Annotated in this window: 52 protein-coding genes and 1 pseudogene (2 of these 53 running past the window's edge); 15 read left to right on the plus strand and 38 right to left on the minus strand. The window is 43.6% G+C overall.

What is annotated here, in order from left to right:
- The 7 genes from E7Z59_RS08270 to tpx form a co-directional block, all read right to left on the minus strand.
- Positions 1 to 1,088, minus strand: the 5' portion of a protein-coding gene (locus E7Z59_RS08270; RefSeq protein WP_136335848.1) for a dipeptidase. 226 nt of this gene lie to the left of the window's left edge; the window shows 1,088 of its 1,314 coding nt (coding positions 1-1,088); its start codon is at positions 1,086 to 1,088; the stop codon falls past the left edge of the window.
- 85 nt (positions 1,089 to 1,173) lie between these two features.
- Positions 1,174 to 2,325: a 3,4-dihydroxy-2-butanone-4-phosphate synthase gene (gene ribB, locus E7Z59_RS08275; protein ID WP_242015657.1), complete on the minus strand. Its 1,152-nt coding sequence runs from the start codon at positions 2,323 to 2,325 to the stop codon at positions 1,174 to 1,176.
- Positions 2,326 to 2,347: 22 nt separating this feature from the next.
- Positions 2,348 to 3,820 (minus strand): LptF/LptG family permease, encoded by a 1,473-nt coding sequence (locus tag E7Z59_RS08280; protein ID WP_136335849.1) that lies wholly within the window; start codon positions 3,818 to 3,820, stop codon positions 2,348 to 2,350.
- 3 nt (positions 3,821 to 3,823) lie between these two features.
- Positions 3,824 to 4,468, minus strand: coding sequence for a LolA family protein (locus tag E7Z59_RS08285; RefSeq protein ID WP_136335850.1), 645 nt, complete (start codon positions 4,466 to 4,468; stop codon positions 3,824 to 3,826).
- A 4-nt stretch (positions 4,469 to 4,472) separates the two neighbouring features.
- A complete protein-coding gene (locus E7Z59_RS08290) occupies positions 4,473 to 6,917 on the minus strand; it encodes an FtsK/SpoIIIE family DNA translocase (protein ID WP_136335851.1) in 2,445 nt (814 codons plus the stop codon).
- A 61-nt stretch (positions 6,918 to 6,978) separates the two neighbouring features.
- Positions 6,979 to 7,338, minus strand: coding sequence for a diacylglycerol kinase family protein (locus tag E7Z59_RS08295; RefSeq protein WP_136335852.1), 360 nt, complete (start codon positions 7,336 to 7,338; stop codon positions 6,979 to 6,981).
- Positions 7,339 to 7,341: 3 nt separating this feature from the next.
- On the minus strand, positions 7,342 to 7,839 hold the full coding sequence (gene tpx / locus E7Z59_RS08300) for a thiol peroxidase (protein WP_136335853.1): 498 nt from the start codon (positions 7,837 to 7,839) through the stop codon (positions 7,342 to 7,344).
- Between the two features lie 155 nt (positions 7,840 to 7,994).
- Here tpx and E7Z59_RS08305 point away from each other — a divergent pair, with 155 nt between their 5' ends.
- Positions 7,995 to 8,342: a four helix bundle protein gene (locus E7Z59_RS08305; RefSeq protein ID WP_136335854.1), complete on the plus strand. Its 348-nt coding sequence runs from the start codon at positions 7,995 to 7,997 to the stop codon at positions 8,340 to 8,342.
- Between the two features lie 100 nt (positions 8,343 to 8,442).
- Here the strand turns inward: E7Z59_RS08305 and E7Z59_RS08310 are convergent, their stop codons facing one another.
- The 4 genes from E7Z59_RS08310 to nhaC all read right to left on the minus strand — a co-directional run bounded on the left by E7Z59_RS08310 (position 8,443) and on the right by nhaC (position 11,301).
- Complete coding sequence (locus E7Z59_RS08310; protein ID WP_136335855.1) at positions 8,443 to 8,706, minus strand: DUF6952 family protein; 264 nt, start codon at positions 8,704 to 8,706, stop codon at positions 8,443 to 8,445.
- Complete coding sequence (locus E7Z59_RS08315) at positions 8,687 to 9,001, minus strand: thioredoxin family protein (protein WP_136335856.1); 315 nt, start codon at positions 8,999 to 9,001, stop codon at positions 8,687 to 8,689. The genes E7Z59_RS08310 and E7Z59_RS08315 overlap by 20 nt, the downstream gene beginning before the upstream one ends.
- Positions 9,002 to 9,007: 6 nt before the next feature.
- Entirely contained in the window at positions 9,008 to 9,646 is a 639-nt protein-coding gene (locus tag E7Z59_RS08320; protein ID WP_136335857.1) for a peroxiredoxin, read from the minus strand.
- 203 nt (positions 9,647 to 9,849) lie between these two features.
- Complete coding sequence (nhaC, locus tag E7Z59_RS08325; protein ID WP_136335858.1) at positions 9,850 to 11,301, minus strand: Na+/H+ antiporter NhaC; 1,452 nt, start codon at positions 11,299 to 11,301, stop codon at positions 9,850 to 9,852.
- Positions 11,302 to 11,606: 305 nt separating this feature from the next.
- Between nhaC and E7Z59_RS08330 the strand changes: the two genes are divergently transcribed.
- A complete protein-coding gene (locus E7Z59_RS08330) occupies positions 11,607 to 11,882 on the plus strand; it encodes a GIY-YIG nuclease family protein (RefSeq protein WP_136335859.1) in 276 nt (91 codons plus the stop codon).
- A gap of 36 nt (positions 11,883 to 11,918) precedes the next feature.
- The gene (locus E7Z59_RS08335) at positions 11,919 to 12,878 is read left to right on the plus strand and encodes a UDP-glucuronic acid decarboxylase family protein (RefSeq protein ID WP_136335860.1); all 960 of its coding nucleotides are present in this window, start codon (positions 11,919 to 11,921) and stop codon (positions 12,876 to 12,878) included.
- Positions 12,879 to 13,109: 231 nt separating this feature from the next.
- On the opposite strand, the gene proB is transcribed toward E7Z59_RS08335, so the two are convergent.
- The 3 genes from proB to proC (E7Z59_RS08350) form a co-directional block, all read right to left on the minus strand.
- On the minus strand, positions 13,110 to 13,886 hold the full coding sequence (proB, locus tag E7Z59_RS08340; protein ID WP_136335861.1) for a glutamate 5-kinase: 777 nt from the start codon (positions 13,884 to 13,886) through the stop codon (positions 13,110 to 13,112).
- 113 nt (positions 13,887 to 13,999) lie between these two features.
- A complete protein-coding gene (locus tag E7Z59_RS08345; protein WP_136335862.1) occupies positions 14,000 to 15,196 on the minus strand; it encodes a glutamate-5-semialdehyde dehydrogenase in 1,197 nt (398 codons plus the stop codon).
- Between the two features lie 164 nt (positions 15,197 to 15,360).
- Positions 15,361 to 16,155, minus strand: a complete 795-nt coding sequence (proC, locus tag E7Z59_RS08350) for a pyrroline-5-carboxylate reductase (RefSeq protein WP_136335863.1) — start codon at positions 16,153 to 16,155, stop codon at positions 15,361 to 15,363.
- Between the two features lie 511 nt (positions 16,156 to 16,666).
- Here proC (E7Z59_RS08350) and E7Z59_RS15240 point away from each other — a divergent pair.
- Complete coding sequence (locus E7Z59_RS15240) at positions 16,667 to 16,810, plus strand: hypothetical protein (protein ID WP_168731263.1); 144 nt, start codon at positions 16,667 to 16,669, stop codon at positions 16,808 to 16,810.
- Here the strand turns inward: E7Z59_RS15240 and argH are convergent.
- The 9 genes from argH to E7Z59_RS08395 all read right to left on the minus strand — a co-directional run bounded on the left by argH (position 16,796) and on the right by E7Z59_RS08395 (position 25,893).
- Complete coding sequence (gene argH / locus E7Z59_RS08355) at positions 16,796 to 18,082, minus strand: argininosuccinate lyase (RefSeq protein ID WP_136335864.1); 1,287 nt, start codon at positions 18,080 to 18,082, stop codon at positions 16,796 to 16,798. The two genes, E7Z59_RS15240 and argH, sit on opposite strands and share 15 nt — an antisense overlap.
- Before the next feature lie 197 nt (positions 18,083 to 18,279).
- Positions 18,280 to 19,368 (minus strand): M20 family metallo-hydrolase, encoded by a 1,089-nt coding sequence (locus E7Z59_RS08360; RefSeq protein ID WP_136335865.1) that lies wholly within the window; start codon positions 19,366 to 19,368, stop codon positions 18,280 to 18,282.
- Positions 19,368 to 20,144, minus strand: coding sequence for an acetylglutamate kinase (argB, locus tag E7Z59_RS08365; RefSeq protein ID WP_136335866.1), 777 nt, complete (start codon positions 20,142 to 20,144; stop codon positions 19,368 to 19,370). The genes E7Z59_RS08360 and argB overlap by 1 nt, the downstream gene beginning before the upstream one ends.
- A gap of 11 nt (positions 20,145 to 20,155) precedes the next feature.
- Positions 20,156 to 21,091: an N-acetylornithine carbamoyltransferase gene (locus tag E7Z59_RS08370; RefSeq protein WP_136336313.1), complete on the minus strand. Its 936-nt coding sequence runs from the start codon at positions 21,089 to 21,091 to the stop codon at positions 20,156 to 20,158.
- 24 nt (positions 21,092 to 21,115) lie between these two features.
- A complete protein-coding gene (locus E7Z59_RS08375; RefSeq protein WP_136335867.1) occupies positions 21,116 to 22,273 on the minus strand; it encodes an aspartate aminotransferase family protein in 1,158 nt (385 codons plus the stop codon).
- Positions 22,274 to 22,280: 7 nt separating this feature from the next.
- Positions 22,281 to 23,078 carry a pyrroline-5-carboxylate reductase gene (gene proC, locus E7Z59_RS08380; protein WP_136335868.1) on the minus strand — a complete coding sequence of 266 codons (798 nt, stop codon included), beginning with the start codon at positions 23,076 to 23,078 and terminating at the stop codon, positions 22,281 to 22,283.
- Positions 23,079 to 23,098: 20 nt separating this feature from the next.
- A complete protein-coding gene (argC, locus tag E7Z59_RS08385; RefSeq protein ID WP_136335869.1) occupies positions 23,099 to 24,073 on the minus strand; it encodes an N-acetyl-gamma-glutamyl-phosphate reductase in 975 nt (324 codons plus the stop codon).
- The gene (argG, locus tag E7Z59_RS08390) at positions 24,070 to 25,257 is read right to left on the minus strand and encodes an argininosuccinate synthase (protein WP_136335870.1); all 1,188 of its coding nucleotides are present in this window, start codon (positions 25,255 to 25,257) and stop codon (positions 24,070 to 24,072) included. The genes argC and argG overlap by 4 nt, the downstream gene beginning before the upstream one ends.
- 3 nt (positions 25,258 to 25,260) lie before the next feature.
- Entirely contained in the window at positions 25,261 to 25,893 is a 633-nt protein-coding gene (locus tag E7Z59_RS08395; RefSeq protein WP_136335871.1) for a GNAT family N-acetyltransferase, read from the minus strand.
- A gap of 335 nt (positions 25,894 to 26,228) precedes the next feature.
- Here E7Z59_RS08395 and pabB point away from each other — a divergent pair, with 335 nt between their 5' ends.
- From pabB to E7Z59_RS08415, 4 genes are all read left to right on the plus strand, one after another.
- Positions 26,229 to 27,527, plus strand: coding sequence for an aminodeoxychorismate synthase component I (gene pabB, locus E7Z59_RS08400; protein WP_136335872.1), 1,299 nt, complete (start codon positions 26,229 to 26,231; stop codon positions 27,525 to 27,527).
- A 191-nt stretch (positions 27,528 to 27,718) separates the two neighbouring features.
- Positions 27,719 to 28,543 (plus strand): alpha/beta hydrolase, encoded by an 825-nt coding sequence (locus E7Z59_RS08405; protein WP_136335873.1) that lies wholly within the window; start codon positions 27,719 to 27,721, stop codon positions 28,541 to 28,543.
- A 4-nt stretch (positions 28,544 to 28,547) separates the two neighbouring features.
- Positions 28,548 to 29,867: a tRNA lysidine(34) synthetase TilS gene (gene tilS, locus E7Z59_RS08410; protein ID WP_136335874.1), complete on the plus strand. Its 1,320-nt coding sequence runs from the start codon at positions 28,548 to 28,550 to the stop codon at positions 29,865 to 29,867.
- Positions 29,868 to 30,102: 235 nt separating this feature from the next.
- Positions 30,103 to 31,686, plus strand: a complete 1,584-nt coding sequence (locus E7Z59_RS08415) for a solute:sodium symporter family transporter (RefSeq protein ID WP_136335875.1) — start codon at positions 30,103 to 30,105, stop codon at positions 31,684 to 31,686.
- Between the two features lie 106 nt (positions 31,687 to 31,792).
- Here the strand turns inward: E7Z59_RS08415 and E7Z59_RS08420 are convergent, their stop codons facing one another.
- Complete coding sequence (locus tag E7Z59_RS08420; RefSeq protein WP_136335876.1) at positions 31,793 to 32,314, minus strand: DinB family protein; 522 nt, start codon at positions 32,312 to 32,314, stop codon at positions 31,793 to 31,795.
- Between the two features lie 123 nt (positions 32,315 to 32,437).
- Between E7Z59_RS08420 and E7Z59_RS08425 the strand changes: the two genes are divergently transcribed.
- Positions 32,438 to 33,976 carry a YifB family Mg chelatase-like AAA ATPase gene (locus tag E7Z59_RS08425; RefSeq protein ID WP_136335877.1) on the plus strand — a complete coding sequence of 513 codons (1,539 nt, stop codon included), beginning with the start codon at positions 32,438 to 32,440 and terminating at the stop codon, positions 33,974 to 33,976.
- Positions 33,977 to 34,424: 448 nt separating this feature from the next.
- On the opposite strand, the gene E7Z59_RS08430 is transcribed toward E7Z59_RS08425, so the two are convergent.
- Both E7Z59_RS08430 and E7Z59_RS08435 read right to left on the minus strand, forming a co-directional pair.
- Entirely contained in the window at positions 34,425 to 35,183 is a 759-nt protein-coding gene (locus E7Z59_RS08430) for a hypothetical protein (protein WP_136335878.1), read from the minus strand.
- A 37-nt stretch (positions 35,184 to 35,220) separates the two neighbouring features.
- Complete coding sequence (locus E7Z59_RS08435) at positions 35,221 to 36,918, minus strand: hypothetical protein (protein ID WP_136335879.1); 1,698 nt, start codon at positions 36,916 to 36,918, stop codon at positions 35,221 to 35,223.
- 477 nt (positions 36,919 to 37,395) lie between these two features.
- Between E7Z59_RS08435 and E7Z59_RS08440 the strand changes: the two are divergent.
- Positions 37,396 to 38,109, plus strand: a pseudogene (locus E7Z59_RS08440) (YifB family Mg chelatase-like AAA ATPase); the annotation flags it as partial.
- A 416-nt stretch (positions 38,110 to 38,525) separates the two neighbouring features.
- On the opposite strand, the gene E7Z59_RS08445 reads toward E7Z59_RS08440, so the two are convergent.
- The 9 genes from E7Z59_RS08445 to E7Z59_RS08485 form a co-directional block, all read right to left on the minus strand.
- Entirely contained in the window at positions 38,526 to 38,882 is a 357-nt protein-coding gene (locus tag E7Z59_RS08445) for a hypothetical protein (protein WP_136335881.1), read from the minus strand.
- A 244-nt stretch (positions 38,883 to 39,126) separates the two neighbouring features.
- Positions 39,127 to 41,841, minus strand: a complete 2,715-nt coding sequence (locus E7Z59_RS08450; RefSeq protein WP_136335882.1) for a phosphoenolpyruvate carboxylase — start codon at positions 41,839 to 41,841, stop codon at positions 39,127 to 39,129.
- A gap of 579 nt (positions 41,842 to 42,420) precedes the next feature.
- Entirely contained in the window at positions 42,421 to 42,804 is a 384-nt protein-coding gene (locus tag E7Z59_RS08455; RefSeq protein WP_136335883.1) for a septal ring lytic transglycosylase RlpA family protein, read from the minus strand.
- Between the two features lie 79 nt (positions 42,805 to 42,883).
- Positions 42,884 to 43,753: a cyclase family protein gene (locus E7Z59_RS08460; protein WP_242015658.1), complete on the minus strand. Its 870-nt coding sequence runs from the start codon at positions 43,751 to 43,753 to the stop codon at positions 42,884 to 42,886.
- A 272-nt stretch (positions 43,754 to 44,025) separates the two neighbouring features.
- Positions 44,026 to 45,891, minus strand: coding sequence for an adenylate/guanylate cyclase domain-containing protein (locus E7Z59_RS08465; protein ID WP_168731264.1), 1,866 nt, complete (start codon positions 45,889 to 45,891; stop codon positions 44,026 to 44,028).
- A gap of 78 nt (positions 45,892 to 45,969) precedes the next feature.
- On the minus strand, positions 45,970 to 46,476 hold the full coding sequence (locus tag E7Z59_RS08470; RefSeq protein ID WP_136335885.1) for a hypothetical protein: 507 nt from the start codon (positions 46,474 to 46,476) through the stop codon (positions 45,970 to 45,972).
- A 340-nt stretch (positions 46,477 to 46,816) separates the two neighbouring features.
- Positions 46,817 to 48,658 carry an adenylate/guanylate cyclase domain-containing protein gene (locus E7Z59_RS08475; RefSeq protein WP_168731265.1) on the minus strand — a complete coding sequence of 614 codons (1,842 nt, stop codon included), beginning with the start codon at positions 48,656 to 48,658 and terminating at the stop codon, positions 46,817 to 46,819.
- Positions 48,659 to 48,824: 166 nt separating this feature from the next.
- On the minus strand, positions 48,825 to 49,367 hold the full coding sequence (locus E7Z59_RS08480; protein ID WP_136335887.1) for a hypothetical protein: 543 nt from the start codon (positions 49,365 to 49,367) through the stop codon (positions 48,825 to 48,827).
- A gap of 321 nt (positions 49,368 to 49,688) precedes the next feature.
- Positions 49,689 to 50,882: an MFS transporter gene (locus E7Z59_RS08485; protein ID WP_136335888.1), complete on the minus strand. Its 1,194-nt coding sequence runs from the start codon at positions 50,880 to 50,882 to the stop codon at positions 49,689 to 49,691.
- Positions 50,883 to 51,070: 188 nt separating this feature from the next.
- On the opposite strand from E7Z59_RS08485, the gene E7Z59_RS08490 reads away from it, so the two are divergent.
- Genes E7Z59_RS08490 through E7Z59_RS08510 form a run of 5 tightly spaced genes read left to right on the plus strand, consistent with a single transcriptional unit; the run spans position 51,071 to position 55,668 of the window.
- Complete coding sequence (locus tag E7Z59_RS08490; protein WP_136335889.1) at positions 51,071 to 52,174, plus strand: DUF2891 domain-containing protein; 1,104 nt, start codon at positions 51,071 to 51,073, stop codon at positions 52,172 to 52,174.
- The gene (locus E7Z59_RS08495) at positions 52,171 to 53,373 is read left to right on the plus strand and encodes an Nramp family divalent metal transporter (protein WP_136335890.1); all 1,203 of its coding nucleotides are present in this window, start codon (positions 52,171 to 52,173) and stop codon (positions 53,371 to 53,373) included. The genes E7Z59_RS08490 and E7Z59_RS08495 overlap by 4 nt, the downstream gene beginning before the upstream one ends.
- Positions 53,370 to 54,089 carry a 5-oxoprolinase subunit PxpA gene (gene pxpA, locus E7Z59_RS08500; RefSeq protein ID WP_242015659.1) on the plus strand — a complete coding sequence of 240 codons (720 nt, stop codon included), beginning with the start codon at positions 53,370 to 53,372 and terminating at the stop codon, positions 54,087 to 54,089. Before E7Z59_RS08495 ends, pxpA begins: the two co-directional genes overlap by 4 nt.
- Positions 54,090 to 54,092: 3 nt before the next feature.
- Positions 54,093 to 54,827: a 5-oxoprolinase subunit PxpB gene (gene pxpB, locus E7Z59_RS08505; RefSeq protein WP_136335891.1), complete on the plus strand. Its 735-nt coding sequence runs from the start codon at positions 54,093 to 54,095 to the stop codon at positions 54,825 to 54,827.
- Complete coding sequence (locus E7Z59_RS08510; RefSeq protein ID WP_136335892.1) at positions 54,811 to 55,668, plus strand: 5-oxoprolinase subunit C family protein; 858 nt, start codon at positions 54,811 to 54,813, stop codon at positions 55,666 to 55,668. The genes pxpB and E7Z59_RS08510 overlap by 17 nt, the downstream gene beginning before the upstream one ends.
- A 40-nt stretch (positions 55,669 to 55,708) precedes the next feature.
- On the opposite strand, the gene E7Z59_RS08515 is transcribed toward E7Z59_RS08510, so the two are convergent.
- From E7Z59_RS08515 to E7Z59_RS08525, 3 genes are all read right to left on the minus strand, one after another.
- On the minus strand, positions 55,709 to 56,281 hold the full coding sequence (locus E7Z59_RS08515; RefSeq protein WP_136335893.1) for a hypothetical protein: 573 nt from the start codon (positions 56,279 to 56,281) through the stop codon (positions 55,709 to 55,711).
- A gap of 283 nt (positions 56,282 to 56,564) precedes the next feature.
- Positions 56,565 to 57,293, minus strand: a complete 729-nt coding sequence (locus E7Z59_RS08520; RefSeq protein WP_136335894.1) for a nitroreductase family protein — start codon at positions 57,291 to 57,293, stop codon at positions 56,565 to 56,567.
- Between the two features lies 1 nt (position 57,294).
- A protein-coding gene (locus E7Z59_RS08525; protein ID WP_136335895.1) for an aldehyde dehydrogenase crosses the window boundary here: on the minus strand, positions 57,295 to 57,671 show its 3' end. The gene runs 1,018 nt beyond the window's last position; 377 of the gene's 1,395 nt are visible here — the last part of the coding sequence; its start codon lies off the right edge, out of view — the gene reads right to left on this strand; it ends in the stop codon at positions 57,295 to 57,297.

Genomic DNA, 57,671 nt, shown 5'->3' on the forward strand with positions numbered 1-57,671 from the left:
AGGTAGTCAATGTGGTCAACAAAATCAGAAACATCCACCGGATCGGCTACCTTACTGAAGGAGTCGATATCGGATTGAATCGAGGCTTTGAATTCATTGTAGGCAGCGTAGTAAGCATTGCGCTCTTCGGCAGGTAATTGACGGGCTTCACTTCTGTCCATTAAGTTAAATCCGGCTGCTTCTGCCTTTTCGGCCATCATTTCCTGAAGTGCTGTATTAAACTTTTGATGTTTTTCGGTATCTACGTAATTACTGAAGGCAACTGTTTGAACAACGCCTCCGTTCTCTTTGATCCAGCCTAATTGTTCATCATCCAGGTTTCTGCTGTGATCGCAAACTGCTCTTGCAGAAGAGTGAGAAGCTATTACAGGAGCTTTAGAAAGCTCGATCATTTGTTTGATCGCTTCTTTAGAAGGGTGAGAGATATCTACCATCATCCCGTACTTGTTCATTTCTTTGATCACCTCTTTTCCGAGATCGCTAAGTCCGTTGTGCAACCAGGTACTGTCGGCCTCTCCTGTATTTGAATCAGAAAGCTGGCTGTGGCCCTGGTGAGCCAGCGACATATAACGTCCTCCCAGGTCATAGAACTTCTTCACATTGGTGATGTCGGTTCCCACGGGATAACCATTCTCGATACCGATCATAGCTACTTTTTTACCCTCTGTGGTAATACGCCTTACATCTTCGGCAGTGTAAGCTAATTCGATGTCTTCAGGAGCGATCTCTTCGGCCAGTTTATGAATGGCCTCGAACTTGCTCATAGCATTGGCGTAGGCATTTGTATAGCCTACCTCATTGAGCTCTTCCTGACCGGTATATACAATAAACCAGGCCACGTCTAATTGACCTTCCTCCATTTTTGGCAGGGTGATCTGGGTGTGAAGATCCTGGGTGTAGTTAATAGAATCGGTAAAGTTATTTACATTGATATCGCAATGGGTATCAATGGTAATGACCTTCTCGTGAATGGCCTTGGCCAGTGCCAGGGTGTCTACGGTAGATGCTGCTTGTGCAGTATTTTCATTTTGGTTTTTACAAGAAACTACAGCCATAGCTGCAGTCAGGTATAGTAAGGTTTTGCGCATAAAATAAAATTTATGCTGAAAGTAGCCTTTTTAAGGCAAATTCTCAAAAAACTGTGAATTAAATAAAACCAAAAATAGAAGCCGATCAGTAATTCACATACTCTACGATCTCCAGCCCATAGCCAATGATACCCACTCTTTTGGTTTGGGTGGAGTTCGACATCAGCCTGATCTTGGAAATGTCAAGGTCGTGAAGTATCTGAGCTCCAATACCGAAGTCTTTATTGTCCATAACGATCTTAGGTGCTTTCATCTCACCATCCTGTTGGATCTGCTTGAGTTCTTTCAGACGGTTGAGCAGGTTGTAAGAACTGCTTTCCTGGTTGATAAAAACAATGGCACCGCGTTCTTCCTCATTTAAAGCACGGAACATATCATCCAGTTTTTTGTCGGCATTGTTCGTAAGCGTACCAAGGATGTCGTTATTGACCAGGGTTGAATTAATACGGGTTAGCACCGGCTCGTTCGGTTTCCAGGAACCTTTTGTCAGGGCCAGGTGAATCTGGTCGTTGGTAGTTTGTTTATAAGCCCTGAGTCGGTAGGTGCCGAAACGGGTTTTAATATCAAAATCTTCTCTCTTTTCGATCAGACTGTCGTGCTGCATGCGGTAGGCCACCAGGTCTTCGATGCTTACGATCTTGAGGTCAAATTTCTCAGCCACCTCCACTAATTGTGGCAGCCTGGCCATGGTGCCGTCTTCATTCATGATCTCTACGATCACTCCTGCAGGATCAAGACCGGCCAGTCTTGCCAGGTCAATGGCCGCCTCGGTATGTCCGGTTCTTCTCAAAACACCACCTTCTTTAGCTGCCAGGGGGAAGATATGCCCTGGACGTGCCAGGTCGCGGGGTTTTGTTGAGTTATTGGTCAAGGCCTGAATGGTCAGGGAACGGTCTGATGCAGAAATTCCGGTGGTTACCCCGTGGCCGCGAAGGTCTACAGAAACCGTAAAGGCAGTCTCCATAGGGTCGGAGTTATTGGTTACCATAGGGTGCAGGTCCAGTTCTTTACAGCGCTTTTCGGTAAGAGGAGTACAAATTAAACCCCTTCCGTGTTGAGCCATAAAGTTGATCATTTCGGGAGATACCTTTTCGGCAGCTGCTACAAAATCTCCTTCATTCTCCCGGTTCTCATCATCTACAACGATAACTACTTTTCCGGCGCGGATATCAGAGATGGCTTCTTCTATGGTATTGAGTTGAATTTCTTTTTCAGACATGATGTTCACAGACTTCATCAGGAATTTTCGGCAAAGATACTTATTTTGATACGGTTGCTTCCTTTTTGCGGAATATTTTAAAGAGCCCCTTAAATTTTTCGATAATGCTTCCTGAATCGAAAACCGCTTTATCAGCTGTAGCTCTGCGGGTAAGCCAGATGCCCAATGGCAGCATGATGACCGTAGAGATCCATGAGGCGATCACCGGGTCCATACTTCCGTCTTCGGCATAATTCTTTGTAAAGATCCCAATGAAATAATAGGTTAGGAACAATCCGATGGCTAAAACCATGGGGAGGCCCAGGCCACCCTTTCTGATGATAGCTCCAAGGGGAGCCCCCACAAAGAATAGAATGAAACAGGCTATAGGAAGGGCATATTTTTGATGCAAAGCCAGGTAATGTACGTTCAGGAGTTTAATACGACGCTGGATGTCAGGTCGTTTTCCTTCGATAGATCGTCGTGTACTGGCAATATTGTTCTTGGCCATTTCTGCGATCTGAGATCTTCGCCAGGGGGCATAAAACTCCATGAGTTCGGGAACGCTTTTGCCGGTCGGGTCAATAGTGTCTTTTACAGGTCTTCCGGCATCTTCGTCCACATAAAGCCTGGAGAACCCGGTTCGGTTAAAAACACTGCTCCCAAAAGAGTTGATCACCTTTCTGTTGTCGTCAAAAAGGGAATCGATCGCCTGGGTAAGCTCATTAGAATTGAGCATTTTATAGGTATTGTTGATGTTTTCCTTTTCCAGGTCCTGGTTGTTCAGATTTGAAAGGTCAACATTCATGGTATAGGTGTCAAAATAGGCTTTGGCAAACGGAACCTTTTGACGGTCGGCTATGGTTTTCCCTTGAATGTCTTCGTAGAAATTACCGTCTTTCAGGATCAATTGCAGGTAGTTGGAGCCCTTTTTACCCACCAGCTCACCTTCTTTAGATTGTATCACCTGGTTGTTTACCCCACCATTGCTAAGCTTGTGAATAACTACTTTTTCTAAAAGCTGATCATTTTCGCCGTGCTTATTGTCAACCTTTATGTTAATGTCGGTCTCAGGAATATTGTTGAATATCCCCTCGGTAATAGCCAGAGCAGGTTTTGCCTGGGCAATATTTCTCCGGAGGTTGTAAGACTTTAATTCTGCTTCGGGAATGACACTGTTTGCAAAGAAAAAGGTTCCGATACTGAGTATGGTGATAAAAATGATCAGCGATCGCATGGCCCGAAAAAGGGAGATACCCGAAGCCTTCATGGCGGCAAATTCATAATTCTCTGCAAAGGCCCCAAAGGTCATGATGCTTGCCAGTAGTACGGTAAGTGGCAATACCATCGGGATAAGGTTAGGGGAGTAGTACAGTAGAAATTTACCGACAATCAAAAGATCGATACCCTTCCCGGCCCATTCATCTATAAAGAACCAGATGGCCTGGAAAATAAAGATGAGCATCAGGATCACAAAAGAACTGAGGAAGTTGTAAAGAAACCTCGAGAGAATATAGCGATCTAAAGTATACAAAACCTAGTTATTAATGATGTAGTACCCCATTTCTTCATATTTGGGGCGGTCAAAGGTAAATAAGCTTTCGGAAATCGGTTGATCGGTTTTAAAAGAATTAACAGTAATGGTGGTTTTCGTTCCGTTAAGACCGACTTCGATCAGGTTGTAAATGTGTTTGGTCTGTGTATCTATTCCTAACAGGATCTGCTTGATCTCTGAGGAAGAGTCTATAGGTACTAATTCTACGTATTGAATTTTACGGCCTTTAATATCCTGGGTAATATCCCATTTAAAGTTATACCCATCCTTGTAAAAGGTCAGCATTTTTGAGGGGGTAATGGTTGCTTCCTCCTCGCCGTTGGCGCCTTCAATGACCACCTCTTCATTCTCAGGAATGATGGTGTAGGTTTTGCTGCCATCAAAAATTTTGGTAGCTCCCAGGTAATTGAATCGGTATTTTTCTCCCTCCAGGGTAACATCACCACGGGTTTCCTGGTGAATATTTTCCTGGGCGTTGTCAAGAACGTATTTAAAGTCTATAAAAACATTGTCGTAACCCTTTACCTTGTTGTATACTTCATCCAGAAGGGCTTTGGCCTTATCATCACTTTGGGCATTAAGATTCAGGGTGAAGGCAATAACCAGTAAAAAGACAATTTTCTTCATAATATCAAATGTTGTTTTCATTATTTAATAATTCTTCCAGGGCTAACATATCAGAAATTAGTACCTGTCTTGCTTTAGACCCTTCAAACGGACCTACGATACCTGCGGCTTCAAGCTGATCAATGATCCTTCCGGCGCGGTTGTACCCGAGTTTAAGCTTTCGCTGCAACAGGGAGGTTGATCCTTGCTGGGCAGCCACAATTACTTCTGCGGCTTCCCTGAAAAGGGCATCTCTTTCTGAGGCATCTATATCAAGTCCTGTGCCAGAATCTTCTCCTACGTATTCAGGCAGGAGGTGGGCTTCCGGATAGGCTCGCTGCCCTCCGATATAATCAGTAATCCTCTCTACTTCGGGGGTGTCTACAAAGGCACACTGTAAACGGGTAAGGTCATTCCCCTGGGTGTACAGCATATCACCACGACCAATTAACTGGTCGGCTCCCGGAGAGTCGAGAATGGTTCTTGAATCGATCTTAGAGGTAACCCGGAAGGCTACCCTGGCCGGGAAGTTGGCCTTGATGATCCCGGTAATTACATTCACCGACGGACGCTGGGTGGCAATGATAAGATGGATACCAATGGCCCTTGCCAATTGTGCCAATCGGGCAATTGGGGTCTCTACCTCTTTTCCTGCCGTCATGATCAGATCGGCAAACTCATCAATAACCAATACGATATAGGGTAAGAACTGATGTCCGTCGTTCGGATTGAGCTTACGCTCTTTAAACTTTGCGTTGTATTCCTTGATGTTTCTTACCATGGCATTCTTAAGCAGCTCGTAGCGGTTATCCATCTCGATACACAGGGAATTCAGGGTGTTGATCACCTTGGTGTTATCGGTAATGATGGCCTCCTCACTGTCTGGTAATTTGGCGAGGAAATGACGCTCGATCTTATTGAACAGCGTAAGTTCTACCTTTTTCGGGTCAACCAGTACAAATTTAACCTCTGCCGGATGCTTTTTGTAAAGCAGGGAGGTAAGAATAGCATTCAATCCTACCGATTTACCCTGACCGGTTGCACCGGCCATCAACAGGTGAGGCATCTTAGCGAGGTCGACCACGAAGGTTTCATTACTGATGGTTTTACCAAACGCAATGGGTAATTCCATTTCTGCATTGTGGAATCGTTTGGAGGCGATCACCGAACGCATGGATACAACAGCTGCCTTTTTATTAGGCACCTCAATACCAATGGTACCCTTACCCGGTATGGGGGCAATGATCCTGATGCCCAAAGCTGATAATGAGAGTGCGATATCATCTTCAAGGTTTTTGATCTTTGAGATTCGGATTCCCGCAGCGGGTACGATCTCATAAAGGGTTACAGTTGGCCCGATAGTAGCCTTAATCTGGGAGATCTCAATTTTGTAATTACGAAGGGTGTCAACAATACGATCCTTATTTTCTTCCAGTTCCTGTTGATCAATGGTAATACTTCCGGCTCCATAATCTTTCAGAAGGTCCAGGATAGGGAATTTGTAATTGCTCAAATTAAGCTTAGGATCAAATTCTCCGAAGTCGCTCACCAGTTTTTCGGCAAGAAGATCTGTTTCTTCCTTTTCTTCCGTAATACTTTCCACCTGTATGGTTAAACTGTCTTCTTCTGAACTGCTTGAAGGAGTCGATTGGGTTGATCTTGATTGTTCTTCCTGTTCAAGTTTAACCTCGAAGGAATTCTCAAGGGCAATATCATCCAGCGGAGAAGGAGTATTTCCTTTTATGCTTTCTTCTTCTGCAGTACTATTATTACCGTCAATATCCAGGTTGTTTTCATGATCTTCGTCATCAGAGTGGTTGTCTGTTTCTGCAACAGCCTCTTGCTGATGGTTGTTACTTGATAGTGATGATCGTATTTCTCTGCCGGTACTGCGAAAGGCCATGGCGATCTTTTCAGGAGTAAGTTTTAATCTTAGAACAGAGTAGCTGATAAAAACAAAGAGAAGGAGAAGGGCGATACCTATATTTCCGATATAGTCCTTCAGAAAATCATTCATCTCAAATCCGACTGTACCTCCCAGTAGTGGAGCGCTTTGTGCAAAGAATCCCATAAAAATGGAGATCCACATAATAACCACAAGCCCCCAAAACCAACGATCGGTTAATTTTTTTGTACCAATGTTTAAAAAGAGGTAAAGCCCGGTTTGAAAAAGCAAGGCCAGAAAAATAAATGAAGCTACCCCGAAGCCTTCATAGATAAAAAAGTGACTGATGGAGGCCCCAAATTTATTAAGCCAGTTTTTGGCTTCCAGTTCCCTGTTCCCGAATTCGCTCAAAAGGCTTTGATCTTCCTGCCAGGTACTGAAAAAAGACACGAACGCTATAAAACATCCTATGCTGAAGAGCATAAGAAGGCTGCCCAAAATGATCTTCTGTTGGTGTGAAAGCTTAAATTTGGGTTTAGCGCTGCCACTGCTGGCGTTATTTTTTTTGGTCTTTTTACGGGCCATTAGCATGGATAGGTTTAAAGCAAAAGTACAAATTACAAAAGAACGGTTTCCACTTATGTTTTTAAAATATTTTGGGGATATAAATGATAAGTCCTACAATGATGGCCCCAAAGGCAGCAAAACTAACAGCCCCTGCTGCGATATCTTTAATAAAACCGATCTTAGGATGGTGGTCCGGATGAATGAAATCGGCGATCTCTTCAATGGCGGTATTAAAACCTTCTGCCGACATGACCAGGGTAATGCAAAGGACTTGCAGGCACCACTCGGTGATGCTAAGGTTATAAATAAAACCAAGAACGGTTACCAGAACTGCAATTCCCGCCTGAACCTGTATGCTGGGTTCTTTGCGAAGCAAAAGATATGCCCCCTTGGAGGCATATCCTATACTTCGAATTCTTTTTTTTACAAAATCGCTCATTAACTATAGTACTGATAAGGCTGCGTTATAGTCGGGTTCATCAACGATCTCAGCTACCTGCTGGGCATGCTTGACTATACCGTTTTCATCTATGACCATGACCACCCGGCTCAACAGTCCTTCCAACGGACCATCGGTGAACTCCAGGCCGTAGGTCTTTCCGAAGTTACGGTCGCGGGTATCGGCAAGATTTACAACATTCTTTAAGCCTTCGGCTCCGCAGAACCGCGTTTGCGCAAACGGCAGATCTCTGGAGATGCACAATACGGTGGTATTATCAAGGCCGGAAGCTTTTTCATTGAAGGTGCGTACACTCTGTGCACATGTATCAGTGTCTACACTGGGAAAGATGTTCAATATAACACGTTGCCCTTTAAAATCTGCCAGGGTTTTAGCAGACAGGTCAGCTGCTACCAATGAAAAATCGGGTGCCGGTTGGCCTACTTCCGGTAATTGGCCTGAGGTGTGAAATTCGTTTCCTTTTAATGTTACTGTTGCCATAGTTGGATTACTTTTTTTACTAAGGTAAAAAAAGTAATGCAGTTATACGGTTATGCCGTTATGCGGTTAAGCAGATTAGAATAATTTTGGTCAGGAAAACTCTATAATTGTTAAATGTAGAAAATTTACTATATTTAATAATTCATATAAGGGGTATGATACATAAGGATTTACATGTGTGGCAACGTAGTATGGATCTGGCCACCAAGATTTATCAATTGGTTGAGGATTTGCCAAAAAACAATGGTTTTGTTCTAAAGCAGCAGTTACAAAAAACTGCACTATCGGTTCCTTCAAATATTGCCGAAGGTGCCGGTCGAACTACTCAAAAGGAATTATTACGCTTTTTGGATATAGCCAACGGTTCTTTAACGGAACTGGAGACCCAATTGATCTTAGTGAATAATCTAAAATATTCTGATACTTCTAAATTAATAGATGAAGATATTACCGTTATCAGAAAGATGTTATACAAACTAAAACGATCTATACGGAAAGAATAGAATTTTCACTGAATAACGGCATAACCGCATAACCTTATAACAAGAAAACCCCTCCACAAGGAGGGGTTTTTCGCAATTTTTTCCCATCATTACGGGCAGGTTACTCCTTATCTATAGAGCCCATTACCCGTTGCATGAAAGCGTTGAGCGCTTTCTTTTGGTCCATATTTTCTTCGCGGATCATCTTATGCACTTCAATGGCCCCGTACATATTAGAGAGCAGTTCTCCAATAACGTCCAATTCCTCGTCTTTGAGGGAGGGGACTTCGGTGATCGCCTCGAGGGTATCGATGGCTTCCAGTACATAGTCCTGATCATTTTCGGCGATGAAACCTGTAAGTTGTTTAATTACTGGTAATTTCATCGATAAGCGATTTTAGGATCTCAGTCTTATTCGTCTGAACCTGGTTGGAAACCTTTCCGTTTTTGAAAGACGCAAACGTTGGAAGGTTATCTACCTTAGCCAGTTTACGCGATTCAGGAAATTTCTCTGCATCAGCGATCACGAAAAGGGTGTCTTCATGATCTCTGGAGAATTTTTTGAACTTAGGTTTCATAATGCGACAGTTACCACACCATCCGGCAGAGTATTGTACCACCACATTTGGGTTTTCTTCAATAAGTTCAGACAGGTTATCCTTTTCTAGTTCTAACAACATGACGTCTTAGTTTAAGCTTAGGTATTCTGCTACTCCGGTTCTGTCGGCAGTCATAGCCTGCTTTCCTTCTTCCCAGTTTGCAGGACAAACCTCACCGTTTTTCTGCACGTGAGCGTAAGCATCAATAAGTCTCATGAACTCATTTACATTACGTCCAACAGGCATATGGTTAATTCCTTCGTGGAATACAGTTCCTTCTTCATCAATAAGGTAAGTAGCTCTGTAGGTCACGTTGTCACCTTCAAGCATATACGTTCCGGTTTCCTCGTTGAAGGTCTCGGTCTGAGCATCAAGAATACCAAGGATGTTAGCAAGGTTTCTGTTGCTGTCGGCCAATAGTGGGTAGGTTACACCTTCAATTCCACCGTCATCTTTTTTAGTATTTAACCAGGCAAAGTGCACTTCTGCAGTATCGCAGGAAGCCCCGATAACCATAGTGTTTCTTTTTTCAAATTCTTCAAGAGCAGCCTGGAATGCGTGAAGTTCTGTAGGGCAAACAAAAGTAAAGTCTTTTGGATACCAGAAAAGAAGTACTTTTTTGTTGTTCTTCTTGGCTTCTTCCAGCACGTTGATCTGGAAAGTATCGCCCATTTCATTCATAGCGTTCACAGCTACATTTGGGAATTTTTTACCTACTAGGGTCATATATTCAAGTTTTAGTTTTATTAAACAACAGGGCAAAAATAAACCTATTTCTGACAATTATCCACAGGCAAAAATTGTAATAACCTATGCGCGGATAACCGTTAAAAATGGCATTCATAAACCCGGTATTTTTTTGCGGATTTGTGAATTTATAGTCTGTTGAAATGAGAAACTGACAGAATTAGCGTTAAAACAAAAGAATGTTATTTCCCGGCCAGCCTTTTAATTTTAATGTTGAGGGCAGCGTAGGCCAGGGTCATGAACGGACTTAAATAATTAAAGAAGGCATAACCAAGGTAGGCTGTGGTATCAACTCCCAAAACTCCACTTTGATAGGCACCGCAGGTATTCCATGGTACCAATACGGAAGTAACCGTTCCTGAATCTTCCAGGGTACGACTCAGGTTTTCAGGAGCAAGGCCTTTTTCTTTATAAGCCTTGGCATACATTTTACCCGGTACTACAATAGCCAGGTATTGGTCTGATGCTGTTACATTAATGGCCAGGCAGCTTGCCACGGTACTTGCAAATAGTCCGAATACAGAATTAAAGGCTTTCAACAGGGCACCACTGATCCTGGAGAGGGCTCCTATGGCATCCATGATACCTCCAAAGACCATGGCACAGAGTATAAGCCAGATGGTACCGAGCATGCCGTACATACCTCCTGAAGAGAAGAGGTCGTTTAGCTTTTCGTTACTGGTCTCAACAGCGGTGTCTACAGTAATCGCATCCATGACCCCGCGATAGGCTGTAATAAAGTTCAATTGAGAAGCTCCGGTGATGCCTAATAAAACTTCAGGTTGAAAGATCACGGCAAAAGCAGCACCCAACAGGGTACCAAATAACAGGGCTACCAGGGGAGAGGTCTTGCGTACGATCATAAAGATCACGGCAGCAGGCACCAGGAATAATACAGGACTGATATAAAAAGACTCTTCAATGGCCTTCAACAGGTTGGAGGTGTCTGGGGCCGAGGTGGTTTCCAGGTTTAATCCGATGATCGTAAATATGATCAGGGTGATCACAACGGTTGGTACTGTGGTCAGGGCCATATACCTGATGTGGGTAAACAGGTCGGTTCCGGCCATGGCAGGGGCCAGGTTGGTCGTATCGCTCAGGGGAGACATTTTATCACCAAAGTAAGCTCCCGAGATCACGGCACCGGCGGTCATTCCGGCACTGATACCGAGGGCATCACCAATACCCACCAGGGCAATACCTACGGTGGCAGAAGTGGTCCAGCTGGACCCGGTGGCTATAGAGATCACGGCACAAATAATAACACTGGCCGCCAGGAAAAAGGTCGGATTCAGGATCTGCAACCCGTAGTAGATCATAGAGGGTATTACCCCGCTGATCAGCCACGTACCGGCCAGTGATCCGACAAAAAGCAGAATAAGAATGGCACCCGCGGTTGATTTAACGTTGTTGGCAACCTCCTCCAGCATATCGTCAATACTTACCTTGTTTCGTAATCCTACCATGGCTGCAACAGCGCCGCCGATGAGCAGGATGAATTGGTTGGAACCACTCAGGGCATCATCACCATATACATAAACATTAAATGCCAACAGGGCTACCAATACAAAAACGGGGAGCAGTGCCTCCCAGATATTCAACTCCTTATTCTGGTTAATTTTCGTTTCTTCCATAGAATTCCGGTAAGATGATCTGGCTTTAGATTTTAAAAATGAAGCGTAATGTTACGATTTTAACCCATGGTAAGCAAATTCAATTTTTGTTGCATTTTTAAGGGATGAACGATCAATGATCTCATTTTCACACTCATAGATCTTTGAAGAGAGTAAGGCGAAATCGAATTAAAACTGAAAAACCTCCGTTTTTATCTGTTCTTGTTGGGCTGTGTTAATAAATCTCCTACTTTTAATTCACTAATATCTTCAAGGAATGAAACGAATTTTAGTTACCGGAGGGGCCGGGTTTAACCCGTGAAATAATGACAAATTTGAAAGACGGGTTTTATTACATATACGTATTGAAAAGTTTGAGAGATGGGAAGAAGTATACCGGATTTACAACAAATTTGTCATTAAGATTTGAGGCTCATAATTCGGGTAGGGTACCTTCAACTAAATTTAGAAGGCCTTTGGAATTGATCTATTTTGAAGGTTGTTTGTCAAGGAAAGATGCAATAAAAAGAGAAAAATATTTAAAGACACACTACGGAAAGATGTATTTGGGCAACCGCCTCAAATCTTATTTCACAGGTTAGGGTTGTTAGACTATTATTACAAATAATAATTATAGAATGAAAAGAGTTTTAGTTACCGGAGGGGCCGGGTTTATAGGCAGCCATTTATGTCAACGTCTGTTAGAGGAAGGAAATGAGGTCATTTGCCTGGATAATTATTTTACCGGCAGTAAGAGCAATATTCTCCACCTGATGGATAACCCGTATTTTGAATTGGTGCGCCATGATATCACCCACCCTTATTTCGCTGAAGTGGATGAGATCTACAACATGGCCTGTCCTGCGAGTCCGGTGCACTACCAGTACAATCCTATAAAGACCATCAAGACCTCGGTCATGGGGGCAATAAATATGCTGGGACTGGCAAAACGAGTAAAGGCGAGGATTTTGCAGGCCAGTACCTCAGAGGTTTATGGAGACCCGACGGTTCATCCGCAACCGGAGTCTTACTGGGGTAATGTGAATCCCATCGGGCTACGTTCCTGTTACGACGAAGGGAAGAGGTGTGCAGAGACCCTGTTTATGGATTACCACAACTCGAATAAGGTGGATATCAAGATCATCAGGATCTTTAATACCTATGGGCCCAATATGAATCCCGATGATGGGAGGGTAGTATCGAATTTTATTGTTCAGGCCTTGCAGGGAAAAGATATTACAATCTATGGAGACGGGATGCAAACCCGCTCTTTTCAGTATGTAGACGACCTGATAGAAGGTACCGTGCGAATGATGAACAGTCCTGCTGACTTTATCGGGCCGGTAAACATTGGAAATCCTCATGAATTCACCATGCTTGAGCTTGCTGAGAATATTATTGACCTTATTGGGAGCAGCTCTCAACTGGTTCATCTGCCGCTTCCTAAAGACGACCCCAAACAACGTCGCCCGGATATCAGCCTGGCCAAGGAGAAACTCGGTGATTGGGAACCCCGTATACAGCTTCGGGAAGGATTGTCAAAGACGATCAATTATTTTGAAAAGGTCTTAAAGAAGCAGGTTCATAATACTATTTAGTGACAAGTAACATGTAACAAGTAACAAGTGATAAGTGATAAGTGATAAGTGAAAAGTAACAAGTGACAGGGTGTATGACCCTGATATAGGTTGACCACCTTAAAGTCGAAAATAATCCAAATTTCACGACCCACCACCTGTTACCTGTCACCTATTACCTATCACTTCTCCAAAAAAAAACAGCCACCCATAATCAGGTGGCTGCTTCATGAAAATATAATCGGATCAGGATTATGCGATCTTAGTAAAGGCGGTATCCTGGTTAATGGTGTTCAGGATAAAATTATCTTCCAGACCATTTACGATCCAGGTTTCAATATTCGCCTTATTGGCAATTTCCAGGGCCATCACCTTAGAACTCATTCCGCCGGTTCCGTGGGTAGATTTGTCTTCATCAACAACTTCTTTTTTAAGATCTTTGAAGTTATCTACCTCTTCAATGGTTTCCGGTTGTTCATTTACGAACGATTCTTTGGTGTAAATACCGTTGGTGTTGGTGGCTATAACCAAAAGGTCAACCTCCAACAGGGCTGCGGTCATGGCAGCAAGACGGTCGTTGTCACCGAATTGTATCTCATCGGTGGCTACGGTATCGTTCTCATTGATAATTGGAATGTAGCCATTGTTTACCAGTACATCCACCACGTTCTTGATATTCTCTCTTGATACCTCTTTTTCAAAATCAGCATAAGAGAGCAGACATTGAGAAGCCAATAGTCCGAGCTCCCTGAAACTTTCCTGGAAAATTCGGATCAGGTGTGGCTGCCCAATAGAGGTCAACGCCTGTTTCACATTGATCTCGGCGTGATCACTCTCCAGTTCTACGAACTGCTTGGCCACCACTTTGGCTCCTGAACTCACAATAATGAATTCATAGTCATCAGAAAGGGCAGCGATCTGCCTTCCGATATCTTCGATCTTTCCACGTGATAACTGGTCAGATTCTTTTGTCAGGGTATTAGACCCTATTTTTAACAGTACTCTTTTTTTCTTTTTTGACGTACTCATTGTTTTTTGTTTCGAGTCTGCACCAAAGTGCGACTCATTATTTAGGTGTTCACCCATTCCAGGTGAAATTATTAAGATTTAAAGCGATAGATTTCAGGGATAAAAACGAATTCTTATCTGGTCTGGCCTTCACCATGGATGTACCATTTGTTGGTTACCAGGTGCTGCAGACCGATAGGTCCTCTTTGGTGAAGCTTATCTGTACTAATGGCAAGCTCACCTCCCAGTCCTAACTGTCCTCCATCGGTAAATCTGGTTGAAGCATTGTGATATACGGCCGCTGCATCTACATTGGTCATAAATACATCAGCAGTATGCTGGTCCTTTGTAATGATCGAGCTGGAATGCCCTCCTGAATATTTATTGATCCAGGATACAGCATCTTCCACAGACTCCGTTTGCCCCAATACGATCTTATAGTCTAAGAACTCTTCATACCAAACGTCTTCAGATTCCAAAGGTTTTACCCCTTTAAGATCTTTCAGAGCCTGATCGGCCAGAATCTCTACTTCATGCTCATGAAGTAAAACGGTCAGTTCGTTAAGGAACTCCTCTTTTCCTTCAAGATTACTGTCTATAAGCACCTTATCTAAGGCGTTACAGGCAGAGATCTTTGCGGTCTTAGCATTTAAGATCACTTTTTTGGCCAATTCTTTATCGGCATCTTTGTGTACAAACACGAAGTTGTTACCTCGTCCGCTAACCACAACGGGGCAGGTAGCGTGTTCTTTTACAAAGGCGATCAGACGCTCACCACCACGGGGAACGATCAGGTCGATCTTTTCTGTAGGATTGGCTAAAAACTCCTGGGTTTCCTGGCGGTTAAATCTCAGGTAGGTTACCCAGTCGGTTATAATATTGTGTTCCTTTAAGGCTCGGTGCCAAAGGTCTACAATTACCAAATTTGAGTTCAGAGATTCTTTCCCTCCTTTTAGAAGGATCTTGTTCCCTGATTTGAATGCAATTCCTGCGGCTTCTACCGTTACATCAGGTCTTGATTCATAGATGATCATTACCGTACCAAAAGGTGCGGTTTTATTTGAAACTTCCATCCCATTGTCATGGGTAAAATGAAAACGTTCTTTTCCAAGCGGATCTTCCTGAGATGCCAACTCTTCTAAAGAAGTGATCATTCCTTCGATCTTTGCATCGTTAACTTTTAACCGGTCTTCCATGGCGAGATCTTCACCGTTGTAGGAATCCAGGTCTTTTTTGTTGGCCTCAAGTATTGCCTCCTGTTCCTGACGGATCAGTTTTGCCATACTTAATAAAACATTGTTACGCTCTTTGATCGTAAGTATTGTGTTCATCACGTTTATGCCGGTAGGATATGTTTTTGTTCGATACCGGACTTGAGGGTGTTTATTTTATCGAAGGATCCTGACATACGTACACCCTTTTGTTTTTTCCGTCATCAGGTCCTTTATTAATAATGAATTAAAAATTATTGTTAGGTCTTTTGAGCAGTGGTTGTTTATTGCCCGTTGATATTGCTGATCTTGTCGTATGCTGCCATAACACCTTTGATCACTGAAGAGCTCATACCATTATGCTCCATGGCGTTCAGTCCTTCAATGGTACAACCTTGAGGGGTAGTAACATTGTCTACCTCTACTTCGGCCTGGGTCCCATCTTCGATCAATGAAGCGGCTCCAATGGCTACCTGGGCAACGATCTCCTGGGCTTCGTGTGGGTGGAATCCCATTTGTACACCTCCCTGTGTTAAGGCTCTGAGGAACCTTAAAAAGAAAGCAGTACCCGAAGCACCAAGTACGGTGGCAGGCTTCATTAGGCGTTGCTCGATGATAATGGCTTTTCCGATGGTGCCAAACATCTTTCTCACAAATTCAACATCTTCATCATCATTATTGTTCGCACAAATAAATGACATAGACTGCTGCTGGATCGCGGCGGTGTTAGGCATCGCTCTGATCACTTTGTTGTTCGGTACAAATTCATTGATCTCGTCTGTAGTAACCCCGGTTACTGTGGAGATCAGGATCTGATCGTCTCTAAGATGCTCTTTGATCTCGTCCAATACGATCTCAAGGATCCTGGGCTGAATACACAGGATGATCCATTTTGAATCTTTAATAGCTTCTACGTTGTTTGATGTAACACTCACTCCAGCCTGTTCTTTAATGATCTCAAGGTTCTCAGGAGATGCATCGGCCACCATGATGTTCTTTGGATCGAACAGCTCGCTGCTGGCGAGTCCGCTGATTATAGATTTTCCTAAATTTCCCGATCCAATTACAGTTACTTTCATGTTTTGTTTTTAGGTTAATATTAATTTTCCTTCAATAGGTTCATGATTCATGCCAAAAGATTTTCTGCTTCTTAAAACTTTAGAAACCTACTTTTTTGCCTAGTAGGTTGCGGTCTTTCAAAAAGGCGTCTTTTCTTACAGGTTCAAACCATGACCCGGTACCATTATAATATTATCATGCTCTAAAACAAGTTTCTAGCCCTGTTTTACATAATTTTAAAGTTTCAGAAAAGTAGTGTTAAAGAATTTATGGGAGCTTACTGCTGCTTCCGGATTCTCATCGTAAAACATCAGGTAAGGGAATTTTGATTCTCGATGAAGTACTCATTTCCAACGTTTGAGAAGGACATTTGAAAAATGATGAATTCAGACAGCAAAACGCCCGACTGCAAAGGAGAATAGCCGGAAACAGGCCTGAATTACAACAAAATTCTCGTCAGAAGTTTAACATTTCCTTAACTTTCAGGAGTCTTGTGAAAAACAGCTGAATCAGTCAGAATTTTCTTTTAAAGTGAAGTATAAAGAGTATGCTCCCGGAGGGGTGTATTTTGAAGAATACCCGGAAATGAGTCGTGAATTTCTACTATTCTCATCTCCGGGTAAGGGTGACAGATCGACAATTCCTGACGAATTGTCAACCTTAATGCGCCAATAATTGTTTCATTTTTAAACGGATCTCCTCAATAGCAGGGTTGCCTATACTGCCGGTATGGGTGTGCGTTGCATCTTTAACCGGTTTAAACTCTCCGGCCTCGATGGCTTGCCCCATGATCTGATATGCCTCCCGAAAGGGGGTGCCCTCAATAACCATTTGGTTAAGGGTATCTACACTAAAGAGATAGTCGTATTTAGGGTCGTCCAGTATATTAGTGTTCACCTGCATTTCCTTCATAGAAAAGGTCATCATTTCCAGGCAGCTTTTCATTTCCTGAATAGCAGGTACAATGAGCTCCTTGCAAAGCTGTAATTCTCTGTGATAACCGCTGGGCAGGTTGGTGGTAAGCATGGTCAGGGTGTTGGGGAGGGCCTGAAGTTTATTACACTTACCTCTTATGAGTTCAAATACATCGGGATTTTTTTTATGGGGCATGATGCTGCTTCCCGTAGTTAACTCCTTTGGAAAACTTATAAAATCAAAATTCTGACTCATATACAGGCAGACATCCATTGCCATTTTACCCAGGGTGCCCGCAATGCCGGCAAGTCCGAAGGCAGTGTATTTCTCTACTTTTCCGCGTCCCATCTGGGCAGCTACTACGTTATATTTAAGGGTTTGAAATCCTAAAGCCTTTGTGGTGTGCTCTCTGTCAATAGGGAAGGAGCTGCCATATCCGGCGGCACTTCCCAGCGGATTTTGATCGCAAACAGCCGTGGCGGCATTGATCATGTAAAGATCATCGATCAGGCTTTCTGCGTAGGCTCCGAGCCACAATGCGAAAGAAGAAGGCATGGCTACCTGCAGGTGGGTGTAACCGGGCAGCAATACATTCTTATATTTTTCGGCAAGGCCTAAGAGCTCGTCGAACAACTCAGCGGTTAACATTTTTACGGCCTTTAGTTCGTCTTTCAGATACAATTGCATGGCTACCAGCACCTGATCGTTACGTGATCGTGCGGTATGGATCTTCTTTCCTGTATCACCCAGTTTTTGGGTAAGAAGAAATTCGATCTGTGAGTGCATATCTTCAAACTCTTGCCCAATAGTGAATGCTCCCTTTTCAATGCTCTTTTCGATCTCGTGAAGCGCTTTTACCAGGGCATTACTCTCTTCCTTACTGATAAGTCCAACCTTGGCCAGCATTTCTGCATGTGCCATAGAAGCGATCACATCATATTTTGCCAGTACCAGATCGTATTCGCGATCATCTCCAACAGTGAAATGATCTACTTTTTCTTCGGTTTTATATCCTTTGTCCCAGAGTTTCATTTTATTACGGTTATGCGGTCCTGCCTGACGGCAGGCAGGTTTGCGGTTATGCGGTTATGCGGTTATACGGTTATACGGTTATGCGGTCCTGCCTGACGGCAGGCAGGTTTGCGGTTATGCGGTTATACGGTTATGCGGTTATACGGTTATGCGGTTATACAGTTATATGTTACATGTCACCTGTCACTTATTACTTGTTAGTGGCTTTTTTGTACTGATTTTTTAGCAAGCACTGATTCCAACAATTCTGCATAAATATCAATGCCTTTAAAGATCTCATCCACATAGATAAATTCATCTGCCGAGTGCGAGCGGGTAGAGTCGCCCGGGCCTAGTTTTAGTGACGGACAACTTAATACTGCCTGGTCAGACAGGGTAGGAGACCCATAGGTTTTTCGACCCATATTGATTCCGGCCTGAACCAGTGGATGGTCTTCAGGGATAGAAGAGGATCCCAGTCTGAGTGATCGGGGTTCGATACTGCATGGAGCTTCGTTCTGAAGGATCTCATTGATCTCGGCATTGGAGTATTTTTCATTTACTCTTACATCGATCACCAATTTTACAGCAGCGGGTACCACATTGTGCTGGGTTCCGGCCTGTATTTGAGAAACGGTAAGTTTTACATCTCCCAGGAGGTCTGAGGACTTTTCAAATTTATAGTCTTTAAACCATTGCAATACCTCAATGGTATTGTAAATCGCATTGTTGTCGTTAGGGTGGGCCGCGTGCCCGGGTGTGCCGGCTATAGTTGCATCAAAAACCACCAGGCCTTTTTCTGCGATGGCCAGTTGCATCTGAGTTGGTTCCCCTACGATGGCAACGTCAGGTGCCGGAATTGATTTCAGTACTGAATTTAGTCCGTTAGCACCGCTGTTCTCTTCTTCTGCTGAAGCCACCATGACCAGGTTATAATTGAGGTTTTTTTGATCGTATAACCAGGTGAATACAGCAAGCAAGGAAACCAGGCATCCCCCCGCATCATTACTGCCAAGGCCGAAAAGTTTTCCGTCTTCCAAAGTGGCCATAAAAGGATCTCTTGTATAACCAACATTGGGCTTCACGGTATCGTGATGCGAATTGAGTAGTAAAAGCGGAGCCCCTTCTTTATAATGTTTATTAAAGGCCCACAGATTATTGTTCTCCCTGTGAAAGGGGATTTGATGTTGCTCAAACCAGGCTTCCAGGAGCTTGGCGGTATTGTGCTCTTCCTTAGAGAAGGAAGGAGTTTCCACCAGTTCTGTCAATAGCTCGAGGGCTTCTTTTTTCAAGGTTTCAAGACTCATTACAGGAATATTTTTGTGTGATTTACAGTGGTGTTTTCAATCATTTCATGCGATCCGATCATTACTTCGTCAACTCCATTTTTCAGTGCATCAAAGGCATTGTGAAGTTTAGGAAGCATTCCATCGGCAATAATCCCACTCGCTTTCAGGGTTTCGAAATAAGTGGGGGTTATTTCAGGGATCACGGAGTTTTCATCGCTCACCTCTTTTAACACCCCTTTCTTTTCAAAACAATAGTAGAGTCGGGTCCTCCATTCCGATGATAAGGCTCCCGCCATGGCAGCAGCAATGGTATCGGCATTGGTATTTAAAAGCTGGCCGTTACCGTCATGGGTTACCGCACAAAAAACCGGGGTTACCTGTGCCTCGAGAAGGAGGTTGAGTTGAGTGACATTGACCCGGGTGATGTCTCCGGCAAAACCATAATCAATGGTGGTTACCCGTCTTTTTTCAGCGGTGATGATATTCATATCGGCTCCGCTCATACCAATGGCATTGCAACCTTCGGCCTGAAGAGCAGCTGTGATATTTTTGTTCACGTAACCCGCATAGACCATGGTTACCACCTTCAGGGTCTCTTCACAGGTGATTCTTCGACCCTGGTGCATTTTTACCGGGATGCCCATTTTACCGGCAGTTTCACTTGCCAGTTTTCCGCCTCCGTGTACCAATAGTTTCCGGCCGGGCATTTTGGCCAGAGATTTAAGAAAACCATTCAGCAGGAATGGGTTTTCGATAACATTCCCCCCGATTTTTACGATACTGAGTTCTTGCATGACCTGGTACTTTATTTAGTGAGTAGTTCTTTTAAGACGGCCTGTGCTGCCCAGGTTCTGTTGTTTGCCTGTTCGATAACCAGGCTTTGGGTACTATCAAGCACAGCATCTTCTACGACCACATTTCTTCTAACCGGCAGACAATGCATGAATTTTGCCTTCCCTAGTTTTTCCATCGTTACCATCCAGTTTTCATCCTGCGAAAGTACCTGCCCATAATCCTGGTAGGAGCTCCAGTTCTTGGCATACACGAAGTCTGCACCTTTTAAGGCTTCTTCCTGGTTATGGAACACAGGAACGTTGCCAACAATTTCAGGTGCCAGATCATAGCCATGAGGGTGGGTTATGGTAAGGTCTGCCCCCATAAGTTTCATCATCTTTACAAAAGAATTAGGGACGGCCTGAGGTAACGCCTTTGGATGAGGAGCCCAGGTAAGTACCACCTTGGGGTTTGGGGTGTTTTTTTGTTCTTCGATGGTGATCGCATCGGCCAGGGCCTGAAGCGGGTGGGCAGTGGCGCTTTCCATATTGATAACAGGCACTGTAGCGTATTTTGCAAAACTTTTCAGCAGGATCTCACTATAGTCCTTCTCTCTGTCCTTCAGGCTGGGAAAGGCTCTGAGGCCGATCAGATCAGCATATTGAGATATGACCGCAGCGGCCTCTTTAATATGTTCGGCCTTATCGGCATTCATTACCGTGCCATCTTCGAATTCCAGCTGCCAGCCATCCTGGTTGAAATTGATCACCATGACCTCCATCCCAAGGTTTCGGGCAGCTTTTTGAGTGCTTAAACGCGTTCTGAGGCTGCTGTTGAAAAACAGCATGGCCAAGGTTTTGTGCTGCCCCAGGTTCTTTTGTGCCAAGGGAGCTTTTTTCTGGTTCCTTCCTTCCTGTATCAGGGCCTGCAGATCATTAATATCTTCCAGGTCTGTATAGGTGTTTATTATCTGTTGAGTTGTTGTCATGTGTTACAGATTTGCCATTTTAGTGGTATGAGTTCGGGTGAGTACTTTTTGGAGTCCTGCAGCCAATTGTTCAATTTGATCTTTACCAATGGTCAGAGGAGGGAGTAACCTGATCATTTGAGGATTGGCAGACCCGCCGGTAAAGATCTTCTCTTCAAAGAGAAGTTGTTTTCGAAACGGAGCGGTCTGTTGATCCAGCGTTATGCCGCACATCAGTCCTTTTCCTTTCACGTTATTTACTCCCTGAAGAGATTCCATTTCTTTCTTTAAAAATTCGCCCATAGTTGAAGCCTTTTTTACCAGGTCCTCTTTTTCTATGATCTCCAGTACGGCCAACCCGGCTGCACATGCCAAATGATTACCACCAAAGGTGGTGCCCAATTGTCCGTGTTGGGGAGCAATCTGCTCATGAATAAGAACGCCTGCCATTGGGAATCCGTTCCCCATCCCTTTAGCTATAGTGATCATATCAGGATTTACCCCGGCAAATTGAAAGGCAAAGAACTTACCACTTCTTCCGTAGCCGCTTTGGATCTCGTCGGCAATGAAGAATGCACTGTACCTGGTACAAAGTTCTCTGATCCCTTTAAGGAAGTTATTCGAGGCGGTCTGCAAGCCTCCCACACCCTGTATAGGTTCTATGATCACTGCACAGGTTTCACCTTTAGCCAATTCTTCTTCCAGGGCCTCCAGGTCTTCCCAGGGGAGGTGGGTTACAGGATGGCCTGAGTTTATAGGGGCCTGTATTTTTTTATTGTCGGTGGCGGCTACCGCTGCGGATGTTCTTCCGTGAAAAGCCTTTTCAAAGGCGATCACCTTCTTTTTTCCTGTGTGAAAGGAGGCTAGTTTCAGGGCATTCTCATTTGCCTCTGCTCCTGAGTTACATAAAAACAGCTGGTAGTCTTCACACCCGGAAATCTTCCCCAGTTTATCAGCAAGCTCTTTTTGCAGCGGATTTTGGACAGCATTGGAATAGAATCCGAGTTGCTTCAATTGTTGGGTAATACGGTCAATGTAATGAGGGTGAGCATGGCCTACAGAGATCACTGCATGCCCTCCGTAAAAATCCAGGTATTGGTTGCCGTGTTCGTCATAAACATAAACGCCATTTCCTTTTACAGGGGTTATGTCGTAAAGCGGGTATACATCAAATAGTTTCATAAGTGTTTTATTTTACAGCGGCTATATCATTGATCTTATCGAAGGATGCCTTCATTCCCTTGATCATGGCGGCGCTCATGCCTCTGAACTCCATTTCATTGAGTCCCTCAATGGTACATCCTTTAGGGGTCGTTACCTTATCGATCTCTGACTCCGGATGATTCCCCGATGCCACGAGTAAGCTGGCTGCCCCGAAACAGGTTTGCACTGCCATTTCGTGTGCTTCCTTTGCATCAAATCCCAGCTGAATGGCTCCCTGGGTATTGGCCCTGATGAGTCGCATCCAAAAAGCAATGCCGCTGGCACAGACCACCGTAGAGGCCTGCATTTTATCTTCAGAAATAGCCAGGGTGGTTCCCAGGCAATTAAAAATATTCAAAGCATGTTCCATCTTCGATGCTGCCGGATGATTGCTGCACAAGGTGGTCATGGACTGACCTACAGCAATAGCGGTATTCGGCATGGCACGTACCAGGGGCTGCTCTGATCCGAGCACAGATCCCATTTGTTCTATGGAATAGCCGGTAACTGTAGATATCACCAATTGAGAAGGTTTGAGGTCGCTCTTTAGAGCTTTCAATACCTGGGTCATTTGTGCAGGTTGTACAGCAATGATGATCACCTCACTCTGCCTGACCGCCAAACTATTGTCGGTAGTACACTGAACCCCCTTGATTGAAATAAATTCCTCCAGGCTATCGAGGCTTTTTTTGGTAAGGACGAGGGAGGTACTCAGCTCCTCCTTGATGATACCTTTGGCTATAGAAGCCCCTAGATTTCCGGTTCCGATGATCGCTATTTTCATAGATGGAATGCTTTAATGGTTTAAAAATAGGAGGCCTTCAGTTCCAGCCCCTGCTTTTCTTCTATGCCGAAGATCAGGTTCATGTTTTGTACGGCCTGTCCGGAGGCTCCTTTTAACAAATTATCGATGATACTGGTAACCATTAACAGGTCGTCATGCTGGTGAAGGTGAACAAAACACAGGTTGGTGTTAACCACCTGCTTTAAGTGAAGTTCATTTTCAGATACATGTGTAAACGGCGAATCCTTATAAAACTCTTTATAGATCTCTTTGGCCTTTTGAACCTCTCCTTCAAACTTAAAGTAGTTGGAGGCGAAGATACCACGGCTGAAATTTCCTCTGTAGGGAAGAAACCTCACATGGTGGTCTTTTTGGTCTGTTTGTTTTAAGCTTTGATTGATCTCGCCAAGGTGTTGATGATCAAAAGGTTTGTACCAGCTCAGGTTGTTATTTCGCCAGCTGAAATGACTGGTGGCCGAGGGTTGCACTCCGGCTCCTGTACTTCCGGTTATTCCGGTGGTATGGATCTCTTCAGGGAGCAAACCTGCCTCTGCCATGGGCAGCAGGGCCAATTGAATGGCAGTGGCAAAGCAACCGGGATTTGCAATGGCATTTGCCTGGGCGATCTTCTCTTTAACAAGTTCCGGCAGGCCATAAACAAATGATCTTCCTTCAAATTGGGCATCGGCCTCAAGTCGGAAATCGTTGCTTAGGTCTATGATCACCGTATGTTCAGCAACCTTGTGCTCAAGGAGAAATTTCTTTGAATTACCGTGACCGAGACAGAGAAAGATCACATCGACGCTCGTATTGATCTCATCTGTAAAATCCAGGTTGAGCAACCCGGTCAGATCATGATGTACCGACGCAATGGCTTTTCCGGCGTTGGTAGTGCTGTATACAAAATCGATCTCCACCTCAGCGTGATGCACTAACAATCTTAACAGTTCTCCTGCCGTATATCCTGAACCTCCTATGATTCCTGCTTTAATCATATCGTTACGGGATTAACATTATGTTGAATTTTCTGGGCCTGGGCATTGATCTTGATAAACCCTTTGGCCTCTGCGGCGCTCCAACCTGAGTTCATTTCACCATAACTTCCAAATTCAGGATGCATCAGGTCATTTTCAGAGGTGATGCCATCAAGGGTAAATCGGTAGGGATGAAGCGTTACGTAAACCGTACCGTTTACGTTATTCTGGGTATCTTCTAAAAAGCTTTCTGCATTTCTCATAAAAGGGTCAAGGTATTGCCCTTCATGCAGTAGCATACCGTATTGACTGGACAGGTACTCTTTATGGTGTTGTTGCCATTTGCTCAACACATGTTTCTCTAACAGATGATGAGCCTTAATTAACAGAAGGGGGGCTGCAGCCTCAAAACCGACTCTTCCTTTAATACCAATGATAGTGTCTCCCACGTGAATATCTCTTCCGATCGCATACCCGGAGGCCATTTTCTCTAATGATTTTATAAGCTGCACGGGATCCATGGTTTTACCGTTAAGACTCACGGGTTCTCCGCCTTCAAAGCCAATACTTATCTTTTCCGGATCATTTTTGATCAGTTGATTTGGGTAAGCTTCTTCCGGTAAAGCCAGATGGGAGGTCAGTGTTTCATCACCTCCTACACTGGTGCCCCATAAGCCTTTGTTGATGGAATACTTTGCTTTGGTCCATTCCATTTTGATCCCTTTGCCTTCCAGGTAGGCAACTTCTTCCTGCCTTGACAGCTGATGATCTCTGATCGGGGTGATCACTTCGATCTCTGGGGCCATTACCTGGAATATGGTGTCAAATCTTACCTGATCATTTCCTGCGCCTGTACTTCCGTGGGCAATGTATTGAGCTCCTATATTTTTGGCGTATTTGATAAGTTCGGTGGCCTGAACAATACGTTCTGCACTCACAGAAAGAGGGTAGGTGTTGTTCTTTAATACATTACCGAAAAGGAGGTATTTGATCACCTTTTCATAATAGGTTTGTTGAGCGTCAATAGAAACCACAGAGGCAGCACCGAGTTTATGAGCCTTTTCTTCCATAGCTGCCAGCTCGTCTTCGGAAAATCCTCCGGTATTTACACTAACGGCATGAACTTCATATCCGTTTTCACTGAGGTATTTTACGCAATATGAGGTGTCGAGTCCTCCGCTATAGGCCAATACTAGCTTTTTCATTTCTTAAACAGTTGTGTTTTTTAATTTGTCTTTTTTCAGTAAGAGCGATTGTTTAATGCTTTTCAACCGTGAAAAGACCTTTTCATTAAGTGTTTTCTTATGCTTGGGCGGTTGTGCTTTGGGGTCGTATAACATACCGGTACACAAACACATTTTTCGTTCAGTGCGCTGCAGGATGTCATAGTTTTTACAAGTCTGGCAGCCCTCCCAGAAAAGCGGATCGTCTGTAAGCTCCGAAAAGGTGACCGGCTCATATCCGAGATCGTAATTGATCTTCATTACGGCCAGGCCGGTGGTGATGCCAAAGATCTTGGCATCGGGAAATTTGGTATTACTGTATTCGAAGATCTTGGTTTTAATGGCTGTTGCAAGACCTTGCCCCCGGTAATCAGGGTGGACGATCAACCCGGAATTGGCTACGAACTTACCGTGCTCCCAGGTTTCGATGTAACAGAAACCGGCAAAAGTTTTCCCATCAAGGGCAATGACGGCATTGCCATTCTTGATCTTTGTAGCAATGTACTCTGTAGATCGTTTGGCGATCCCGGTACCTCTCTGCCTGGCCGACTCTTCAATGGTTTCGCATATAACAGATGCGTAACCCAAATGGGTTTCGTTTGCAATTAAAATTTGCATAATAGAAAATGAATAACAGGTTAAACACTGTTTGATAGAAAGGATAATTCGATTGGAAGAAGGGCCGGACTCACCTTAGCCCCAAAAATGAAAGAACGCCCTAGGGGCGGGGACGGCGAATTTCGCGGCTGCGAACAGGAACAAATACATAAGCCGGAGCCTTACCGAAAAGGACTCTTAATGCTTTGATGATATTTTTTAGTTCCTGGATCATTCTTTAAAGATGCCCTGTTATTACGGGCTTGAGCAAGCAATATTATAAATTATATTTTTAATGAGCACGGTTTTTTGTTATTAAATTTGCCTTGCCCGGTAAAAAATATTCTTCCGCAGCTATGAATAGAACAGAAAAAGTATTCCTTCACCCACTTGATGAATCGCTGAAAAAGGCACTGCTGCTATGGGCAAAGCAGTTTGAGGAGGTGGTTTTTCTCGACAGTAATCACCATAAAGAAAAACATAGTGATTTTCATGCGTTGTTGGCTGTTGACGCGCTGACCGCGATCAAAACCGATACTTTCGGGGCCTTTGATGATCTCTCCAAATACAGAAGAACAACGGCAGACTGGATCTTTGGATATCTTACCTATGACCTGAAAAATGATGTGGAGAGTCTGGTTTCTGAAAATTTTGATGGCTTAGGGTTTCCCGACCTCTATTTTTTCCAGCCTAAAAAACTACTGCTTTTAAAGGAAGATGAAATACGATTTTCCTATTTGCCCATGGTAGATGATGAAATTGAGGAAGATCATACAGCCATCATGTCTTTATTAGACCAATACAGCAGCGACGAACCTCATGAGGTATCTGTAAAATTTCGCATTCATAAGGATGAATATCAGGATAAGGTGAAAGAAGTTCTTGCTCATATTCATCGGGGAGATATTTATGAAGCCAATTTTTGCCAGGAATTTTATGCAGAGAATACCCTGATAGACCCTTTGCAGTGCTATTTTGATCTGAATGCCATATCAACGCCTCCATTTGCTACATTTTTTAAACTGGAAGATCTCTTTTTGATCTCTGCTTCTCCGGAACGTTATTTGAAAAAATCCGGACAAAAGGTGATCTCTCAGCCTATTAAAGGAACTGCGAAACGAGCTGAAGATCCGGAAGAAGATCAACGTCTGGCAGATCAATTAAAACAAGATGAAAAAGAGCGTTCTGAAAATGTAATGATTGTAGACCTTGTTCGAAATGATCTTTCCAGATTGGCCCTTAAAGGTTCAGTTGTGGTAGAAGAGCTTTGTGAAGTGTACACCTTTAAGCAGGTGCATCAAATGATTTCAACGGTAGTAGCTGAGGTAGCTGCTGATATTGACCCCGTTGAGATCATTAGGAATACCTTTCCAATGGGCTCTATGACAGGAGCACCAAAGATCTCAGCCATGAAGATCATTGAAGAACTGGAATCGACCAAACGCGGACTCTATAGTGGTGCTGTAGGATATTTTACCCCTCAAGGTGATTTTGATCTCAATGTCATCATCCGCAGTATATTGTTCAACCAGTCCCGTCGTTATGTATCGTTCTCCGTGGGCAGTGCCATTACCGCTGCTGCCTCTCCTGAAAAGGAATACGAAGAGTGCCTGGTGAAGGCAAGGGCGATGCGACAGGTTTTGGAGGGGAGGTGATCCCGCAGGTGTGATCGATGATGAATTATGAATGATGAATGATGAATGATGAATGATGAATGATGAATGATGAAAGGAGTACATATAGCCCCGCAAAGACGAATATTATAAACCCCTTAACCCTTAACCCTTAGCTCTTAACCCGTAACCTAAAAAATCCTAACTTTACAGGAACCAACCCTAGCTAAAAAATGGATTCGAGCACCTTCAAACTTCATTGTCATGGTTATGATCTTCACACCCAACACTGGGAAGCCCCTAATAGCAAGGGCACCGTGGTTTTGGTACACGGAATGGGAGAGTATGCCGGCAGGTATGCTTCTTCCGTAGTTCCGACCTTATTGAATTCCGGGTTTAATGTGCTGGCCACCGATCATTTCGGACATGGACTTAGCGAAGGTAAACGAGGCGTTTGTCCGGGGTACGAAGCCGTGCTTGACAGCATTGAACTCACCCTGGCGAAGGCTTTAGAATTTCATCCCAACCTGCCTTTGTTCTTATACGGACATAGTATGGGAGGCAATGCGGTATTGGGGTATGCCATGAAACGAAAGCCGGCCGTTAGAGGGGTAATTTCAACAAGTCCGTTGTTAGCGATGGCTTTTGAGCCGCCTGCCTGGAAAATGATGATGGGAAGGGTTCTGGAAAAATTAATACCCGGAGTTACCCTTCCAAGCGGACTGGATGCTTCGGCTATGTCGCGGGATCCCCATGAAGTAAAGAAATATAAGGAAGACCCGCTTATTCATGACAGGGTAAGCGGTTCGTTTGTATTTCCTTTTCTGGAAATGGGCCGTTGGATGATGGAAAACCCCGAACAATTAATAATACCTTCGTTACTTTGCCACGGTACCGGCGATCGGGTAACCTCTCACAACGCTACCGAAAGTCTTGGTAGAAAAGCACCTCATTGCCAGGTGACCCTTTTTGAAGAAGGGTATCACGAATTGCAAAATGACCTTGAAAAGGATAAATTTTTAAACACCGTCAGTACATGGTTGCATAAAACCGTATAAACCAATGAAGGAGAGATTTAAATCACATATAGAGACGTATTTTCCTTTTCTGGAAAATAATCGACTCATTATCGCTCTCAGTGGTGGTTTAGACAGTGTTGTGCTTGCTTTTCTGTGCCGTCATTGTTGTGGGTTTGATACTGCCCTGGCCCATTGCAATTTTCAATTAAGAGGAGAAGAAAGTAACAGGGATGAGACTTTCGTCCGTGAGTTGGGAGCGAAATGGAACCTTCCGGTTTATGTAAAAAGATTTGATACGGAATTATTTGCTGAGCAGGAGGGGATCTCTACCCAAATGGCTGCACGAGACCTTCGCTATGAATGGTTCTATGAACTCATGGAACAAGAGGACTACAGGTATTTGTTAACCGGGCATCATGCCGACGATAACCTCGAAACCTTTATTATTAACCTGAGCAGGGGTACCGGGCTGGAAGGACTCACCGGGATACCCCCGGTTAATGGTAATGTTGTTCGTCCGTTATTACCTTTCTCCAGGGAAGAGATCGAGAATTTTGCCAGGGAGGAAAACCTGAGTTGGATAGAAGATTCCAGTAATTCGGAAACAAAATATCTTCGAAATAAGATCCGCCATGAGGTCATACCAAGCCTTAAGGATATCAATCCGACTCTGATGAATAATTTTAATAAGACCATTGATTATATCCAGGGCAGTGCTGCCATGCTTGACGATCATATAAGAGCGGTTCGTTCAGCCTTGTTCACCAAAGAGAAAGGAATGATCCGGGTACCTGTGGCCTCCCTTAAAAATCTTCGCCCCACCAATGCCTATCTCTATGCCTTTTTTCATAAGTATGGTTTTACGGAGTGGAACGATGTGGAAGGTTTACTAAGCGGACAAACCGGAAAAATGGTGTTGTCGGCCTCCCACAGGCTTTTTCGCGACCGGGACTTTCTGGTGTTACAGCATTTGAATGACCTCGTTAAGGAAGAAGAGGTGACCTATGTGATTCGTGAAAAGAATACCCGCTTTACAGGGCCGGTTACCCTGAGTTTTGAATCGGTAGATGAGATCACTCATACAGCTAAAGATGTTATTTATGTTGATGAAGGAAAATTGAGCTATCCTCTTAAGATCAGAAAATGGGAAGAAGGAGATCGTTTTGAACCTTTCGGACTAAAGGGCTCAAAGAAGATCAGTAAGTATTTTAAGGATGAGAAGTATTCCCTGGCAGAAAAGGAACGCCAATGGCTGCTTTGTGATGCCCAGGATCGCATTGTCTGGGTAATCGGCAGAAGGGCCGACAACCGGTTCAGGGTAGATGAAACCACCAGTGAGATCCTCAAGATAAGAACGCACTAAGGCCCACCCGACTAATGAGATTCCAAATGGGCTATATAGTTTTTGTTTACGAAGTCATATAACTTTTGAGTTCAACCTTTTATAGTTAGTGTGGTAAAAGTTTTCACATTTTTGAGGAATAATCTACAATTCTTTTATTTTAGTACATTGTAAAATGTTACACGTAACAAGTAACAATGTCATCAATAATTTAATAGATTGACGACTCACTACTAACCACTAACTACTAACTATTATGGCCATTCTTTCCTTTGTAGGATTTACACTCCTGGTTGCTGTTATAGCTTATTACGCTACCAGAAAGACCAATGAAGGTACTTCAGACGGGTATTTTCTGGGCGGACGAAGTCTCACTGCCGGAGTGGTAGCAGGATCCCTGCTGCTTACCAATTTATCAACAGAACAGATCGTCGGACTCAACGGTTCGGCCTATTCGGAAGGAATACTGGTAATGGCATGGGAAACCCTTGCAGCCATAGCCATGGTTGTTACGGCCGTTTTTCTATTACCCCGATATCTTAAAGGAGGGCTTACCACCGTACCCCAGTTCCTGGAGACCCGCTATGATAAAGGAGTTAAGACCATTGCCTCGGGATTATTCTTACTGGGCTATGTAGTGATCTTTCTGCCGATCGTACTGTATTCAGGATCGCTGGCCATTAGTACCATGTTCGATATCCCGGCCTTATTGGGAGTGAGTCTTGAAACTTCGATATGGATCTGTGTATGGGGTATTGGAATTATAGGTTCTATCTATGCAATTTTCGGGGGACTAAAGGCGGTGGCGGTTTCAGATACCGTGAATGCAGTTGGTCTTCTTATTGGTGGATTGCTTATTCCTGTTTTTGGACTGTTAATGATCGGAGACGGGTCTTTAGGCGCCGGTATCGATACCCTGATGGCTGCCGCACCGGAAAAGTTTAACTCCATTGGAGACTCCAAGGCTTCAGTGCCTTTCTCGACTATTTTTACGGGTATGATGTTGGTGCAACTCTTTTACTGGGGTACCAACCAGGCTATTATTCAAAGAGCCCTTGCAGCCAAGAACCTGCAGGAGGGACAAAAGGGATTGTTATTAGCCGCATTTATCAAAATACTGGGTCCGCTAATCGTGGTATTGCCGGGTGTTATAGCCTTCTATATGTTTGGACCTGACCTTGAGACCCCAGACCAGGCCTATCCATTGCTGGTAAATAAGGTATTGCCTAAACCATTGTTAGGTTTCTTTGCCGCCGTTCTTTTTGGGGCCATCCTGAGCTCATTTAATTCTGCGCTTAACAGTTCGGTGACCCTCTTCAGTATCGATTTTTATAAGGAGTATATCAATAAGGAGGCAAATGAACTTACTGTTATTCGCAATGGGAAATATTTTGGTATCGTCCTGGCTATAGCCTCCATGCTGATAGCTCCAATGATCCAAAAGGCTCCCCAGGGGTTATTTGGTTACCTTCAGGAAGTTAATGGCTGTTACTCTATTCCCATCCTGACCATTATCGTGGTGGGTTATCTTACCAAAAGAGTACCGGCTATCGCAGCTAAGATCGGTATCCTTTCCGGGGTACTGCTGTATATCGTGTATCTGTTGTTGAAGTACTTCGTATTTGGTCCTGATGAAATGCTGCATTACCTGCATGTTATGGCCATTCTATTCGTATTAAATATTGTGATCATGCTTACTATTGGGAAGTTCTACCCGAGAGAAACCGACTTCGAGTTGGAATACACCAAGAAAGTATCTATTACGCCTTATAAACACATTAAAGTTGTCGGGATTGCTATCGTGGCTATCGTGGTGGGTATCTATTATTACTTTGCATGATCAAAGCCGATCATATATTAAAAAAAGCCCTGTGTTAAACAGGGCTTTTTTGTTGAGGGTTTATCGTTTAAGATGAATTATTAACTCTTATTTGCATCTTGGGTTATTAGAATAATTGATATCCCGGAGGTGCAATATTCAATGATCTCAAGTAAATGGCTAATGCCCCCCTGTGATGAACATTGTGCTCTTCGGCTTTCCTTATCCATCCAATTCTACTCGATTCGAAATTACCCATCTTCGTTATTTCATCCGCATTTGATTCATTTAAAGTTTTGAGTTGGGTCATGGCAAAGTCGTAGGCTTTACCGATCAACCTGCTTACGTCTGCTTTATTATGCAAGGAGGCATCTTTTTCAAGATTTTGGTCGGCATACAGGCGCTCAGCCCCGGAAGCATTTGACGCCAAACCTATAGTGGCCTGGGTCATATGCAATACTTGCTCTGAATAGGACTTTACACTGTCGTTGGGTTTGTAATTGAATTGATCTTCAGGCATGGCTTCTACGTATGCCAGGGTAAGGTTTTTACTTCTTTCCAGATCGGCCATTAGCGCATCTATTGCCTGGGTTTGAGCGTTTGCGTACAAACCACCCAACAACAAAAAGATTAAAAATTTGATTTTCATAAACTTATTTTTAGAGGTTTTGACTGATATTAAGTTACTTATAATCTTTTATTATCGATGATAAACTGCTTAGAGATACATGAATATAGATTATTTTCTATATTTTTATAGAAATGTAAGTTTATGTTAACCAAGGTATTTGGGAGTGCCATTTTTGGCATCGAAGCGATGGTGATCACCATTGAGGTTCATATTGGTCCCGGAGTAGGCTATCATTTAGTTGGCCTGCCGGACAGTGCGATCAGGGAAAGTAACTACCGTATAGCAGCTGCTTTGATGAACAACGGGTATCGTATACCCGGTAAAAAAGTGACCATAAATATGGCTCCGGCCGATATGCGAAAAGAAGGGTCTGCCTATGACCTGCCCATTGCCCTGGGAATCCTGATCTCTGCTGATAAGTTTACTCCGCTGCTGGATCTCCATGATTATATGTTGATGGGAGAGATGTCTCTTGACGGAGGGTTGCAACCTGTAAAAGGGGCCTTACCTATGGCCATCAAGGCCAGGGAAGAAGGATTTAAGGGGTTGATACTCCCCAAAGAAAATGCGGAGGAAGCAGCCGTTGTAGAAGGATTGGCAGTATATGGGGTTTCTCATTTTAAAGAGGTGATGGATTTCTTTTCCTGTAAATGTACCCTGGAAGAAGAGGTATTAAATAAGGCAGCGCTGTTTCATGACCAGCTGGAATTCCCTGATCTTAATTTTAGCGACGTTCGCGGACAAGAAAGTATAAAGCGGTGTATGGAGATCGCTGCAGCCGGCGGACATAACATAGTGCTGATCGGACCGCCGGGTTCCGGTAAGACCATGCTGGCCAAGAGGCTGCCTTCCATTTTACCACCAATGAGCCTTAAGGAATCGTTGGAAACCACCAAGATCCATTCGGTTGCGGGAAAGGTGAATGGTAACGGTTTGATCACGAGGAGACCGTTCAGAAGTCCGCACCATACGATTAGTGATGTGGCCCTGGTAGGTGGCGGCAGTTATCCACAGCCGGGGGAGATCTCTCTTTCGCATAATGGAGTACTCTTTTTGGATGAACTGCCGGAGTTCAAACGGGCAGTACTTGAGGTTATGCGACAACCACTGGAAGACCGGGAAGTAACCATTTCCCGCGCTAAATTTACCATTACCTACCCCAGCAGTTTTATGCTGGTAGCCAGTATGAATCCGAGCCCGGGAGGGTATTTCAATGACGGTAAGTCACCGGTGGTCAATACACCTTCAGAGATACAGCGGTATATGAACAAGATCAGCGGTCCGCTCTTAGACCGTATCGATATTCATATCGAAGTGAACCCGGTCCCCTTTGAAGAACTTTCTAAAAGGGAAAGGGGAGAATCTTCTGAAGTGATCCGCGAAAGGGTATGTAAGGCCAGAAACATTCAGGAGGCTCGCTTTGAACAACAGCAAAGTACGCATTACAATGCTCAGATGAATACCCGGCAAATACGGCAGTTCTGTGAGTTGGATCACCCTTCTTCTGATTTATTGAAAAATGCCATGGAGCGACTCAGACTATCGGCCAGGGCATACGACCGTATTTTGAAGGTTTCCCGAACCATCGCTGATCTTGAGGGGGCAGAGCGGGTGGCTGCACACCATATCGCAGAGGCTATTCAGTACAGAAGCCTCGACCGGGAGGGGTGGTTATCATGATTATGGATGATGGATGCTAGGTTTTGGTGTGATTGAGAGGGCGGTGCGCCTTAGTTGGAGGGAATACTATCTGTCTATATTAATCATTCGAACCAAATGCGAAATTTTTCAGTATCTCATCACTATAATTTCCTTCTTTGTATCTGAACAGTAAGGTATAATGCTTTTCTTCAGCGAATTCAGGATTGAATCGTCAGTAATACCGTCTAGTGCGACCAGTATTGGATTCAAAGCATCTTTGATTTTGATCGAGTCGGTATGATGACTAGCCTATAATGGGAAATCAAGATTCATTGTCCCTTAAAGCAGATGCCCTGGTGTGTTGATGATCATACTGTAAAGTATTGTTGCAATGGTAGAAAATTAAAAAATACACATAGAAAAAGGCGACCCTTCGGTCGCCCCTCTCATATGCAAAACTAAATTAACATATTATGAAACGAAAATGTTATTCAACTATGATGTCGTTTGGTGCATCTTCAAAGATTCCGGTGGCTACAGATATTCCAACTTCACTGTCAGGGCAGACTAAGTATCTATAGATTTTCCCATATTCAAGGGTTGGAAGAGTCTCATTCCAGATTGTACCTTGAGTGTCTTGGAAAGACAGAGTACCTCCTGAGAATACATCAGATTTGACATAAACTCCGACATAATCTGTATAGCCAAGTGTTAATCCAGTGACTGTTGCATCTGGTGCTGTGAGTGTAGTATTACCATTGCTGATGTCAACATTCTCTCTAGCTAAGAGAATCAGTGACTGCTTAGTGTTCATGAGAACATTTAGGGTCTTCTGAGTCCTAAAATCTACGGTTTGAACATCAGATTCAAGAATAACTTCCAGAGTAACTGGATTCGGGTTATAGTTGTTACTGATAACCTCGATGTCATATTGATCTAAGACAACATCAAAGGCGTTTGTTCCCGCAGTTACATCATTGAAGACATATGCATCAGCACCATTCTTCTTGAATTTAACCGTGAACAGTGAAGGTATAGTAATTGTCGGTAGATCGGGAAATTGGCAAGAGGTTGCATTCATCACTGAGGCGCCTTTAGCACCGATGTACTCTTGATCAACCAGAACATTAGTTAGTTCTATTGATACTGTTCCTGTTTCCTGCTGCATTGGAGTATCTTCATCTTTAGAGCAGGATAGGAAGATTACTGCTAGAAATGCAATTTGTAAAAATTTGAAATTTTTCATGATTTCGTAATTTAAGTGTTAGCGGACTGTCGTCCGATTATTGAATAAATTTTTGTCCAATAGTTTCGTCAACTGGTTCTTGGAATAAGGTGTTGTTGGTCTGAATCCCTACTTCGGACGATGGGCATAAGATGAAACGATACCTCATACCAGTGGTCAATGTTTGACCTACTTCATAGGGGTCATTCCTTTCGTCATATAGGGTTAATGTGTAGTCAGTATTGACATCATTTACAACAGGGTAGATCACCCAATAGTCTCCTACATCTCGAGTTATTGAACTTACTGCATTAGTTGAAAACTTTTTGATGAACGGAATCTCAGTAGTGCTATGATTCTTCTTAGCAACTAGAATCTCCGATTGTAGAGTGTACACTTCTGAAGAGAAAGTCTTCTGAGACCTAAAGTCGATACCAGCATCATAATCAATCAACCAGATATTGTCTGAATAGGAGATTATTGGTGGGTCTGCTGGGTCTTTAGATTGAACTTGAACGTCCCAAACTCCGAGAGGAATATCAAACTCGGTTGGAGTGTCAACTGATACCGGATAGAAACTGTATTGTTCTCCGGGTCGCTCAGGATTGTTCAAGAATAGAACTTCAAATTCTGTCGGGAAATCAGGAGTTGGTGTCTCCGGGAAAGTGCAATCAATAGTTACCGGTACCGGCACAACATTGAAATGATCTTTAGAATCACAAGCTTGGATGGTAAACAATCTATCCTCTTCTCCACGAAAACCGATTCCGGGTATTGACAATTCTTGAGACCATACAATAGATGTGGTCGATGCCGTAGGCTCTCTGTAGAGCGGAATATCAACCACTATGGCACTTCCACCCGGACCAAAGACGTCAGCTGATTCCATAGAGAAGAACAACGTTGACTGAGCAGGAATTTCTATTCTGTCAAATTCAAAGATTGGGTCGGTCTTATACCGATTATTAATCCTACCCATATAGAGTGGAAAGCTGTAAGGATTATCAATCACAAACCTGACAAAATCGGTATCATCTTGACCCAACTGCCATTCTAAATCGTCATAACTTACCCGACGATTTATTCTATGTGGGACAATGTACGTACCCAGAGAACATTCCCATTCATCCGTTGCATTTAGCAGAGATGTTGTATTATGCACTTCGGGTGCCAGAACTGGAGAAAGATAGTCAGTTGCTGTTGAATAGACTCTATACTCTGTTGTCCAATTCAATTCACTCATGTTTGTCGGAAATGTTTCATCAACCTCGAAGAAGGTTTCATAGATGGCTTCCCGCCCGACTTCAATTTGAGAACCTGTCAAAAATTCTTGAATGACATTGCCATTACTGTCCCGTGCTTGAAACAAAATCCGATAGTTTTCATTAGTGTTAGGGGTTCTGACAAAATATCTAATGTAGACTCTTCTAGGGTAAGTCTGAGTTACGATTTGATAGTCAGCAACACCAATAATCCGAACTGCTCTGGTATCAGACTGTGAAGAGGTTAGGTTTACTGAATTCCCTTTGAGCACTGAAGTTTCCACTGAATTTAATGTCAATCCAGCCAAATCAGTGATATCATCTGTTCGGTTCAAAGAGCCTTTGGCTCCAATTTGACCTTGATCTTTCAAAAGACCATTATTGATAGTCAGCGAGACTTTGCCAACATCAGGGTCAGTACTTGTCTGTGGACTGTCGTCCTTGCTACATGCAATCATGGACATGATCATCAGCAGCATTAGAAACTTTTTCATTGTGTAATGTTTAATTGTTGAATAAGTAATGAATAGTAGTGTTTAAGGGAAAGACATAATGAGGATTCCAAATTGGAAGTTCCTTATAGCTTGGAGAAGATTTACTAACAGTTTTAGAGGGAAATAATGATCGTTGAATAGTGATGCCAAAGGCCATGAATAAGCAGGGGCTAAAAGTTGTGGTTGAGTCATTATAATAATTTTTCCATTGGCCTCATTATACACGATGAATCATTTGTGAGAGGGAGAAAACACGAAGATTCAATTACAATTACACCAAAAGTTGGCATACCAGAATTCTGAAAAAAATGTGTGGGGGATAGAAATAAAGAAATTTAATTTCCAGGGCTAAACTACTGGTTACAAGAACAAAGTAAGGTTAAATTAGTTTAAAACAATATTTTTTCGTTCAGATGTTTCTTATGAATAGAGTAGTATAATCAATTACGTATAACTACATTTTTAATGTTTACATTTAATACTAACTCTGATGTGGCCCTCGTAGGTGGCGGCAGTTATCCCCAGCCGGGGGAGATCTCTCTTTCGCATAATGGAGTACTCTTTTTGGATGAACTGCCGGAGTTCAAACGGGCAGTACTTGAGGTTATGCGACAACCACTGGAAGACCGGGAAGTAACCATTTCCCGCGCTAAATTTACCATTACCTACCCCAGCAGTTTTATGCTGGTAGCCAGTATGAATCCGAGCCCGGGAGGGTATTTCAATGACGGTAAGTCACCGGTGGTCAATACCCCCTCAGAGATACAGCGGTATATGAACAAGATCAGCGGTCCGCTCTTAGACCGTATCGATATTCATATCGAAGTGAACCCGGTCCCCTTTGAAGAACTTTCTAAAAGGGAGAGGGGAGAATCTTCTGAAGTGATCCGCGAAAGGGTATGTAAGGCCAGAAACATTCAGGAGGCTCGCTTTGAACAACAGCCAAGTACGCATTACAATGCTCAGATGAATACCCGGCAAATACGGCAGTTCTGTGAGTTGGATCACCCTTCTTCTGATTTATTGAAAAATGCCATGGAGCGACTCAGACTATCGGCCAGGGCCTATGACCGTATTTTGAAGGTTTCCCGAACCATCGCTGATCTTGAGGGGGCAGAGCGGGTGGCTTCTCACCATATCGCAGAGGCGATTCAGTACAGGAGCCTCGACCGGGAGGGGTGGTTAGGTTGATTATGGATGATGGGTTATGAATGGTGAATGGTGAATGGTGAATGGTGAATGATGGATTGTAGATGAAAAAAAGTACCTTTTCGTCGTATTTGCGGGGCCGAGCGTGAAAAAATGGTTCAGTGAAACATTTTAGTGAAGGAGCCAGCCGGCGCGATGGCAAAAGCGGAACGTGGCAATCTCCCGAATCTTCCTCAATCACTTCTGGTACTGTATATAGTTTTTGAATTGAAATATACCCCCTCCTTTCTAAGGAGGACTGAGCGTTAAAAAAAGGTCTAATAGACCTTTTTAGCGAAAGGGCCAGCTGGCGCGCTGGCAGGAAGGGCGGGGTGGTTAATCTGTTATTTTACGCCTGATGTTAGAATTTCGAACCTTGCAGTTATTGTACCCTGGCTAATGATAATTCAATGGTCCTCTCACTTCCTCAAACCCAACCAACTCTTGATTCTTTGCAGCCGTGTAAGTTTATAGCTCAGTTTATAATGTTTAAGATAGCCTCCGGAGTCGTGAATTCTAACACCTTCATCTATGAGTTGGTAGATGGTTACCACACCCACTATCCCTGTGTTAATGCTATAAGAAGAGATAACACCATCCTCCTTCATTTTGGTTATCAGGCGTTGAGCCACAGAAAATTCATAGCCTTCAAGCTTGGTGCCCTTCAGTTTTTCCTTGATGACTCCATAAATATGACCCTCATCAGCTCCTTTGGGAATTGAATACAGATAATTAATGACTTCATCTACGAGGTCAACATATAATTTATTTGTCATGAATAAGATGATGTACTCAAATGTAGTACTATTCTTATTTAGATGCAACATATATTCTATGCCGTTATGCGGCTATACCGTTATGCCGTTATACCGTTATGCAGTCAGCCTTGACGACTTCAAATTTGATTCAAATTAAAATCAACTTCTCAAACTCCTCTGCCAGGCCGCATTTATCTGCTGTAAGGCAGAGGCATGGCCCCACAAATCCATCATTCATATTCCATAATCTATCATCAATAAATCAACCGGTGCTTTTCAAACCGCCGGAAAGAGCGTTTACCAATAAGAGTAATTGCAACAGCAACTTCTCATTTTCAGCAGGGTCCTTTTCACGGTTAGCCCTCCAGGATTTCAGATCTTCGATCTGTATATGATGTAAAGCCTTTAAGGCGGTGTTTCTTAACTTATTATTTTCCAGTTTAGAAATTCTTCGTTCTTCAGCAGTTGCTCCCATAAGGGTGGCAATATTTTCAAGACCTTGTTCATAATCCTTCAGAATAAGCTCCATAAGTTCCTCTCGAACTTCTTTTTGGGTCACCATGGCTGCAAAGGCATTCATGATCTCCTTATCGGCATTCAGCAGGTTCGACTCGATCTGAATAAGGCTGTATTTGAGGAAAGGCCATTCTTTTGCCAGGTCCTTCATCTTTTCAAAATCCTCAGGAGCCTCTTTTTTAAAGGCCGATAAAGCAAGTCCGAATCCGAACCATCCTGTCAGGTTAAACCTCGACTGGTTCCAGCTGAAAACCCAGGGGATGGAACGCAGATCATCTAAAGACCGCTGTCCGGTTCTTCTTGCCGGTCTTGAACCGATCTTACTCTGCTCCAGTACATCGATGGGGGTGGCCTGGGTATAAAAATCAATAAAGTGCGGATGATCCAATAATTTTCTATAGGTGTCCCTGGTCATTTCCACCAGTTTGTCCATCATTTCGTCTCTGTGATCATCTCTTTCATCATCTTCTGAGATCATAGCTTGTCTTGCCGTACCGGCTACAAACATTTCGAGGTTATAGGCAGCGGTCAGTCTGTTGGCAAACTGATTGGCAATGGTTTCACCCTGTACCGTCATTTTGATCTGCCCGCTCATGGCACCCGGGGGCATGGCGTCCAGGAAGCGGTGTATCTTTCCACCTCCGCGGCTAATGGTACCTCCACGTCCGTGAAAAAAGCAAAGGTCAACACCCAACTTGTCAGCAGCTTTGGTGAGGTCTTCTTCTGCCTTGTAAATATTCCAACGGCTGGTAAAAATACCTCCATCCTTGTTACTGTCGCTGTATCCCAACATCACCTCCTGGGTGAAAGAAGTTCCCCCTTCCCGCTGTTTAAGAACAACAGGGTGGGAGAGAAAGTTTGTAAGGATGTCCGGTCCTGCCAGCAGGTCGTCTATGGTTTCAAGCAAAGGAGCCACGGGAAGATGAGCATCACTAAGTCCCACCTCTCTCAAAAACACATAAACCAGGAGCAGGTCACTAAGACTTCGCGTCATGCTTACAATGATGGTACCAATACCTTCTGTCCCGTATTTATCGGTGTATTCTTTTACTGCTGTCAGATACCCCAAAACATTATCTGCCTCATGACCACAGGAGGTTCCTGCTACCAGGAATGGCCGGTTACTTTTTAATTCCTTGTTCAGAAAGTTTAAACGCTCTTCCTCGGTCCAGTCGGCATAATTGTGTTTTTCATAACCGGAAGCGGCCAGGATCTGGCTGATGGCTTTTTCATGATAAGCACTATTTTGCCGGATATCCAGTTTTGAAAGATGAAATCCAAAACATTGGACGAGACGTTCTACGGGAAAAAGTAATTGCTCTGCAATACGTTTGGCACCGACCTCAATGAGAAGCTGACGTAGTTTTTTCAATTCTTCGGCCAGGTCTCCGGCTCTTTTAAAATATCCTTTTTCGCCAAGTTCACGGTTATCCTTCACGGTATGATCTAATCGTACCAGTAAAAGATTAACGTATTGTCTCAAGGGCTCTGATGGATTCCTGTCTAATGCTCTTTGTCCTTCATCTCCAAAGAACAGGGCGGTAGCTTCCAGTTCTTTTATAAAGGATACCGGAAAATCATGCTGATATCCTGAAAAGCTGAGTTTTGCGGCCAGGTCTTTCAGTTCTTTTTGAATCATTTGTAAGACGGCCTGGCGGTGTATGAGCAGGGTTTCTGCAGTGAACTCAGGCGTTACAAAGGGGTGCCCATCCCTGTCGCCCCCAACCCAGCTTCCAAAACTGATCTGAGGATATTGTTCGGGCCATTGCAGGCTTGAGGGAGAATAACCCATGTCATTCCAGGCATCCTTAAGGCGCTGATCTTGCAGGCGTACCGCTTCGGGGAAAACATTCACAAAATAATGCATAAGGTTACTGCGCTCATCAGAAAGGCTGGGTTTTTCGAGGTAGATCTCCCCGGTACGCCACCAGCGTTCCATCACACTGAGAAACTCTTCTCTTATTGCAGATCTTTCTGCGGCCGACCAGGTTGGATTTTCACTTTTTACGAGCAAGAGATAAAGTTCTCTGTGAAGGTCAAGAACAGTAAGCCGCTTAGCTTCTGTTGGGTGGGCCGTTAATACGGGAACCACCTTCATTTGCCTTAGCTTTTGTGTTATTTCTTTTTCAGTTTTTCCTTGCTGTTTCCATTGACAAATGGTCTCTCCCCAGGATCCCCGGGTTGTTTCAATCCCCAGTTTGGTCTCAATTTGTCGACGGTACTGTGTGGCTGCATTCTCTTCGGCCAGGTTGAGTAATTCAAAGCATATTCCTATGGCCTGGGTTAACTTTTCATTGTCTGCTCCCGGCTTGATATTGTTAAATTCTTCTCCAAAAGGAAGTTGTGCAGCAAGATCACCTTCGCCTACAGAGATCAACATCTCTTTAAACAATTCTATCAGAAACTGGAAGTCAGTTCTTATTTTTTCGAGTCCTTCGGTTTGCAGTGATTCTTTTACCATGAGTCAGCTATTTTATGAACCACACCTTTTATTGAACATGGGAAATTACCGGTTGGAATTGCACAGGCTTTATGGTGTAATAAAGATATAGTCCTTGTGTTTGGTACTGTAATATTAAGCTTTTTACCGGTAGATAAAAAGCACTCAGGCTACTGATTTGAGGCCATTTTTCTACGATATCGTTGTAGTTTATGACATTGTTGAAAACTATTTTTTGGAAGGGTAAAGATGCAAAGAAGTAAAGGAGTAAAGGGGCAAAGAAGTAAAGGAGTTAAAACGGCAAATCATCCATGAAAACCAGAGATCCTGAGCACAGCGAAGGAACTTTAGGTTTTACCTCGACATTCTTTTAAAGTCGGAGGTTTTAAGTGTGAAGTACTATAATCAGGAGATTGCCACGTCCCTACGTACCTTCGTACTCGCGTAACTTAAACAAGGAGATCGCCACGCTCTCCGGAAGAATCCGGATCGCTCGCGAAGACGACGAATATTCATTTTTTCTCTACTCTCTACTCTCTACTCTCCACTCCCGATTCACCATTCATCATTCATCATTCATCATTCATCATTCATCATTCATCATTCATCATCGGTAACAACCTGGATCTCTACCCGGGTGAGGCCCTTTTCTAAAAAATCAAGCGCAATGGCGGCAGCTTTAGAAACATCAATGATACGGGATCTAACAAAGGGGCCACGGTCATTGACCTTGACCACGACCGATTTGTCATTAGAGAGGTTGGTTACCCTTACCAGGGTATTAAACGGCAGGGTAGGGTGGGCCGCCGTCAAGGAGTCTTTTCTATAGGGTTGCCCGCTGGCAGTTGGCCGGCCTTCAAACTTATCGTGATAGTAGGAGGCCATTCCCGTGGTCTGTAACGAATCGGTTTCCTGTGCCTGTACTGATGCATAGGAACCTATAAGCAGGAAAATAACTAAGAAGGTTTTAATAAAAGACGACATACGTAATGACTTTTTAGGACAAAACGATGGAAATATAGGAATATTCTGATAGTTCGATTGAATTTATATGGTATCCGGTCTATGGGTTCATAATGGCTATCATACGAAGCGGCCCACCTGAGCCACCTTTGATCTTCATGGGAAGGGCGATCACCTGAAAACCGCTGGCGGGTAATTGTTCGAGGTTGGCCAGGTTTTCAAATCCGGGAACGTTCTCAGAAAGGAGAATGACATGGGTTTTAAAGTTCTTGGATTGACCGTAGTCGAGGCTGGGAGTATCCAGCCCTACAGCTTTGATATTGCGGTTGTCTATGAGCCATTGGGCCGCTTCCGGGGAAATTCCCGGGAAGTGGAGGGAATCAAGAGCTTCTTCTCCACGCTGTTCGGTGCCCAGGTATTTTTTCTTGTCAGGGTAGTAGGTAGAATGCCCGGTATAGAAAAGTACGATGCTGCCATCCGGGATGGGAGTATTCTCCTCTTGTTCCCAGCGGTCGATATCATCTACAGAGATCAGGTAATCCGGATCCTGAAGGGCCTTCTCAGAAACATCGATCTTTATGGCAGCTCCCATCAGGCTTTCCAGGGGAATTTGGTCAACTGTTAGTTTCCCTTCAGCAAAATGAATGGGGGCATCGATATGAGTACCTCCGTGCTCAGCAGTGGTTATATCATTGGCGGTATAGTAAAAGCCTTGTTCGGTAACCCCTGCAAACACCGTATCCAGTTCAAATTCTTTGGCGGTGACCCAATACACGGTTTCCCTCGAAAAATCATGGGTTAGGTCAACGATCTTCATTTTGTCCAGGGTGTTGTTAGCAGTTTGAACCGGCGGTGTTGTTTGCTGGGTGCATCCTGCTAAAAATGCTGCACATAATATGAGGAAATTCCAAATTCCAAAACCCAAATTCCAAAACCCGAACTTCATATGTTGTTTTATATTTTTATGCATTGTCTGTTAATTTGTTCTCGGTTCTCGGTTCAGAGGGGTCTGTGAATTCGATGGAAAATGGCCAACTGGGTATAACATTAATTTTTAAAACGCGATTTACCCCCACCTTTCCAAGGGTGATGGTCACGCCCTTGGCGTGGACGGGGTGGGTATTTCAGGAGATCGCCACGCTCTCCCGAATAATCGGGATCGCTCGCGAAGACAACGAAAATTTAATTTATATCCATTCACCATTCATCATTCATCATTCATCATTCATAATCCATCATCCATCATCCATAACCCTTCCGACTCACCACTCCCGACTCCCTACTCCTGACTTTTGCTTCCCGATTTACGAAATACATTCTCATCATGCCTTTGTTCTTCACCTCGACCATCCCGCGAAAATCGCAGTCGAATTCATCTTTGATGATCTGATAGGTGTTTTCGGAAACATTAATCTTTCCCGCTTCTGAATTTGATTCCATACGGGAGGCGATGTTTACGGTATCTCCCCAGATATCATAGACAAACTTTTTGGTGCCTACCACCCCGGCAACCACGGGCCCGGTGGTAATACCGATACGACAGTCAAACCGGGTCGGGTCGTCAGGTGCCTCTGCCTTAAATTCTTCTACAAAATCGGCCATTTCAAAGGCAGCCAGGACCATGCGTCTCGCGTGATCTTCGCTGGGGAAGGGGAGTCCGCCTGCACACATATAGGCATCTCCCATGGTTTTGATCTTTTCCAAGTCATATTTCTCCATGATCTCATCGAATTTGGAGAAATAGAAATCTACCCGTTTTACCAGGGCGTCCGGATCCATGTTTTGAGAATAGCGGGTAAAACCGCAGAAATCTGCAAACATCACCGAGACCGAATCAAATTGTTTCGCGCTCACCTTTCCATGGGCTTTCAATTCGTCTGCAGTCTCGTCGGGAAGAATGTTTCTCAGCAAGGCATCCGAACGCTCTTTCTCTTGTTCGATGATCCTGCTGGTCTTTCTGATATATTTAAACCGGTTAAACAAACCGATGATGAGCAACGAGAGAAGAAATACCAGGACGGCAGAAATGATACTGATGGTACGGTTTCGGTCAGCTCGCAACTCTTGTAAGGCTACCTCTTTCTCTTTTTTGGTGAGCTCAGCCTCATTCCTGAGGTTATTCATTTGTTGCACCGTAGTTAGATTAATAGCCTTGTTTTTAAGTTCTATATGGGTTTTATAGTATTCAAGGGCCTTGTCGGAATCTCCGGAGGCTTCGCTTAGCTCATAGAAGTTGTAATAGGTATCAATAAGGTCGGTATAGGCATTAATATCACTTCCCAGTTCCAGGGCTCTATTGGCGTATAAAAGCGCTAGTTCGTCATCTCCTTGTTTTTGAGCCAGGTCGGTTAAAAGATTATAAAACTCCATGGCGGCTATCGGGTCGTCATACTCCACCATTTGTTCAGCTGCATTCAGCAAATGGACCTTACCTTCCTCAAGATCTCCTTTTTTCATGAGGTAGGTCCCAAGATTCCCTTCAAAGTAAGGGTCGTATTGGTCGGTATTAAGGAGGGAAGCCAATTTTTTACTTCGCTGCAGGTGGTAGTAGCCTGAGTCCAGCTCATTGTTCTTCAGAAATACATCTCCGAGATTATAATGCATGCTTAATAAGTATCTATAATCAGTACTGTCAATCTTGTTTTGCAAGACCAGCGCCCTTCTCAGGTACTTTTTTGCCTGGGAATAATCTTTGGTTTTGGTATACAGGTAGCCGAGATTATTGTAAGAATTGGCTCTTTTCGGATATTCTGCACTATCTCCAACCCTAATGGCTTCAAGGGCATTCGAAATACTTCCTGTAAAATCACCCTCCTGTTCCAAGGCATTACCCAGGTTGATGTACCCTGTAATAAGGCCATCAATGTCATTGGTCTTTCGTGAAAGTTCGATCAGGGTCTGTGAATTTTTGATACAATCAGGCGAACTCGGATAAAAACTTATTACTCGTAGTAACTCGATCTTCTCTTTATCGGTTAAAGATCGGGTTTGGTATATTGTATTTAAAGAGTCAGGGGTAACGATCCCTTCGTCATATAGGGTTAATATGGAATCGATGGAAATGACATCTTGCCCTCTTGCTTGAAACGAAAATACCGTAAGCAGCATTAAGAATAACCATTTTATTATTCTGGCTGAAGTTGTATTAACGGTGAACGAGCTCATTGACTGGGTCGGATGGGGAGATTACAGCACTTTGAGTCTGGGATCGATCAAAAAGCTTTTTTCAATAAGGTCACCTCCTTTTTCGATCCTGAACCGGATCTTGTATTTTCCACTGTCAACAGGCCCGTTGCCGGTAGTGCGGGATTCAGGAACGATCCTTACCATTCTTCCACCGTTATTATCACTACCTGTAATTTCATCTGGGGTAGCTCCGGGGAATGGATTTGGCCCCTCAACGTGTTGAATAGCTTCTATGTGAACAACATCAGTACCGTTTTCTGCCACTCCTCTCCAGGTAATGGTGTCGCCCAGGTTAATTTCGGTAAGGTAATCTTCATTGGTGATCGTATCTGCCTGCCGGAAATTACTGTAATTGGTGCCATCATTAGCAGGAGTCTGCTGGGTCATGCTTTCAGTATCTACATAAAGGGTAACAACCACCTCTTGCTGAGCCATAACCGGTACGTTCATGATGAGGGTACAAGCAAGAAGAAATAGTATGCGATGCGTATTTTGTCTGATTTTCATAATAATTGATTTTTACTAAGGTTACCACCAAAGACTAATAAGTGAGGTTTAGCGGGGGAATGATCCGGTTTACTTACGACTAAAATTTTGCAAAGCAGGTAATACGTGCAGAAAGATAAGGGGGACTACCAAACTAAAAAGAAGATAGATTATGGCTTGGGGAGCAAAATATCATGTTAAGATACACAAATTCAATTTCTTATGAAATATAGTTTCGTATAAGAATTCTTTAATCGTTATAAGTAATTACTTAAGCGGTAAGGAGAATTAAATATGAAGTCATCGGATATAGAGCAGCACCCTTAATGGTTGACTTAAAGGGGTGTTAAGTGGTTCGAAGTTAAGCGGTTACCCGTTGGTTTTTGTACAGGTTTTCTTTCTGTAACTTGTTCAGGGGGTTTATAAAATACATCTTCATCATTCCCTTGTTTTTAACATCTACTTCGCCACGATAGGTACAATCCAATTGATTTTTGATGAGCTGGTAAGTGTCTGCCGAGATATTGATCTGTCCGGCCTGGGAGTTTGATTCCATCCGGGAGGCAATGTTTACGGTATCTCCCCAGATATCATAGACGAATTTTTTGGTACCCACCACCCCGGCGATCACCGGACCGGTGTTGATCCCGATGCGGATATCAAAACGGGTGGGGTCATCAGGATCCTCATCTTTGAATTGCTGCGCAAACTCCAGCATTTCAAAGGCAGCCATAACCATTCTCATGGCGTGATCATGACTGGGAAAGGGGAGTCCCCCGGCACACATATAGGCATCACCAATGGTTTTGATCTTTTCAAGGTCATATTTCTCCATGATCTCGTCAAATTTGGAGAAGTAGAAATCTACCCGTTCCACCAATTCCTGTGGCCCCATTTTGGAGGTGTGCTTGGTGAAGCCACAAAAGTCGGCGAAGAGCACGGTCACCGAATCGAATTGTTTGGCGGTCACCTTCCCGAAAGCTTTGAGTTCATCGGCGGTTTCATCGGGAAGAATGTTTTTCAGGAGTTGGTCTGAGCGTTCTTTTTCCTCTTCAATGATGCTGCTGGTTTTTCGAACATAACGGATCCGGTTAAACATACCTACTATAAGAACTATGAGCAGGATGGATAACATAACAGAAATATAGAATCGTGTTTTCTGCTGTTTGGCTTTAAATTGTTCGCTTTCTAATTCTTTTTGTTTATTAGAGAGTTCTAGTTCGTTTTGTAGGTTGGCAACTTTTTGAACAGACGAAAGATTTAAAGCGCTATCGCGGTACGCATGATAGGTTTTATAATTGCTAAGAGCGGATGGAAAATTATTTTCTGAATTAGCTATTTCATACAGATTATAATAATATTTTGAAAGCTCAGTGCTTTCTTTGACGCTAATAGCCATTTCACCAGCACGGTTTGTATAGTATTTTATTTTTTCGGTATCATTAATTAATTGAGCCAGATCAATAAGGTGATTGTAATACCCTAACGCGCTCTCCTTGTTCCAACTACTTAGAGATTTAGCACCTTCTTGAAGTAGTGGTTCAGCTAGTTTATAATCCCCCTGTTTTAGATGATATAGACCCAAATTGCCCTTTAGGTAAGGAGCGCGAGTAGTCAACCCGGGTGAATCTGCTTTTTCGAAATATTCAATAGATTTCTGAAGGTAATCGAAAGCAGAAGTTAATTCTTCTGTGTTCAAATAAAATTCACTAAGGTTAAAGTATAAATTAAATAAGGCAGGGTAATCTTTCGGATTTGATCTTAATTGTTCGTCTAAGGCTTTTAGTAAATAATTTTCAGCTTGTTTATAATCATTCATCTTAAGAAAAGAATTCCCTAGATGGCTGTAGATTAAAGCCGTTACGTTGTGCTCAATACTTATAGCAAGATCTAACGCTTTAAGAGATTCTTCAATATCTCGGGGATAATTACTCAAATCGTAAAAGGCAAACCCCTTATGCAAATGCCCTTTGACCTGAGCTCTTTTATTATCCAGCTCTTTTCCTAAAATTAGAAGAGAATCACTATACAAAAGCCTTTCGTCAGGTGAAAGATTTGTCTCGAAAGAAAGCTTATGAAAAAGTAAAAGCCTTTCTTCATCACTTAGTTTACTGTTTTTTAGTTCAGTTTTTAAAGAATCAATAATTTCTGAACCTTGTCCATAGGTATTTGCTTTAGTTACAACAAGGATGTTGACTAACATTAAGAGTAATATACATTTACTGTATATATATGGCATACTTCTAAAAAGGTTTAATCTGGCAGTTTTAAAAATGAGCCGGATATAAAAAAGTATATATGTTTTAGAAATGTCATTTCTACTGTTATTTCATATTGTGAAACAAAGGAAATGTAATTACTTGAACAAATTACATTTCAGTTTCTATTCTGAGTTCCGGATCGATTTTGATAGTTTCCGAAATACTGTCTCCTTTCTGTACAGTGAAAAGGATAGAATATTTAAGCCATTCTTTATTTGTACCCTTTGATGGTTTACCACGCTTTTTATTTCCCTTTTTACCAAAACCTTGCAAGTCAGAAAATCCATTTAGAAAAGGGTCCTGTCCTTGGTCAAATACAATTCCTGTTATATTGATAATATAGGTAGTGTCTTTTGCAACTCCCCTCCATTCAATCGAGTCGCCAAGATACATTTCGGTCCAATATTTTTTTAATGATCCTTTATATCCTTCGAATTTGCAAAATTCTTCTACAGCATCATTTGGATTCTCCTGTGGAATCATTTTTGTATCAACAATTAGGGTCACATAATGTGTCTTAGGCTCCGGTGCTTGTAACCCTGCTTTAGCTTTAGGGTCTTCCGAAGCTGAATTACTTTCCTGTTTACAGGAAAAAACGGAAATACTAAGAACTAATAGTAGAAGGGATAAGAGTTTACTTAAAGTTTTCATATTGGTTGGTTTTAGTTTGTTTCCAGATCTTAAGGTGAAGCAAAGTAGCCGGGTTCTTATTCTCTTATAACTGATATCGGCAAGGCTTCGTGTTAAATCAGCAATACCACAACGTTTGAGTTTATGACCTCAGGCCAAAAGCTATTTAAGATCATATGATTGTTAAGGGACTGAAATTATTTTTCAGGTGAGGGGGAAGTATGAAAACTGTTCTAATTTACATAAAATTACATAGTTACGGAAATTGTTTTGTGATATTTTTCTTATAAAAACCATAAAGTATTTATAAAATTTGCTGAACGATCAGGGTGACTCAGCGCTTCATTTCGCTTTTGTCCATAGGAGATACAATCCAAAGAGGGGGCCCAAGGCAAGGGGTAAGAACAGGAATTGGACCTGCAGGTATTGTTGCAGGTAGTTTAGTAATTGTATACTCAAAATGGTAATGCTAAACCCTATGCAATTCACAATGGTCAGGGCAGATCCTTTGAATTCCGGGATGGCATTCTGAGCGACAAGGGTAGAGAAGAGGGGAGAATCGGCAATGACCACCATTCCCCAAACTACCAGAAAACCCAATGAAACCCATGGTGTTGCAAAACTGAAAATCAGGGGAGAGAGCAGGCAGCAAATACCCGAAAAAAGCAAGGCCAGGGTTGCCGTGGGTTTGACTCCATTATTTAACGACCGGTAGCCACCCAACACACAGGCCGGTCCGCCGATACCGATAACCATAAACGCCAGCAGGGAGGTGAGATCCTGATCTTGCCTAAAGAGATAGATAAGAATTACAGGGGTGTAGGCCCAAAAGGCATAGAGTTCCCACATATGACCAAAATAGCCCATGGCAGCTACTTTGAATTCCCTGTTTTTAAATACTCTGATGATTCCTTCAGGTTGGAAACCTTTGCCCGGTTGCCGGTAGGGTCCGTCAGGGACGGTGAGGAGAATGAGTATTCCCCCAATCATTGCCAATACTGTCGTTCCTATAATCACCCCTTTCCAGGGAATATCTCCAAGAACGGTTACATAATTTAACAGGTGGGGCAGGGCAGTACCCAATACCAGGGCCCCCACCAAATACCCAAGGCTTTTTCCCAGGCCTTTTTCGAAATGATCGGCGGCCAGTTTCATACCTACCGGATAGATCCCGGCAAGGAAGAACCCGGTGAGTGTTCTCAGGGCGATCAGTGACCATAGGGAATGTTCACCCAATACTACGCCCAGGTTAAAGACAGCACCCAACAACGCACAACTAAAAAATACTTTAGAGGGCGAGAAACGATCGGCTATGGTGAAAACCGCAAATACCAGGGTGCCTAAGATGAATCCTAACTGTACCGCCGCAGTGAGATGCCCCAAAGACCCTTCTCCCAGTGAAAAGGCGGTCTGAATATCGCTGAGTACGGCATTGGTGGCAAACCACAAAGAAGTTCCAAGAAACTGGGCCAACACAATGACAGGGAGAATGTGTTTTTTGACTTTCGTTATCCTGGGTGTGGCTGGTTTTATCATAAGTCCTGAAAATACAAAGAAAGTTTATACCGATGTAGGAGAATTATTTCAAAAGTTGACGAAAAGGTAGATTTTGAAATTTATTTAGTAGTTTTCCCTCTGAAGTGACGAGTTACGGGGTACGAGTTACGAGTAATAGGTAACATGTGAAATGTACCGCGTAACCCAACAATAACTAACACCAACGAATGAAACTACAAACCCTTACTGCAGTACTGCTGATTATACTTTTACTGGCTTCATGCAAAAAGGAGGAAAAGAATCCTGCAGAAGCAGCCCTTTTACCGCCTATTACCTTAACCCTGGAAGAAGCAAATCGCCTGGCCGAACTCCCCATGCATTGCATGCAGACCGAGTACCCGAATCGTTTAGGGCAAACCCTTAACGACTCTACCCATTTGAGATTGCCCCGGGAATTGCACCCGGCCTTTTACGGGTGTTTTGACTGGCATTCTTCGGTTCACGGCCACTGGAGTCTGGTTAAACTATTAAAGGACTATCCGGAAATAGAGGGTGCAGATAGTATTCGTCAGCAATTACTGGAGAACATCAGTCAGGAGAATATCGCTGCTGAGGTAGCCTATTTTGAGATGGAAGGCAATGCCAATTACGAGCGTACCTATGGCTGGGCCTGGCTGTTAAAGCTGGCAGAAGAGCTTCGATCCTGGGATGATCCTATGGCCAGAACCCTTGAAAGTAATTTGGAGCCCCTTACCGGTGTCATTGTACAGGGTTATATTAATTTTCTTCCCAAACTTCTATATCCTATTCGGGTTGGAGAACATCCCAATACCGCATTCGGACTTTCTTTTGCGTGGGATTATGCGGTAGCCACAGGGCATGAAGAATTAAAGGAGCTCATTTACAGACGGGCTCAAGAATATTATGCGGCTGACGAAGATTGTCCGCTGACCTGGGAACCAGGAGGCTCCGATTTTCTTTCTCCCTGCCTGGAGGAGGCCGATCTGATGCGTCGCGTTTTGTCTGAAGAGGATTTTACCATCTGGCTGAAAAAGTTTCTACCGGAACTTGCAGATAAGGATTTTTCGCTGGAACCCGGCAAGGTAGTTGATCGGGCCGATGGTAAATTAGTGCATCTTGATGGGGTGAACTTCAGCAGGGCATGGTGCTTGTACGGCATTGCGAACACCCTGCCGGGCTATGAGCATCTAAAGAATACAGCCCGTGAACATATTGCTTATTCTTTACCGGCTATCACCGACGACAATTATGAAGGAACCCACTGGCTGGGCACCTTTGCCATTTATGCCTTAAACAGCGCTCAACAATGAAAAATATATTGCGAAACATAGGGCCGGGAACACTTGTTGCAGCTGCCTTTATCGGTCCGGGAACGGTAACGGTCTGTACATTGGCAGGAGCAGGATTTGGATATAGTTTGTTATGGGCCATGGTTGTATCTATCCTGGCTACCATCGTACTTCAGGAAATGGCGAGTCGGGTAGGTATAGTCACCCAAAAAGGGCTGTCTCAGGTGATTCAGGAGAATATTTCAGGACAATATCTGCGCGTTTTCTCGCTGCTATTGATCCTGGCGGCTATTATTGTCGGGAATTCAGCCTATGAAGGCGGTAATATCAGCGGGGCTGTTTTGGGGTTGGAGGCGCTGTTTGGTAAGCCCGGGTATAATTTTTACCCTGGAGTAGTTGGCATCCTGGCGGCGGCTATTTTGATGGTACAGAATTACAAGGCCATGGAACGTATATTGATCACCCTGGTGTTACTGATGAGTATTTCTTTTGTGTTAACGGCCATCTTAACCGGACCGAATTTTATGGAGATCCTAAAAGGAATGTTTGTCCCTGCTGTTAATGACAGTAATATTCTGATGGTAGCTGCGTTAGTGGGTACCACCGTAGTGCCCTATAATCTCTTTCTTCACGCCTCCCTGGTTAAAGAGCGGTGGCAAAATATTGATGGTCTGAAAGCTTCCCGCATAGACACCGTTGCTTCTATAGCACTCGGAGGGGTGGTTTCTATGTGTATAATTATTTCTTCGGCCGCTATGAATGTGAATGATATCACCTCTGTATTGGATCTTGCCGAAAGCCTGGAACCGTTGTTTGGCAATGCTGCCCGATATTTCCTGGGAGTGGGACTCTTTGCAGCGGGTATTACCTCAGCAGTTACCGCACCTCTTGCAGCAGCCTATGTGGCAAAGAGCTGTTTTGGATGGCAGGGTGGCCTTCAGGATTTTAGATTTCGGGTGGTATGGCTCATTGTTTTATTTGTTGGGGTCATCTTACAAACCATGGGGATTCAGCCCATTGAACTCATTAAATTTGCCCAGGTGGCTAATGGTATTTTACTCCCGGTGATCGCTGTTTTTTTGTTCTGGGTGGTGAATAAGAGCTCAGTTTTGGGAAAATATCGGAATACAGTCCCCCAAAATATCCTTACCTTTATTATCGTTTTGTTCACCGTATTTCTCGGTGTTAAAAGCATCATAAAAGTATTCGACCTGTTTTGAGTGACAGCCCTGTTAATATCAACTGCGATCTTGGAGAAGGGATGCATAATGAAGAAGTTATCATGCCTTTAATACAATCTTGTAATATTGCGTGTGGGGGTCATGCCGGAGATGAGGAGACTATGAAGAGGGTCGTGGCTTTGGCCAAGGCGCACCATGTGGCCATAGGGGCACATCCTTCTTATCCGGACAGGGAGAATTTTGGAAGGGTATCTGTGCATATGCCGGCTGAAGAATTGAAAAAGGCCCTGAAAAAGCAATTAGAAGATTTTGAACAGGCCCTTGAACAGAACAAAGCCCGTTTACATCATATCAAGGCACATGGTGCCTTATATAACGACCTGGCTAAAGACCCTGACCTTGTTGCAACCTACCTGGATGTGGTTGAGAAGTATAAGGATATTGCAATGTTGTATGTGCCATATGATTCTGTTATTCAGAAGAAGGCGATATCTCGTGGTTTCAGCGTGGCGATAGAGGCCTTTGGCGATCGTAATTATACCGAAACCTTGAAACTGGTTAGCAGAAAACTCCCCAATGCCCTTATCACTGAAAAGGAAAAGGTACTTGATCATATACGAGCTATAAGTAAAGGGAAGGTTGTTACCGAGACCGGCAAGGAGCTTCCGATACAGGCTGATACGATCTGCATACACTCTGATACAGAGAACGCAGTAGCGATATTGCACTATTTGAATGAACACATGAATTCTTAAACGGTGAATGCTTTCGATCTTGAATACAGATCCTTTGGGCAAATGGCTATTCTTATTGAATGGCCACCCACGATCAGTGAGCTCATTTTAGAAGACATGATACGATTCAGATTGATCATCAGTGAGCATTATTCCCATTACGAGATCGTTCCTGCCTATAATTCACTCACCCTCATCAGTAGATATCCGATAGAACATTCAACGGTCATTGACCACCTGAAATCGCTCTATGGAAAGGTAACTCAAAGGGTAGCTGCAAAAAGAAAAATATGGAACATCCCTGTGTGTTACGACCCTCCGTTCTGCATGGACCTTGAGGCCCTGTCTGCTTCGGTTGGATTGAGTAAACAGGAGATCATTTACCTGCATACCGCAAGACCTTATACCGTATATGCCATTGGGTTCTTGCCGGGGTTCATGTACCTGGGAGGGCTTGATGAAAGGATTCATTTTCCCAGGAGGGAGAAACCCCGTTTAAAGGTGCCCCGGGGTTCTGTGGGCATAGGGGGGCAGCAAACCGGAATCTATCCCCAGGAATCCCCAGGAGGATGGAACATTATCGGGAATTCACCCATTAAGGTTTTTAATGCTTTGAACGACCCGCCTTGTGGTATTTCTGTAGGCGATCAGATACGGTTTTACGCTATCAATAAAGACATGCACGAACTTTTCACTATACAGGTGGATGCGGGAGTCTTTCAAATTAAAACCCTGGAGCTCGATGATCAAAGTGTATAACCCCGGTTTATTTACCACTATACAGGATAAGGGGAGGTTTGGCCTGCGGGATAAGGGCGTACCCATTAGTGGAGCTATGGATGAAAAAGCTGCCGATCATGCCAATGCCATTGCAGGGAATTCTGTTGGCGCAGCAGTGATGGAGATCACCATGACCGGCCCTGTTTTAGAATTTGAAGAAGGGTGTGAATTTGCCATTTCCGGAGCTCTATTATCACCTCAGTTAGATGATCAGCCACTACAAAATAATATCAGATACAAGGCACAACCCGGGCAACGCTTAAAGTTCGGACGCTTGAAAAAAGGGTTCAGGGCTTATCTCGCCATTAAGGGTGGGTTTGATACCCCATTGGTACTGGGAAGCAGGTCCTGGTATTATCCGATTACTCCCGGAGATCATCTCCGGAAAGGGGATGTACTGGAAGTGGGTGATAGCGAGCCGGATCACGGTTCTAAAACAAGTTCTTATGCCGAAAGTTATCTCTCCGGAGAGATCCTTGCTGTGGATCCCGGCCCGGAATATAAACTGTTAAGTGATTTGCAAAAGGAACAGCTTCATAAAGGTATTTTCAGGGTAGCCCACGAGAATAACAGAATGGCCTATCAACTAAAGGAAAAGATCTATGCGCATGATCTCTCCATTCTAACCTCGGCCACCCAACCCGGAACGGTGCAATGTACCCCGGAGGGGAAGCTGATTATTCTGATGAAGGATGGACAAACCACCGGGGGGTATCCCAGGATTTTGCAATTGACGCCTGAGGCAATAGCAAGGTTGAGTCAGAAGAAGGAGGGAGATACGGTGATCTTCCGGTTTCAACTAAAAAAGGCTGCTTACTGAACAACAGAAAGCAACCTTCTTCAACAATTATGGAACCTAATTATGCTCTTTCTAAGCTTTTTCTTTTATTGACTTCTTCAGCAATGAGCTGCAGGGCTTCATTTTTTGAGATCCTTTCCAGCAGCGCCAGCGTTCTGGGCTTAAATTGCTCATCCCTGATCAATAATCGCCATAAAGCCTGGATAAACTCAGTAAAGTTTAATCCGTCATTATAACGTACAAGCTTTTGGTCATAAGCCTGATCCACCATGTCTTTAACGGTGGCCTTGATCTCCAGGATCCCTTCCTCTAATGGTTTCATTGCTTCTTTTACAGTTTTAGTAATAGTTGGCAGCAACTCTGATGCGGCCTGAATTTGCAGGTTCGGACGAGGAATTCTGCGATCGATCGCTATGCGTGACGAGAGCAATTTTGCGCGGTACCTGGCAATATCCATGAACTGCACCAATTTATTCCTTCTAAACATATCCTCCATATCACCAAGCAGGGAGTAAAGCTGGTCGGGGGCTTCGGCATTTTCATTTTCGATGAGAATCTGTATCTTCTCAAAATCTGTCATGGTTTGTGAAGATAACCTTTCGTACATGTCAAAATAAGATGGAGTCCTGTTCATAAAGCCTAAAATTTGGTTACTACTATTAAGTAGAGTCAAATCAAGCTAAATACAAGGGATAAAGAAAAATTAAACGTTTACGGCCCTGAAAAAAACGACCAGTGGTTTTCGAGATTAACGTGTATAGAAGTCGCAGAAAATCAACAGATTAATATTTGGTTGGAGTAAAATTTGTTGAATACCAATAATCGGTTATTACACCTTTAAATTTTGATTAACAAGAGGTTAAAAGTTATGTGAGCAAGGTGGTATATGAAATACGATCCCGGCTGCTCATCCCTCGTCAGACCTGGGTATAGGTGTCTTCAAAAGGAACCCTGAAACGCGGTCCGTATACACCGTTTTCGGCCCTTACACCACAACCGATCACCATATTGATCTCCGCTTTTCGTGGAATACCAAGGATCTTTTTAACCCTTAAAGTATCGCTCCCTTCCATGGGGCAGGTATCATACCCTTTAGCTGCCATACTCAACATAAAGGTTTGTGCAGCAAGTCCGGCGCTTTTCTGAGCCACGATACGAAGATCACTCCTTCGCACCTGTCGATAGATGGGTTTAAATATGCCGATAAGGTTAAAAGCTAAATATTTTAATTGCCCGAATATGCCAAGAAAATCAGTGTAGATAGTTGGGATCAGTTTTTTATAATAATTAACAGCAAACTTTTCCCGCCTGCTGTATTCAGATTCCGGTTTATCACCATAAACAGAACGAAGGAATTCAATGTTTTCTTTAGCCCGCTGTTTATAGAGGTCCTTACGACTTACCACCACCACTAATTGTTTAGCGGTCTTTGCAGCATTTTGTCCAAGGCAGGCCTCCGTCATTTCCTTGAGAATATCCGGAGAGGTAATATGATAGAATTCCCATAATTGCAGGTTGCTACTGGTAGGGGCCAGGGTAGCATTTTGTATACATTCTTTAACCATTTCTGTATCCAGGTCAATATCATCCCTGAACACCCTTACCGATCTGCGGTAATGGATGGCTTCACTTACGGTTTTTTCCATGTTAGAAGAGCTTTCTGATGTGTTTGGCAAGATTGATCTTTTTAGTATAAGGCGCATAGCGCACGGGTACATCCAGCCAGGTGCCTCGATGCACTACAGACTTGTGATGGGTAAAGGTGTCGAAGCTCTTTTTACCATGGTAGGCTCCGATGCCGCTGTGACCCACCCCACCAAATGGAAGTTTGGTATTGGCTATATGAATGATGCTGTCATTGATACACCCGCCACCAAAGGAATAGGATTCAATGAGTTTCCGGGCTTTCTTCTTTTTTGAAGAGAATACATAAAACGCGAGGGGTTTTTCGTAGGAACTGATCACCTTATGTATATCTTCCTCGGTCTTCCAGGTAAGTACCGGTAATATGGGTCCAAAGATCT

It is taken from the genome of Robertkochia marina (assembly GCF_004799345.1).
Classification (GTDB): Bacteria; Bacteroidota; Bacteroidia; order Flavobacteriales; family Flavobacteriaceae; genus Robertkochia; species Robertkochia marina.

Coding starts and splice junctions, on each gene's coding strand:
- ribB (WP_242015657.1), bottom strand. CDS start 2,325: ATGAAGTCTGTGAACATCATGTCTGAAAAAGAAATTCAACTCAATACC.
- E7Z59_RS08285 (WP_136335850.1), bottom strand. CDS start 4,468: ATGAAGAAAATTGTCTTTTTACTGGTTATTGCCTTCACCCTGAATCTT.
- E7Z59_RS08290 (WP_136335851.1), bottom strand. CDS start 6,917: ATGGCCCGTAAAAAGACCAAAAAAAATAACGCCAGCAGTGGCAGCGCT.
- E7Z59_RS08295 (WP_136335852.1), bottom strand. CDS start 7,338: ATGAGCGATTTTGTAAAAAAAAGAATTCGAAGTATAGGATATGCCTCC.
- tpx (WP_136335853.1), bottom strand. CDS start 7,839: ATGGCAACAGTAACATTAAAAGGAAACGAATTTCACACCTCAGGCCAA.
- E7Z59_RS08305 (WP_136335854.1), top strand. CDS start 7,995: ATGATACATAAGGATTTACATGTGTGGCAACGTAGTATGGATCTGGCC.
- E7Z59_RS08310 (WP_136335855.1), bottom strand. CDS start 8,706: ATGAAATTACCAGTAATTAAACAACTTACAGGTTTCATCGCCGAAAAT.
- E7Z59_RS08315 (WP_136335856.1), bottom strand. CDS start 9,001: ATGTTGTTAGAACTAGAAAAGGATAACCTGTCTGAACTTATTGAAGAA.
- E7Z59_RS08320 (WP_136335857.1), bottom strand. CDS start 9,646: ATGACCCTAGTAGGTAAAAAATTCCCAAATGTAGCTGTGAACGCTATG.
- nhaC (WP_136335858.1), bottom strand. CDS start 11,301: ATGGAAGAAACGAAAATTAACCAGAATAAGGAGTTGAATATCTGGGAG.
- E7Z59_RS08330 (WP_136335859.1), top strand. CDS start 11,607: ATGACAAATTTGAAAGACGGGTTTTATTACATATACGTATTGAAAAGT.
- E7Z59_RS08335 (WP_136335860.1), top strand. CDS start 11,919: ATGAAAAGAGTTTTAGTTACCGGAGGGGCCGGGTTTATAGGCAGCCAT.
- proB (WP_136335861.1), bottom strand. CDS start 13,886: ATGAGTACGTCAAAAAAGAAAAAAAGAGTACTGTTAAAAATAGGGTCT.
- E7Z59_RS08345 (WP_136335862.1), bottom strand. CDS start 15,196: ATGAACACAATACTTACGATCAAAGAGCGTAACAATGTTTTATTAAGT.
- proC (WP_136335863.1), bottom strand. CDS start 16,155: ATGAAAGTAACTGTAATTGGATCGGGAAATTTAGGAAAATCTATAATC.
- argH (WP_136335864.1), bottom strand. CDS start 18,082: ATGAAACTCTGGGACAAAGGATATAAAACCGAAGAAAAAGTAGATCAT.
- E7Z59_RS08360 (WP_136335865.1), bottom strand. CDS start 19,368: ATGAGTCTTGAAACCTTGAAAAAAGAAGCCCTCGAGCTATTGACAGAA.
- argB (WP_136335866.1), bottom strand. CDS start 20,144: ATGCAAGAACTCAGTATCGTAAAAATCGGGGGGAATGTTATCGAAAAC.
- E7Z59_RS08375 (WP_136335867.1), bottom strand. CDS start 22,273: ATGAAACTATTTGATGTATACCCGCTTTACGACATAACCCCTGTAAAA.
- proC (WP_136335868.1), bottom strand. CDS start 23,078: ATGAAAATAGCGATCATCGGAACCGGAAATCTAGGGGCTTCTATAGCC.
- argC (WP_136335869.1), bottom strand. CDS start 24,073: ATGATTAAAGCAGGAATCATAGGAGGTTCAGGATATACGGCAGGAGAA.
- argG (WP_136335870.1), bottom strand. CDS start 25,257: ATGAAAAAGCTAGTATTGGCCTATAGCGGAGGACTCGACACCTCATAT.
- E7Z59_RS08395 (WP_136335871.1), bottom strand. CDS start 25,893: ATGCAAATTTTAATTGCAAACGAAACCCATTTGGGTTACGCATCTGTT.
- pabB (WP_136335872.1), top strand. CDS start 26,229: ATGAATAGAACAGAAAAAGTATTCCTTCACCCACTTGATGAATCGCTG.
- E7Z59_RS08405 (WP_136335873.1), top strand. CDS start 27,719: ATGGATTCGAGCACCTTCAAACTTCATTGTCATGGTTATGATCTTCAC.
- tilS (WP_136335874.1), top strand. CDS start 28,548: ATGAAGGAGAGATTTAAATCACATATAGAGACGTATTTTCCTTTTCTG.
- E7Z59_RS08415 (WP_136335875.1), top strand. CDS start 30,103: ATGGCCATTCTTTCCTTTGTAGGATTTACACTCCTGGTTGCTGTTATA.
- E7Z59_RS08420 (WP_136335876.1), bottom strand. CDS start 32,314: ATGAAAATCAAATTTTTAATCTTTTTGTTGTTGGGTGGTTTGTACGCA.
- E7Z59_RS08425 (WP_136335877.1), top strand. CDS start 32,438: ATGTTAACCAAGGTATTTGGGAGTGCCATTTTTGGCATCGAAGCGATG.
- E7Z59_RS08430 (WP_136335878.1), bottom strand. CDS start 35,183: ATGAAAAATTTCAAATTTTTACAAATTGCATTTCTAGCAGTAATCTTC.
- E7Z59_RS08435 (WP_136335879.1), bottom strand. CDS start 36,918: ATGAAAAAGTTTCTAATGCTGCTGATGATCATGTCCATGATTGCATGT.
- E7Z59_RS08445 (WP_136335881.1), bottom strand. CDS start 38,882: ATGACAAATAAATTATATGTTGACCTCGTAGATGAAGTCATTAATTAT.
- E7Z59_RS08450 (WP_136335882.1), bottom strand. CDS start 41,841: ATGGTAAAAGAATCACTGCAAACCGAAGGACTCGAAAAAATAAGAACT.
- E7Z59_RS08455 (WP_136335883.1), bottom strand. CDS start 42,804: ATGTCGTCTTTTATTAAAACCTTCTTAGTTATTTTCCTGCTTATAGGT.
- E7Z59_RS08460 (WP_242015658.1), bottom strand. CDS start 43,753: ATGCATAAAAATATAAAACAACATATGAAGTTCGGGTTTTGGAATTTG.
- E7Z59_RS08465 (WP_168731264.1), bottom strand. CDS start 45,891: ATGCTGCTTACGGTATTTTCGTTTCAAGCAAGAGGGCAAGATGTCATT.
- E7Z59_RS08470 (WP_136335885.1), bottom strand. CDS start 46,476: ATGAAAATCAGACAAAATACGCATCGCATACTATTTCTTCTTGCTTGT.
- E7Z59_RS08475 (WP_168731265.1), bottom strand. CDS start 48,658: ATGTTAGTCAACATCCTTGTTGTAACTAAAGCAAATACCTATGGACAA.
- E7Z59_RS08480 (WP_136335887.1), bottom strand. CDS start 49,367: ATGAAAACTTTAAGTAAACTCTTATCCCTTCTACTATTAGTTCTTAGT.
- E7Z59_RS08485 (WP_136335888.1), bottom strand. CDS start 50,882: ATGATAAAACCAGCCACACCCAGGATAACGAAAGTCAAAAAACACATT.
- E7Z59_RS08490 (WP_136335889.1), top strand. CDS start 51,071: ATGAAACTACAAACCCTTACTGCAGTACTGCTGATTATACTTTTACTG.
- E7Z59_RS08495 (WP_136335890.1), top strand. CDS start 52,171: ATGAAAAATATATTGCGAAACATAGGGCCGGGAACACTTGTTGCAGCT.
- E7Z59_RS08510 (WP_136335892.1), top strand. CDS start 54,811: ATGATCAAAGTGTATAACCCCGGTTTATTTACCACTATACAGGATAAG.
- E7Z59_RS08515 (WP_136335893.1), bottom strand. CDS start 56,281: ATGAACAGGACTCCATCTTATTTTGACATGTACGAAAGGTTATCTTCA.
- E7Z59_RS08520 (WP_136335894.1), bottom strand. CDS start 57,293: ATGGAAAAAACCGTAAGTGAAGCCATCCATTACCGCAGATCGGTAAGG.